The organism is Chitinibacter bivalviorum, from assembly GCF_013403565.1.
GTDB classification, from domain to species: domain Bacteria; phylum Pseudomonadota; class Gammaproteobacteria; order Burkholderiales; family Chitinibacteraceae; genus Chitinibacter; species Chitinibacter bivalviorum.
In genome coordinates, this window is sequence record NZ_CP058627.1 from 3,512,171 (window position 1) to 3,568,996 (window position 56,826).

54 protein-coding genes and 4 tRNA genes (2 of these 58 only partly in view) are annotated in these 56,826 nt (G+C 50.7%); 28 read left to right on the forward strand and 30 right to left on the reverse strand.

The genetic code is table 11. From position 1 onward, the window contains the following. The 5 genes in view from HQ393_RS16515 to aroB are tightly spaced (at most 51 nt apart) and all read left to right on the forward strand, a layout consistent with a single transcriptional unit that may run on beyond the window. A protein-coding gene (locus HQ393_RS16515) for a type IV pilus inner membrane component PilO (protein ID WP_179356715.1) crosses the window boundary here: on the forward strand, positions 1–244 show its end. It extends 392 nt beyond the left edge of the window; the window shows 244 of its 636 coding nt (coding positions 393–636); its start codon lies off the left edge, out of view; it ends in the stop codon at positions 242–244. A 21-nt stretch (positions 245–265) separates the two neighbouring features. Then, positions 266–790 (forward strand): pilus assembly protein PilP, encoded by a 525-nt coding sequence (locus HQ393_RS16520; protein ID WP_179356717.1) that lies wholly within the window; start codon positions 266–268, stop codon positions 788–790. Next, positions 787–2,883, forward strand: a complete 2,097-nt coding sequence (locus tag HQ393_RS16525; RefSeq protein ID WP_218871230.1) for a type IV pilus secretin PilQ — start codon at positions 787–789, stop codon at positions 2,881–2,883. Before HQ393_RS16520 ends, HQ393_RS16525 begins: the two co-directional genes overlap by 4 nt. Before the next feature lie 51 nt (positions 2,884–2,934). Continuing rightward, positions 2,935–3,465, forward strand: coding sequence for a shikimate kinase (locus HQ393_RS16530; RefSeq protein ID WP_179356719.1), 531 nt, complete (start codon positions 2,935–2,937; stop codon positions 3,463–3,465). Next, complete coding sequence (gene aroB / locus HQ393_RS16535) at positions 3,462–4,556, forward strand: 3-dehydroquinate synthase (RefSeq protein WP_179356721.1); 1,095 nt, start codon at positions 3,462–3,464, stop codon at positions 4,554–4,556. Before HQ393_RS16530 ends, aroB begins: the two co-directional genes overlap by 4 nt. Here aroB and HQ393_RS16540 read toward each other — a convergent pair. Beyond that, positions 4,487–5,728: a YihY family inner membrane protein gene (locus HQ393_RS16540; RefSeq protein ID WP_179356722.1), complete on the reverse strand. Its 1,242-nt coding sequence runs from the start codon at positions 5,726–5,728 to the stop codon at positions 4,487–4,489. The two genes, aroB and HQ393_RS16540, sit on opposite strands and share 70 nt — an antisense overlap. A 59-nt stretch (positions 5,729–5,787) precedes the next feature. Between HQ393_RS16540 and wrbA the strand changes: the two genes are divergently transcribed. The 5 genes from wrbA (at position 5,788) to HQ393_RS16565 (ending at position 9,410) form a co-directional block, all read left to right on the forward strand. Further along, positions 5,788–6,390, forward strand: coding sequence for an NAD(P)H:quinone oxidoreductase (wrbA, locus tag HQ393_RS16545; protein WP_179356724.1), 603 nt, complete (start codon positions 5,788–5,790; stop codon positions 6,388–6,390). Then, positions 6,387–6,767: a DUF2069 domain-containing protein gene (locus HQ393_RS16550; RefSeq protein WP_179356726.1), complete on the forward strand. Its 381-nt coding sequence runs from the start codon at positions 6,387–6,389 to the stop codon at positions 6,765–6,767. Before wrbA ends, HQ393_RS16550 begins: the two co-directional genes overlap by 4 nt. Before the next feature lie 76 nt (positions 6,768–6,843). Continuing rightward, complete coding sequence (locus HQ393_RS16555) at positions 6,844–7,323, forward strand: hypothetical protein (protein ID WP_179356728.1); 480 nt, start codon at positions 6,844–6,846, stop codon at positions 7,321–7,323. A gap of 196 nt (positions 7,324–7,519) precedes the next feature. Next, positions 7,520–7,804, forward strand: coding sequence for a hypothetical protein (locus tag HQ393_RS16560; protein ID WP_218871231.1), 285 nt, complete (start codon positions 7,520–7,522; stop codon positions 7,802–7,804). Between the two features lie 169 nt (positions 7,805–7,973). Then, entirely contained in the window at positions 7,974–9,410 is a 1,437-nt protein-coding gene (locus HQ393_RS16565; RefSeq protein WP_179356732.1) for an IS1182 family transposase, read from the forward strand. Positions 9,411–9,772: 362 nt separating this feature from the next. On the opposite strand, the gene HQ393_RS16570 is transcribed toward HQ393_RS16565, so the two are convergent. Both HQ393_RS16570 and pssA read right to left on the reverse strand, forming a co-directional pair. Continuing rightward, positions 9,773–11,563, reverse strand: coding sequence for a 2-isopropylmalate synthase (locus HQ393_RS16570; RefSeq protein WP_179356734.1), 1,791 nt, complete (start codon positions 11,561–11,563; stop codon positions 9,773–9,775). A 128-nt stretch (positions 11,564–11,691) separates the two neighbouring features. After that, entirely contained in the window at positions 11,692–12,465 is a 774-nt protein-coding gene (gene pssA, locus HQ393_RS16575; RefSeq protein ID WP_179358553.1) for a CDP-diacylglycerol--serine O-phosphatidyltransferase, read from the reverse strand. A 135-nt stretch (positions 12,466–12,600) separates the two neighbouring features. Between pssA and asd the strand changes: the two genes are divergently transcribed. Next, on the forward strand, positions 12,601–13,440 hold the full coding sequence (gene asd, locus HQ393_RS16580) for an archaetidylserine decarboxylase (RefSeq protein WP_179356736.1): 840 nt from the start codon (positions 12,601–12,603) through the stop codon (positions 13,438–13,440). 245 nt (positions 13,441–13,685) lie between these two features. Beyond that, positions 13,686–14,447, forward strand: a complete 762-nt coding sequence (locus HQ393_RS16585; protein ID WP_179356738.1) for a substrate-binding periplasmic protein — start codon at positions 13,686–13,688, stop codon at positions 14,445–14,447. A 106-nt stretch (positions 14,448–14,553) separates the two neighbouring features. On the opposite strand, the gene ilvC is transcribed toward HQ393_RS16585, so the two are convergent. From ilvC to ilvB, 3 genes are all read right to left on the reverse strand, one after another. Continuing rightward, a complete protein-coding gene (ilvC, locus tag HQ393_RS16590; protein ID WP_179358554.1) occupies positions 14,554–15,570 on the reverse strand; it encodes a ketol-acid reductoisomerase in 1,017 nt (338 codons plus the stop codon). A gap of 201 nt (positions 15,571–15,771) precedes the next feature. Beyond that, positions 15,772–16,263 carry an acetolactate synthase small subunit gene (gene ilvN, locus HQ393_RS16595; protein ID WP_179356748.1) on the reverse strand — a complete coding sequence of 164 codons (492 nt, stop codon included), beginning with the start codon at positions 16,261–16,263 and terminating at the stop codon, positions 15,772–15,774. Positions 16,264–16,276: 13 nt separating this feature from the next. Next, positions 16,277–18,037, reverse strand: coding sequence for a biosynthetic-type acetolactate synthase large subunit (ilvB, locus tag HQ393_RS16600; RefSeq protein ID WP_179358555.1), 1,761 nt, complete (start codon positions 18,035–18,037; stop codon positions 16,277–16,279). 418 nt (positions 18,038–18,455) lie between these two features. Between ilvB and HQ393_RS16605 the strand changes: the two genes are divergently transcribed. From HQ393_RS16605 to HQ393_RS16615, 3 genes are read left to right on the forward strand one after another with little or no spacing between them, the layout of a single operon-like run. Continuing rightward, entirely contained in the window at positions 18,456–19,016 is a 561-nt protein-coding gene (locus HQ393_RS16605; protein WP_179356750.1) for an RNA polymerase sigma factor, read from the forward strand. Then, entirely contained in the window at positions 19,013–19,336 is a 324-nt protein-coding gene (locus tag HQ393_RS16610; RefSeq protein ID WP_179356752.1) for a hypothetical protein, read from the forward strand. The genes HQ393_RS16605 and HQ393_RS16610 overlap by 4 nt, the downstream gene beginning before the upstream one ends. Positions 19,337–19,349: 13 nt before the next feature. Continuing rightward, entirely contained in the window at positions 19,350–19,901 is a 552-nt protein-coding gene (locus HQ393_RS16615) for an RDD family protein (RefSeq protein ID WP_179356754.1), read from the forward strand. A gap of 41 nt (positions 19,902–19,942) precedes the next feature. Here HQ393_RS16615 and HQ393_RS16620 read toward each other — a convergent pair whose 3' ends face one another. The 7 genes from HQ393_RS16620 to HQ393_RS16650 all read right to left on the reverse strand — a co-directional run bounded on the left by HQ393_RS16620 (position 19,943) and on the right by HQ393_RS16650 (position 27,253). Continuing rightward, complete coding sequence (locus HQ393_RS16620) at positions 19,943–20,815, reverse strand: substrate-binding periplasmic protein (protein WP_179356755.1); 873 nt, start codon at positions 20,813–20,815, stop codon at positions 19,943–19,945. A 148-nt stretch (positions 20,816–20,963) separates the two neighbouring features. Continuing rightward, complete coding sequence (gene lnt / locus HQ393_RS16625) at positions 20,964–22,442, reverse strand: apolipoprotein N-acyltransferase (RefSeq protein WP_179356757.1); 1,479 nt, start codon at positions 22,440–22,442, stop codon at positions 20,964–20,966. A 113-nt stretch (positions 22,443–22,555) separates the two neighbouring features. Continuing rightward, a complete protein-coding gene (locus HQ393_RS16630) occupies positions 22,556–23,407 on the reverse strand; it encodes a CorC family transporter (protein WP_179356767.1) in 852 nt (283 codons plus the stop codon). 205 nt (positions 23,408–23,612) lie between these two features. Next, entirely contained in the window at positions 23,613–24,086 is a 474-nt protein-coding gene (ybeY, locus tag HQ393_RS16635; protein WP_179356768.1) for an rRNA maturation RNase YbeY, read from the reverse strand. Next, positions 24,079–25,104, reverse strand: coding sequence for a PhoH family protein (locus tag HQ393_RS16640; RefSeq protein WP_179356770.1), 1,026 nt, complete (start codon positions 25,102–25,104; stop codon positions 24,079–24,081). The genes ybeY and HQ393_RS16640 overlap by 8 nt, the downstream gene beginning before the upstream one ends. Before the next feature lie 329 nt (positions 25,105–25,433). Next, positions 25,434–26,768, reverse strand: coding sequence for a tRNA (N6-isopentenyl adenosine(37)-C2)-methylthiotransferase MiaB (gene miaB, locus HQ393_RS16645; RefSeq protein WP_179356772.1), 1,335 nt, complete (start codon positions 26,766–26,768; stop codon positions 25,434–25,436). A gap of 131 nt (positions 26,769–26,899) precedes the next feature. Further along, positions 26,900–27,253: a hypothetical protein gene (locus HQ393_RS16650; protein ID WP_179356774.1), complete on the reverse strand. Its 354-nt coding sequence runs from the start codon at positions 27,251–27,253 to the stop codon at positions 26,900–26,902. Positions 27,254–27,366: 113 nt separating this feature from the next. Here HQ393_RS16650 and HQ393_RS16655 point away from each other — a divergent pair. Together HQ393_RS16655 and HQ393_RS16660 are read left to right on the forward strand one after the other, a co-directional pair. Next, positions 27,367–27,443, forward strand: a tRNA-Met gene (locus tag HQ393_RS16655). A 277-nt stretch (positions 27,444–27,720) separates the two neighbouring features. Beyond that, complete coding sequence (locus tag HQ393_RS16660; RefSeq protein ID WP_179356776.1) at positions 27,721–28,668, forward strand: substrate-binding domain-containing protein; 948 nt, start codon at positions 27,721–27,723, stop codon at positions 28,666–28,668. 1 nt (position 28,669) lies between these two features. Here the strand turns inward: HQ393_RS16660 and HQ393_RS16665 are convergent, their stop codons facing one another. The 6 genes from HQ393_RS16665 to HQ393_RS16690 form a co-directional block, all read right to left on the reverse strand. After that, positions 28,670–29,596 carry a carbohydrate kinase family protein gene (locus HQ393_RS16665; RefSeq protein WP_179356778.1) on the reverse strand — a complete coding sequence of 309 codons (927 nt, stop codon included), beginning with the start codon at positions 29,594–29,596 and terminating at the stop codon, positions 28,670–28,672. Between the two features lie 12 nt (positions 29,597–29,608). Then, entirely contained in the window at positions 29,609–30,850 is a 1,242-nt protein-coding gene (locus HQ393_RS16670; protein ID WP_218871232.1) for an ROK family transcriptional regulator, read from the reverse strand. Next, entirely contained in the window at positions 30,831–31,286 is a 456-nt protein-coding gene (locus HQ393_RS16675) for an RbsD/FucU family protein (protein ID WP_179356780.1), read from the reverse strand. The genes HQ393_RS16670 and HQ393_RS16675 overlap by 20 nt, the downstream gene beginning before the upstream one ends. A 26-nt stretch (positions 31,287–31,312) precedes the next feature. Further along, positions 31,313–32,149, reverse strand: a complete 837-nt coding sequence (locus HQ393_RS16680) for an ATP-binding cassette domain-containing protein (protein ID WP_179356782.1) — start codon at positions 32,147–32,149, stop codon at positions 31,313–31,315. 1 nt (position 32,150) lies between these two features. Next, the gene (locus tag HQ393_RS16685; RefSeq protein ID WP_218871234.1) at positions 32,151–33,110 is read right to left on the reverse strand and encodes an ABC transporter permease; all 960 of its coding nucleotides are present in this window, start codon (positions 33,108–33,110) and stop codon (positions 32,151–32,153) included. A 105-nt stretch (positions 33,111–33,215) separates the two neighbouring features. Further along, complete coding sequence (locus HQ393_RS16690) at positions 33,216–34,217, reverse strand: sugar ABC transporter substrate-binding protein (protein ID WP_179356786.1); 1,002 nt, start codon at positions 34,215–34,217, stop codon at positions 33,216–33,218. 464 nt (positions 34,218–34,681) lie between these two features. Here HQ393_RS16690 and HQ393_RS16695 point away from each other — a divergent pair, with 464 nt between their 5' ends. Further along, complete coding sequence (locus HQ393_RS16695; RefSeq protein ID WP_179356788.1) at positions 34,682–34,867, forward strand: hypothetical protein; 186 nt, start codon at positions 34,682–34,684, stop codon at positions 34,865–34,867. A gap of 36 nt (positions 34,868–34,903) precedes the next feature. Here HQ393_RS16695 and sbcB read toward each other — a convergent pair whose 3' ends face one another. The 3 genes from sbcB to HQ393_RS16710 form a co-directional block, all read right to left on the reverse strand. Then, positions 34,904–36,337 carry an exodeoxyribonuclease I gene (sbcB, locus tag HQ393_RS16700; protein WP_179356789.1) on the reverse strand — a complete coding sequence of 478 codons (1,434 nt, stop codon included), beginning with the start codon at positions 36,335–36,337 and terminating at the stop codon, positions 34,904–34,906. Between the two features lie 168 nt (positions 36,338–36,505). Further along, positions 36,506–37,546: a TIGR03790 family protein gene (locus tag HQ393_RS16705; protein WP_179356791.1), complete on the reverse strand. Its 1,041-nt coding sequence runs from the start codon at positions 37,544–37,546 to the stop codon at positions 36,506–36,508. Positions 37,547–37,692: 146 nt separating this feature from the next. Continuing rightward, positions 37,693–37,769: transfer RNA gene (locus HQ393_RS16710), tRNA-Pro, on the reverse strand. Positions 37,770–37,966: 197 nt separating this feature from the next. On the opposite strand from HQ393_RS16710, the gene HQ393_RS16715 reads away from it, so the two are divergent. Further along, positions 37,967–38,251: a hypothetical protein gene (locus HQ393_RS16715; protein WP_179356793.1), complete on the forward strand. Its 285-nt coding sequence runs from the start codon at positions 37,967–37,969 to the stop codon at positions 38,249–38,251. An 87-nt stretch (positions 38,252–38,338) separates the two neighbouring features. On the opposite strand, the gene HQ393_RS16720 is transcribed toward HQ393_RS16715, so the two are convergent. The 3 genes from HQ393_RS16720 to HQ393_RS16730 form a co-directional block, all read right to left on the reverse strand. After that, a tRNA-Ser gene (locus HQ393_RS16720) sits at positions 38,339–38,428 on the reverse strand. Positions 38,429–38,491: 63 nt separating this feature from the next. After that, a tRNA-Ser gene (locus tag HQ393_RS16725) sits at positions 38,492–38,581 on the reverse strand. Positions 38,582–38,646: 65 nt separating this feature from the next. Continuing rightward, positions 38,647–40,164 (reverse strand): cyclic-di-GMP receptor FimW-related protein, encoded by a 1,518-nt coding sequence (locus HQ393_RS16730; RefSeq protein WP_179356795.1) that lies wholly within the window; start codon positions 40,162–40,164, stop codon positions 38,647–38,649. A 285-nt stretch (positions 40,165–40,449) separates the two neighbouring features. Here HQ393_RS16730 and HQ393_RS16735 point away from each other — a divergent pair, with 285 nt between their 5' ends. After that, complete coding sequence (locus HQ393_RS16735) at positions 40,450–42,054, forward strand: ABC-F family ATPase (protein ID WP_179356797.1); 1,605 nt, start codon at positions 40,450–40,452, stop codon at positions 42,052–42,054. Between the two features lie 157 nt (positions 42,055–42,211). Here HQ393_RS16735 and infA read toward each other — a convergent pair whose 3' ends face one another. Further along, positions 42,212–42,475: a translation initiation factor IF-1 gene (infA, locus tag HQ393_RS16740; protein WP_179356799.1), complete on the reverse strand. Its 264-nt coding sequence runs from the start codon at positions 42,473–42,475 to the stop codon at positions 42,212–42,214. A gap of 191 nt (positions 42,476–42,666) precedes the next feature. On the opposite strand from infA, the gene HQ393_RS16745 reads away from it, so the two are divergent. Both HQ393_RS16745 and HQ393_RS16750 read left to right on the forward strand, forming a co-directional pair. Continuing rightward, positions 42,667–43,890, forward strand: coding sequence for a DUF1615 domain-containing protein (locus tag HQ393_RS16745; protein ID WP_179356800.1), 1,224 nt, complete (start codon positions 42,667–42,669; stop codon positions 43,888–43,890). A 108-nt stretch (positions 43,891–43,998) separates the two neighbouring features. Further along, entirely contained in the window at positions 43,999–44,925 is a 927-nt protein-coding gene (locus HQ393_RS16750) for a LysR family transcriptional regulator (protein WP_179356802.1), read from the forward strand. 102 nt (positions 44,926–45,027) lie between these two features. Here the strand turns inward: HQ393_RS16750 and HQ393_RS16755 are convergent, their stop codons facing one another. From HQ393_RS16755 to HQ393_RS16770, 4 genes are all read right to left on the reverse strand, one after another. Further along, a complete protein-coding gene (locus HQ393_RS16755) occupies positions 45,028–45,828 on the reverse strand; it encodes an amino acid ABC transporter permease (RefSeq protein ID WP_179356804.1) in 801 nt (266 codons plus the stop codon). A gap of 98 nt (positions 45,829–45,926) precedes the next feature. Then, entirely contained in the window at positions 45,927–46,628 is a 702-nt protein-coding gene (locus tag HQ393_RS16760; RefSeq protein WP_498371128.1) for a basic amino acid ABC transporter substrate-binding protein, read from the reverse strand. A gap of 216 nt (positions 46,629–46,844) precedes the next feature. Continuing rightward, the gene (locus HQ393_RS16765; RefSeq protein WP_179356808.1) at positions 46,845–47,672 is read right to left on the reverse strand and encodes an HDOD domain-containing protein; all 828 of its coding nucleotides are present in this window, start codon (positions 47,670–47,672) and stop codon (positions 46,845–46,847) included. 134 nt (positions 47,673–47,806) lie between these two features. Beyond that, positions 47,807–50,707 (reverse strand): Rne/Rng family ribonuclease, encoded by a 2,901-nt coding sequence (locus HQ393_RS16770; protein ID WP_179356810.1) that lies wholly within the window; start codon positions 50,705–50,707, stop codon positions 47,807–47,809. A gap of 794 nt (positions 50,708–51,501) precedes the next feature. Between HQ393_RS16770 and HQ393_RS16775 the strand changes: the two genes are divergently transcribed. From HQ393_RS16775 to HQ393_RS16800, 6 genes are all read left to right on the forward strand, one after another. Beyond that, entirely contained in the window at positions 51,502–52,467 is a 966-nt protein-coding gene (locus HQ393_RS16775) for an RluA family pseudouridine synthase (protein ID WP_179356811.1), read from the forward strand. Between the two features lie 2 nt (positions 52,468–52,469). Next, the gene (locus HQ393_RS16780; protein WP_246307915.1) at positions 52,470–53,129 is read left to right on the forward strand and encodes an HAD-IA family hydrolase; all 660 of its coding nucleotides are present in this window, start codon (positions 52,470–52,472) and stop codon (positions 53,127–53,129) included. Then, complete coding sequence (locus HQ393_RS16785; RefSeq protein ID WP_179356814.1) at positions 53,122–53,460, forward strand: Rieske (2Fe-2S) protein; 339 nt, start codon at positions 53,122–53,124, stop codon at positions 53,458–53,460. The genes HQ393_RS16780 and HQ393_RS16785 overlap by 8 nt, the downstream gene beginning before the upstream one ends. After that, positions 53,461–54,399 carry a S49 family peptidase gene (locus HQ393_RS16790; RefSeq protein WP_179356816.1) on the forward strand — a complete coding sequence of 313 codons (939 nt, stop codon included), beginning with the start codon at positions 53,461–53,463 and terminating at the stop codon, positions 54,397–54,399. A gap of 78 nt (positions 54,400–54,477) precedes the next feature. Continuing rightward, positions 54,478–55,260 carry a flagellar motor protein MotD gene (gene motD / locus HQ393_RS16795; RefSeq protein WP_179356818.1) on the forward strand — a complete coding sequence of 261 codons (783 nt, stop codon included), beginning with the start codon at positions 54,478–54,480 and terminating at the stop codon, positions 55,258–55,260. A gap of 69 nt (positions 55,261–55,329) precedes the next feature. Continuing rightward, positions 55,330–56,826: the 5' portion of a response regulator gene (locus HQ393_RS16800; RefSeq protein ID WP_179356820.1), read on the forward strand. The gene runs 240 nt beyond the window's last position; the window shows 1,497 of its 1,737 coding nt (coding positions 1–1,497); the start codon lies at positions 55,330–55,332; its stop codon lies beyond the right edge, outside the window.

Sequence of the window (56,826 nt, forward strand, 5' to 3'; positions counted from 1 at the left end):
GTTCGCCGAAATGCCAATTAGCATCAAAGTGACAGGTTCGTATCATGACCTCGCAGCTTTTGTGAGTGATGTAGCACAGCTGTCTCGAATTGTGACCTTGAGTGACATTAAGTTGTCTGTACCTAAAGACCCATCTATGTTGACAATGGAAGCCACAATTAAGACTTATCGAGCACTCGATGATGCAGAGTTACAGGCAATCCGACAGGCTGAGCTTGAGGCTCGTAAGAAAAAAAGACAGTAAGGCTCTATCGGGAGATAAATAATGAAAAGATGGATCTTACTGGGGCTAATTACTACCTCTTTAAGCGGATGCTTTGGGGATAAAAATAGTGATTTAAAGGCTTGGATGCAAGAACAATCCGAGGGTTTGCGTGGTCGTGTAGAGCCACTGCCTGAGGTAAAGCCTTATGAGCCTTTTACTTATAACGCATTCGATTTGCCTGATCCTTTTAAGCCCAGCAAAATGGAACTGGCTAAGAAAGGCTCGGGTGGTGGCATTGCGCCAAATACAAATCGCGTTAAAGAAATACTTGAAAGCTACGATCTTGAGAAGTTACGCATGGTTGGGACCTTGCAGCAAGGTAAAATCATTCAGGCCTTGGTAAAGGCACCTGACGGTAATTTGTATCGAGTTAAATTAGGTAGCTATATGGGGCAAAATTTCGGCATGGTTACAAAAGTGACCGAAACTGAGATTTCCCTTAAGGAAATTGTAGAAGATAGTGGTGGCGATTGGGTTGAACGTACAACAACCCTTAGTCTGGATGACTCGGAGCAGAAAAAATGAAGATGACTAAAATACTGAGCTGTTTAACTCAGACCGCTTTCTTGCTGATTGCTCCTTTTGCCCTAGCTGCAGAAATGGCAAGCATCACTTCAATTGATGTGAGTAATGTCAGCGCAGAAAAACAGGTTGTGAAAGTGACCTTTAACGGTGCACCTCCAACACCTACTAGCTTCTCCGTAAATACGCCGCCTCGTATTGCTTTTGATTTTGCCAATACCACTAATCAAGCGGGAAAAAGTTCGGTTCAAGTGAATGGTGCATCATTACGAATGATTAATGTTGCAGAAGGGACGGGTCGCACGCGCTTAGTGTTTAATCTGCAAAAGCCTGCTTCGTATGAAACTACAGTTGAAAATAATTCCTTATTAATTTCAATTGATGGCGCTAGTACTGCATCGGTAAACAAAAATAGTGCCCCTACACGTACTAATGCGCAATTTGCTGAGTCCAAACAGACGGGTAAACGTGAAGGAATTCAGGATATTGATTTCCGGCGCGGTTCAGCAGGTGAAGGTAAAGTTGTTATCGATTTATCTAGCTCAAATGTTGGAATTGATATTCGTCAGCAAGGCAAAAAACTCCTTGTCGAGTTTTCGAAAGCCTCACTGCCAAAGAATCTTGAACGTAGTTTAGATGTTGCTGATTTCGGTACGCCTATTCAGAAAGTAGATACCTTTAGTCAGGGCGATACGATCAAAATGCTGATCGAGCCGAAAGGTAACTGGGAGTATTCGGCGTATCAAACCGAAAATCGCTTTGTTGTGGAAGTGCGAGATGCTGCTGATGGGAAAGGTAAAGCATCACTTGCAAAACAAAACTATAAAGGCGAGAAGCTATCTCTCAATTTCCAAAGTGTGGAAATTCGAACAGTATTGCAAGTGATTGCCGAGTTTACGGGCTTGAATATTATTACTAGTGACACTGTGAATGGTGCTTTGACGCTACGCCTTAAAGATGTTCCTTGGGATCAAGCTTTAGACATTATTTTGCAAGCAAAAGGTTTGGATCAGCGCAAATCTGGAAATGTACTTTGGATTGCGCCAAGAGATGAATTGGCCGCAAAAGAAACGGCAGAACTTGAGGCTAAGAAAAAGATCTCCGGTTTGGAGCCTACCCGCACTGAATATTTCTTACTGAAGTATGCTAAAGCCATAGATGCACAGAAATTACTTTCTGAGGGTAAAGGCAAAGATGCTTCAACCTCCTTGCTATCTGAGCGCGGGACTGTCGCTAGTGATTTACGGACTAACCAAATTATTGTGCAAGACATCCCTTCAAAACTGGAGCAGGTGCGTGAATTATTAAGCAAAATCGACGTTCCAGTTCGTCAAGTGATGATCGAGGCCCGCATCGTTGAGGCTGAGGATGGATTTACTAAGAACTTAGGTGTCAAATGGAATGGTTTGTATGCCAATAAAAATGCAGGTGTTGCTGGTGGTTTAACAACCAAAGAGTATGGCACGACAAATACATTTACTGGCCCTGCTTTGGATGGTTCGAAACCCTCGGTTAATTTGCCTGCGGCAGCAATCGGTGGCTTTAATCCTGGTTCAATTGCGCTGCTGCTTGCTGGTTCTGATGGCTTGTTGGGGCTGGAACTCTCTGCTCTAGAGCAGGATGGTAAAGGCAAGATTGTCTCTAGCCCACGCTTGGTAACTGCCGATCAAGTCGAAGCAGTGATCGAGGATGGTCAGGAAATTCCATACTCAGAGTCATCTCAGAATGGTGCAACATCTGTTTCATTCAAGAAAGCAACGCTATCACTGAAAGTAACGCCACAAATTACGCCTGATGGCAGTGTATTTATGGATGTTGCTGTGAATAAAGATAGTCGTGGTGAGGCGACACTAAGTGGCCCTGCCATTAATACCAAGCAAATCAAGACTAAAGTACTGGTTGAAAACGGTGGAACAGTGGTGATTGGTGGCATCTATATTGAAGATACCACTAATACCGTGACACAAATTCCATTGCTCGGCGATATTCCTGTAATGGGTAATTTGTTCAAAAATCGCACTTCTGTTAAAGCTAAGCGTGAATTGTTGATTTTCCTGACCCCTCGTGTATTGCAGTCAGATTTGACTTTGCGTTAAAACTCAAAGCTTGGCGATAGATCATCGCTAAGCTTTGTAGAATCAAGTAAAATGCCTGGTATGAAAATGCCAGGCAATTTTTTTTTAGTCGGCCTAATGGGGGCCGGCAAGACCACAGTTGGGCGCGCGCTAGCAAAAGCCGCAAGCAAAACTTTCTATGACTCAGATCATGAAATTGAAGCTAGAACCGGTGCCCGTATCCCCACCATATTTGAATTAGAGGGGGAGGTCGGTTTTCGTCAACGCGAAGCGGAAGCCATAGCTGACCTCACGCAGCTGAAAAATATCGTCTTAGCAACAGGCGGTGGAGCTGTGCTCCATCCGGCTAATCGAGCGCATTTACGGCGAAATGGCTACGTGATTTATCTATGCGCGAGCCCAGAAGAGCTTTATAAGCGCACCTGCCACGATAAAAATCGCCCTTTACTTCAAACTGCAGATCCAAAGGCTCGCCTCGCCGAGCTTTACGCCATACGTGATCCTTTGTATCGTGAAGTGGCCGATCTAGTCATGGATACTAGCCAGCAGAGCGTGAATTCCTTGCTGCAACTACTGCTAAAAGAATTGGAAAGAAAAACATGACCCGTGTTGTTCGTGTAGACATTGCACATGCTCCTTATGATATTTTGATCGGCAAAAATTTATTGTCAGTTGCCGATCGAATTAGCTCTCTCTTGCCGCAGCCTCGTGTTGCTATTGTTAGTAATACAACGGTTGCTCCCTTGTATATGCAGCCCTTAGTGGCGTCTCTAGAGGCGCAAGGGATTGTTTGCCAGCAAATTATCCTACCCGATGGCGAAAAGTATAAAACTTGGGAGTCGCTAAATCTGATCATGGATGCATTGCTAACCGAGCGAGCGGAGCGTAAAACTACGCTGATTGCCCTGGGTGGTGGTGTTATTGGTGATATGACTGGTTTTGCAGCTGCGATTTACCAGCGCGGCGTGCCGTTTATTCAAATCCCTACTACATTATTGGCTCAGGTTGACTCATCAGTTGGCGGTAAAACAGCTATCAATCATCCTTTGGGTAAGAATATGATTGGTGCTTTTTATCAGCCACGGTTAGTGCTGGCAGATATCGATAGCCTGTCTACCTTGCCTGATCGAGAGTTCTCGGCGGGGATGGCTGAAGTTATTAAATATGGTTTGATTGACGACCCGGAGTTCCTAGCTTGGCTGGAAGTTAATATGGATGGCTTGATGGCTCGCGATGAGGTCTTGCTGGCCGAAGCTATCGAGCGCTGCTGTCAAAACAAAGCTCGAATTGTCGCTGCGGATGAAAAAGAAACAGGCCAGCGTGCCCTGTTGAACCTAGGCCATACTTTTGGTCATGCCATTGAAGCGGGCATGGGCTATGGTGTTTGGTTGCATGGTGAAGCGGTCGCCGCTGGTATGGTGTTAGCGGCCTACGCATCACAAGCACTTGGGCATCTCATTACACAAGATGTTGAGCGCGTGATTGCGATCCTGAAAAAAACCAAACTGCCCGTGGTGTCACCTTCGCTCGGTGGCGCTGCTCGTTTTAAAGAGCTCATGGCGCAAGATAAAAAGGTGGATGCTGGCCGCATCAAGTTTATTTTGCTGCGCCAGCTGGGTGAGGCTTATATTGGCGAATTGCCAGAGTCAGCGATTGATTCGGCATTGTTAGCCGCTTGCGAAGCCGATAAATAATCTGCCAAAGTAATATCCAGAGCAGCTTTGGCCTTATCAAGCGGTAAGGACAGGCTGCTTTTTCCATCTGAGCTCAGCGGGCTCACTATCAGCTCAAATACCTGATGCAAGCGGATATTGTGCGCACTCCCCGCCAAAAACCATTCCCCATCACGGTTGGACTCTACCCAGTTTTGCCCTGCCATTTGCTCTAGCAATTGTTGGGTCGCATCAACGCCTAAACCCACTCGTTTGCGTAGTTCATTGATGTGCAAGATGTATGAGTACTGATGTGCGTACGCCAGCTCAGATAAAATTCGCATCGCCTGCTCAAATCGAGTGCCATGATGATCATCCCAGCGCCAGCCATCATTGTGCCAATACGATAGTGTGGCCGACATCACCGCGCCAGCGAGCACGATCACCCAGCATAGATACAGCCATAGCAGGAAAATCGGAAAGCTGGCAAACGCGCCGTAGACCAATTTATACGTGCCAAATTGTTTGATGTACTGGGCAAAGAGCAACTTCATCAATTCCAGCAATATTGAGGCAATCAGCGCCGCAGTAAATGCGTGGTTGCGCGGTACAAAGCAATTGGGAAGTACCAAATACAGCAAGCTGAGCGAGCCAAAAACTAAAAACCAAGGCCCAAGTTTGATAAATTCAACATCAAGCCCACCCGCAATACTGCCTGCTTGATTCGACAACCAGTTGGTCAGCGACAGGCTTAGCCCAATTAAAAGTGGCGCCAGTGTCAGTGTGGCCCAGTAGGTGAGGGTACGCGACAAGAGCTTGCGTTGGCGCTGCACACGCCAGATCGTGTTGAAGGTTTTTTCAATCGTGAGCATCAACAGCAAGGCCGTAGCTACCAAACCAATCATCCCGAAGGTGGTCAGGCGATCGGCATTTTCAGCAAATTGTCGCATATACACGCCAACCACTTTGCCAGCGGCATCGGGCACCAGATTGGTGATGATAAAACCACGAAATTTGCTGCTAATTTCATTGAACATCGGAAATGCGGAAATCACGGTCAGCGCAATCGTGAATAGTGGAACGACGGCCAGCAGCGTGGTATAGGTCAGGCTACCCGCGGTTTCAAGGCAGCGATCAGCCAGCAGTCGGCGACCTACAAAGCGGGCAAAGCCAATGATTCGGCGCCAAAGTGGCAAATCGGAAGTATCAGACATGGTCGTATGGAGAGGCTCGAATCCCTTTATAATAACGCAAACTTTGAAAGAGCCTGAGAATGACTGAAATATTGGTGTTGTATTACTCCACGCACGGCGCCACGCGGCAGATGGCGCAATTGATCGCGCGTGGTGTTGAATCGGTAGCGGGCGCCAGCGCACGGCTGCGAACTGTGCCGCGAGTTTCGACGGTATGCGAAGCCACCGAGCCAGCCGTACCCGATGCTGGCGCGCCGTATGTAGAGCTCAAAGATTTGCAGGAATGTGCTGGTTTGGCCTTGGGTAGCCCTACTCGCTTTGGCAATATGGCTGCGCCGATGAAATATTTCTGGGATTCAACAATCGCCGAGTGGTTGCAAGGTACTTTGATTGGCAAGCCCGCCTGTGTGTTTACCAGCTCTGGTACTTTGCACGGTGGCAATGAATCAACATTGCTGACGATGATGTTGCCGTTGCTGCATCACGGCATGGTGATCGTCGGTACGCCTTATTCCGAGCAGGCCTTAATGTCGACGACCACGGGCGGTACGCCATACGGTCCAAGTCATTGGGCGGGAACGGAATCCAATCAACCTATTTCTGAAGCCGAGCGCCAGCTCTGCATCGCGCAAGGTAAGCGCATTGCGCAAATTGCGCTCAAACTGCAAGGGGGCGAAGCATGACACTAAGCCCGAAGCAACTCCCCATTTGGCAATGGACAACGGTGGTATGCGTACTAGGTATGGTATTGCTTACTATGCTATGGGAATTATGGCTTTCGCCGCTATACCCCGGTGGTTCATGGCTGGCGGCCAAAGCACTGATCATGCTGCTGCCACTGCGTGGCCTATTGCATGGCCGCCGCTACACCTTTCAGTGGTACACGATGTTTGTGCTGCTCTGGTTGCTCGAAGGTATTATGCGCGCCTATGCTGAAACTGGAATGGGGCGCTGGTTGGCTTGCCTGCAGGTGGCATTTGCGGTGATCAGCTACACCAGTGCTAATCTGTACGCCAAATATTCGCGCCCTAGCATTTTGGCCAACTATCAGGCCGAATAATAAATCACGTCGAATTAATCTCAATACAACTATATTGGCCGCATTCAGCGGCTATTTGAAAGACTTAGGAAATACGATGAACCAAGCCAAAATCAACGAATTATTGACCATCCTTGCTGATGGTAGCCTCGAAGCAGAAGATATTGCCGCAATGACCGCCGAAGTAGCCAAAGCGGCTGCCGATGCCGATGCTTATTTAGCCAATGATCCAGAGAGCCAATACAGTGCCGCAGCAGGTATGCCGTTGGCCGAATGGGTTTTGCTGGAGCAACTCGAAGGCGGGTTGATTTTCCGTGGTGACACCGTGGCGGATGTGTACGAGCAAATCACCGATGCATTTGGCGAAGATGAACTCGATCTGGCCGTGAGCGAGTTAATTAGTTTGAGCGAAGCCGACGCGATAATCAAAGTGGCAGAAGAATTAGCGCCGCTCTACACGCGAGTCAATTTCAGCAAGCCAATTGGTGGCGCCAAACTGCAAGTGGTGCTGGTGCGTACGGCCAAGTTCGAGCGATTTTTGGAGTTGGCCGGAGAACTTGGGGTTGCTGCGTTTTAAGCAAAAGTGCTCAACTACGCTTGCGAGTACTCAGAAGGAGTGGTTGCGGGCCGTGTTCGGCCATGAGCGGAAGTATTTATGCGCTTGCGCTTGCCAGAATGTGCGTCAGCAGCCTTTCTGATAGCAAACGACAGTAATTCGGTTGATGCGTTAGGCTTCAATGAGTGAGGCTTGCTTAATGGTTAGGGTGCCAAAAGTGGACGTAAGCGAATTACTTAATCAGGTCAAAGATTCAGAGTCTTTCTTAGTCTTTGTCCGTGCACTGGCCGCAGACCGAGCCGACTCTGTGATTAAAGTGAAGGCGAGTCCCAGCCACCCGCATGACTCCGATGGCAGGGAGAGCACGACGATTGAGTCATTCTTAAAGAGTGCAATAGCTTGGGCTGAAGATAGCAATTTCGGCCTCACCCAAGGATTGCCACAATCCAACCCATGGCGGCAATTCGCAGTTTTTCTGTATTGCGGCAAAATATATGAGTAAGTAGCTAACAAGTCATTCAGCCTGAATGGCCGAGACGCGACAGCTTTACATCTATTGCCAGCCACTCATTGCACCGATTAATGAGTGTCGCCAATGGGTCCAGGCTGTGTAAAAACGCTTCAACACACGACCGGTATAATTCTTGGAACTCCCCGCCAAGGATGATTCTATGCCCAGATTCATTGCAGGTGAAAGCAGAACCCAAACATTGCTGTTGCCTGAATGCTTGGAAGATTATATCAGCGCGGACAACCCCGTCCGGGTCGTTGACCAGTTCGTTGAATACCTAGATTTAAAGGCACTCGGTTTCGATGGGGTTGAGCCAGAAGCCACTGGCCGCCCAGCCTACCATCCCAGCACGATGCTCAAGCTGTATATCTACGGCTACCTCAACCGAATCCAATCCAGCCGTCGCCTGGAACGTGAAGCCCACCGGAATCTAGAGCTGATTTGGCTCACCGGTCGCTTAATGCCCGACTTTAAAACCATCGCCAATTTCCGCAAAGATAATGGGCCAGCGATTTGCAAGGTTTGCGGGCAGTTTGTCCAGTTATGTCGGCAACTCAGTTTATTTAGCAACGCCATTGTGGCAATTGATGGCAGCAAGTTCAAAGCCGTTAATCATCGCGACCGCAACTACACCAGCAACAAACTCGCTAAGCAACGGGAGCAAATCGAAGCGAACATTGCAAGTTACCTGCGGGAGATGGAAATTACAGACCGGCAACCGCCCGATATTGCAGAAGCCAAGGTCGCCCGCTTGCAGGACAAGTTGGCGCGACTGAAGTCGCAGATGGCCCGCCTGGATGAGGTCGAGGCTCAACTCGCCAAGACGCCAGACAAACAGATTTCACTCACCGACCCAGATGCCCGTTCCATGGCGACCAGCGGCCGTGGCAGTGGTGTTGTGGGTTATAACGTGCAAACCGTTGTCGATGCCAAGCACCATTTAATTATTGCGCATCAGGTCACCAATCAAGGGCATGACCGTACGCAGCTGGCCAATATGGCCCAACAAGCCAAAGCAGTCCTCGCACAAGAAACAATAGAGGTGGTCGTAGACCGAGGTTATTACAACGGTGATGAAATACTGGCGTGTGAACAGGCGGGCATTACGGTTTTGGTGCCGAAACCGCAAACCTCAGGTGCTAAAGCAGATGGGCGCTTTGGCAAAGATGAATTCCACTATGACCCAGCTCGTGATGAATATGTCTGCCCAGGCAATAGCCGACTAATTCATCGTTTTGTGAGCTTGGAAGCTGGGCGCTATATGAGCCGGTATTGGAGTTCTGACTGCCCACGTTGCCCGCTCAAGACCAGATGTACACCGAGTGATTACCGGCGCGTGAGTCGCTGGGAGCATGAGGCCGTACTGGAAAAAGCGCAGCAGCGATTGGAATTGCAACCAGATGCAATGCGTATTCGACGGCAGACCGTTGAACATCCCTTTGGGACGCTAAAAGCCTGGATGGGGGCAACGCATTTCCTAATGAAGACCTTGAAGCACGTCAGTACAGAGATGAGTTTGCATATACTCGCGTATAACATGAAGCGAGTTATGAACATAATGGGAAATCAAGCAATGTTGGTGGCAATGAAGGGCTGAAAGGCCTTTTAATTTTGCTGTTTTTAGTGGTGTTATTCATGAAGTTTTACGTTTACTTCAAGCAACACGCGCGTGATTCAAATTGGTTAGGCAAAATAACCCACGTCGGTCTTGGCGTTTTTACACAGCCTGGGTCGAGAGCTGTAATTTGGTTATGGGTATATTCATAAGCTTCAATTCAATAAGTATGTTTGTAAATATACCCATAAAAAAGCCCCGCCGATCTGGCGGGGCTTTGATTTTGGTGGGTACCTGCGGCGATATCGGGTAAGACATCGTCCTGAGTATGAGGCGGCGGGCTTGTGGCCTTGGCTTCGCGGCGGTTTTGGGTAAAAACCGCCGGTCCCGATGCTGCAAAATCGTTAAACCGGCTGCGGATGTACTCGCTCGGCGTTGCTTTGAATCTTGTTCAGCGCTGAAATATAAGCTTTGGCGCTGGCCACGATGATATCGGTGTCTGCACCTTGGCCATTCACGATACGACCGTCTTTAGCGAGGCGTACGGTGACTTCGCCCTGACTGTCAGTGCCTGCGGTAATGGCATTCACTGAATACAATTGCAGTTCAGCGCCGCTGTTAAACAATGATTCGATCGCTTTGAACGTCGCATCCACCGTGCCGTCGCCTTGTGCGGTCGCGCGGCGTTCTACGCCCGCTTCGGCGATCACGAGATCGGCCTGCGGTGTTTCGCCAGTTTCAGATACTACTTTCAGCGATACCAGTTTGTAGTGTTCCTGCTCAATAGAAATCAACTCGTCGGACACCAGCGCGTGCAAGTCTTCGTCGAAAATCTCGCGCTTTTTATCTGCCAATGCTTTGAAGCGCGCAAATGCAGCGTTCAGCGCTTCCTCTGATTCGATTTGAATGCCCAATTCGGCTAGCTTGGTTTTAAACGCATTGCGGCCCGACAATTTGCCCAGGCTCAAGCGATTGGTGCTCCAGCCAACGGATTCGGCGCTCATGATTTCGTAGGTTTCACGGTGTTTGAGTACGCCGTCTTGGTGGATCCCCGATTCATGCGCAAAGGCATTCGCGCCCACAATCGCTTTATTCGGTTGCACTGGGTAGCCGGTAATGGTGGAAACCAGCTTGCTGGTCGGTACGATTTGCGTCGCATCAACGCCACATTCCACGCCGAAAATATCGCGGCGGGTACGAGTGGCCATGACGATTTCTTCCATTGCTGCGTTGCCCGCGCGCTCACCCAAGCCGTTGATCGTGCATTCGACCTGACGTGCGCCGCCCAGCACAGCGGCAAGGGAGTTGGCCACGGCCATCCCCAAATCATTATGGCAATGTGCCGACCAGATGACTTTATCGCCACCCGGTGTTTTAGCGATCAGTTCGCGGAAAAACGCTTCGGTGCGTTGCGGTACGGCGTAGCCGACGGTGTCGGGTACGTTCAGTGTCGTTGCACCTGCCTCAATCACTGCGCCAAAAATACGGGCAAGGAAATCGATATCGCTGCGCAGCGCGTCTTCGGCTGAAAATTCCACGTCATCGGTGTATTCGCGCGCCATTTTGACGGCTTTGACCGCAGCTTCAACAACTTGATCGGGCGTCATGCGCAGCTTGTGTTCCATGTGGATCGGGCTGGTCGCGATAAAAGTATGGATACGGCCACGTTTAGCGTCTTTGATAGCCTCACCAGCTGCACGCACGTCGCGCTCGTTGGCACGCGCCAAAGAACAGACGGTGCTGTTTTCGATGATGCCGGCAATGGTTTTGATTGCGTCGGCATCGCCTGGGCTGGCGGCGGCAAAGCCCGCTTCGATCACGTCAACGCCGAGTTTTTCAAGTTGGCGTGCGATGCGGATTTTTTCTTCTTTAGTCATCGACGCGCCGGGCGACTGTTCGCCGTCACGCAGCGTGGTATCAAAAATAACCAGGCGATTGTTATTACTCATGGTGTTCTCCTGTGTGGGGGCGGGTTGCGCGCCCGTCATATAGTTCTGGATATTAAAACTGCGGCCTTGGCTTGTGGCCAATTTGGCCAGCTTGTCCACTTGGGTGAGTGGCAAGCTGCCGCGTTCACGCCATTTGTAAATCGCTGCGCGGGACACCGGATCATCTGGAAATAGGCTATTGAGTTGCTCGGCCAGATTACTTGGTCCATCAAAATCAGCAATTAGACGGTCGATGTCTAATGACACAGTGTGCTCCTTCGCGTTGATGGGTTTAGATTAGATATTTTTGGACATGGTGTCAAATTGTTTGGGCGAAAAAATAGCGATCATGTGCTGCTGATCGCTATTTTGTTGTCTAAAAGGCGATAATTAGACTAATTGTCTGATTTTGCGACCTGCGGCTTGCTTTTCTTCAGTACGCGCCAAAACCAATACAGGTAGCCCGACATGGCATAGCAAATAAAGAAGCTAAATAAGACCAAGGCTGGGCGCGATGCCCCAATGACTAAAACCAAGGTTGCAATCAATAGCGAGACAAAGGGTACCGTTTTGCGCATGTGCAGCTCTTTAAAGCTCCAGTACGGGACATTCGAAACCATGGTTAACCCGGCAAATAAGGTAAAGCACAGTGCAGTATAGGGCTGTAGCTCAATCAGAAAGCTGAGGTCATCGTGATACTCGATGTTAATCCAAACCAAACCGGCGACCAGTGCCGCCGCTGCGGGGCTAGGTAGGCCTTGGAAAAAACGTTTGTCGACAATGGTGATGTTGGTGTTAAAGCGCGCCAAGCGCAGCGCCGCGCCAGCACAATAAATAAAGGCCACCGCCCAGCCGAGCTTGCCAAAATCTGACAAGCCCCATTCGTACATCACCAGCGCAGGGGCGACACCAAATGACACCATGTCTGACAGACTGTCGAACTGTGCGCCGAATTCGGATTGGGTATGCGTCATGCGAGCGACACGACCATCGAGGCCGTCGAGTATCATCGAGGCAAAAATCGCCAGCGCGGCTTGCTCAAAACGACCGTTCATGGCTTGGACAATCGCATAAAAACCGCCAAACAGTGCGGCAAGCGTAAATAGATTCGGGAGTAAATAGATACCCTGGCGGCGCAAGTTGATCGATGGCTTGGTGCTGAGCGACATAAAGTTGATCTCGACAAGGCGGATATAGAAACGTGTTGATTGTAACCGACACACGGCAGGCTCAACAGTGTTGTGTGCATCTTGCCAGCCCGCCTTGCGCTATAATCGGCGGTTTGATTGATTCTGGGGCTGGCCGTGTCCGATCGCCTGTTTGTTCTTTTTCAACACATCTTGCCTAAGCAAGCGCTGACCCAGCTATTTGGTTATTTTGCCGGGCTGCAGGCGGGTAGTAAGACCACCGCGGTGATTCGCTGGTTTATCGGTAAATATCAGGTCAATATGAGCGAGGCCGCCAATCCTGATCCGGCAGCCTATGCCACGTTTAATGAGTTTTTTACCCGCGAGCTCAAGGTTGGCGCGCGCCCATTGGCAGCTGCCAAGCTGGTGTGCCCAGTGGATGGCGCGATTAGCCAGTTTGGCGCGATTGAAAAAGATCAGATTTTCCAGGCTAAGGGCAAGCATTTCACGACCACGGCTTTGCTCGGTGGCGATGCCGCACTGTCGCAGCAATTTGAAAATGGCCAGTTTGCGACGATTTATCTGAGCCCCAAGGATTATCACCGTATTCATATGCCGTGCGCTGGGCGTTTGACGCAGATGACGTATGTACCCGGCGAGCTGTTTTCAGTAAACCCCGCCACGGCGCGTGGCGTCGATGCGTTGTTTGCGCGCAATGAACGCGTCGTATGTATGTTTGAATCCGAATTCGGTCATTTCGCGCTGGTACTAGTCGGGGCGACGATTGTGGGCAGTATGGCCACTGTTTGGCATGGCGTGGTCAATCCGCCACGCAGCAAGTCGGTCTGGACCAAAGATTATCGTGATCAACAGATCGTATTGGAGCAGGGCGCTGAAATGGGGCGCTTTTTGCTTGGCTCGACCGTGGTATTGCTCTATCCGAAAGGTGCTCCAGCCTTTAATCCTGATTGGCAGCCGACACGCGCGGTGCGATTGGGCGAAATGATGGCCAATTAAGGCATAATGAATCGCAAATTTAATGGGTATATTGCTGTAGTGCTTTTTATAAAAAGCTGCCGGCGATATACCCATTGCCATATTGATATGCTAATGTCATTTTCTGCGTATTGTATTTTGCGCTTTGAGCGCAAGATGCCGATTAGCTGTATCGATTTCAGAAGTGAGTTGTGCCTGCTGGCAGACTGTCTACGCTAAAGAATGAAATTCACCCCATGTTTGACTTTGCTTGCTGGGAGGGCAGAATGAAGCTGGCCGAACTTTGCCTGACCGCGCTGTTGACGCTCTCCACTGCTGGTGTTGCTGCGGCAATGCCCAATCAATTGAGTATTTGCTGGGAAGATGGATTAAAGCCACCCTACCTCATGCTGGATGCGCAAGGACAAGTGGCAGGCATTGCGGTCGATATGGTGAACGAAATCTTGCGGCGTCAGCAAATACGGCCAAAACATATCATCATGCCGTGGAAGCGTTGTTTAGCCGAAGTGGAATCGGGCTCGGTTGATCTGGTGCCCAATTCCAGCTATCGCGACGAACGCGCGCAATACGCCTTGTTTACTGAGCCACTGTACGATACGCATGTGGTGCTGTTTTATAACGTCAAACGTTTTAACGTACGCCCCCAAATTCGCAGTGTGGATGATATGAAACGCTATTCACTGGGCGGTATTTTGGGCTTCAATTACGATCAATATGGCGGGCAACTGAATATTGATACCTCGGCCAAATCGCGCGATATATTGCTGCGCATGATGATGGCGGGGCGTTTTGATGTGGCCATCGAACAGCTGGAAGTCATTCAAATGATGCGCCAGCAAAATGAAGTAAACCTAGAGCAAATTGCCTATTTGCCTGATCCAGTTCAACCGGTGAAGCATTTTCATATTCTGGTCAGTAAAAAGCATCCCCAAGCTGCGGCGGTAAAGAAAATGCTGGATGATGGGATTGCCGGACTTAAACGCGATGGCAGTGCCAAGGCGATCCAAGTGCGCCATTTGGGTGAATAAATAGGGTTTCCAATCGCTGGCCAATAAAAAAACCCAGCGCAAGGCTGGGTTTTTTGTTGAGCGCCAGAATCAATCTGGCGGCCGACTAATTCATGCTTAGTTTGAATTAGTTCTTAGTTTGGTCAACGATTTTGTTCGCTTGAATCCAAGGCATCATCGCGCGCAATTTCGCACCAACAACTTCGATACCGTGCGCTGCGTTGTTGCGACGCGCTGCAGTCATTGAAGCGTAGTTAGTTTGGCCTTCCAAGATGAATTGCTTAGCGTATTCGCCAGTCTGAATGTTTTTCAGCGCTTGACGCATTGCTTTGCGAGATTCTTCGTTGATTACTTGTGGGCCAGTTACATATTCACCGTACTCCGCGTTGTTAGAGATCGAGTAGTTCATGTTCGCGATACCGCCTTCGAACATCAAGTCAACGATCAATTTCAACTCGTGCAAGCACTCGAAGTAAGCCATTTCTGGCTCGTAACCGGCTTCAACCAAAGTCTCGAAGCCCATTTTTACCAATTCAACCGCGCCACCGCACAATACGGCTTGTTCGCCGAACAAGTCAGTTTCAGTTTCGTCTTTGAATGTTGTTTCGATGATACCAGTGCGGCCGCCGCCCACGCCCCAAGCGTATGACAAAGCAACTTCTTTCGCGTTGCCCGTCGCGTTTTGGTAGATCGCTACCAAGTCAGGAACGCCGCCGCCACGTACGAATTCTGAACGTACAGTGTGGCCAGGTGCTTTAGGCGCAACCATGATCACGTCGAGGTCTTTGCGTGGCACAACTTGGTTGTAGTGAATCGCGAAACCGTGAGCGAAGGCCAAAGTAGCGCCTTGTTTGATGTTTGGCTCGATTTCTTCTTTGTACAATTTTGATTGGAACTCGTCCGGAGTCAAAATCATCACTACGTCAGCAGCAGCAACTGCAGTGGCAACGTCAGTCACTTTCAGGCCGTGAGCTTCAGCTTTTTTTACTGTTGCTGAGCCAGCACGCAGACCTACAGTTACATCAACGCCAGAGTCTTTCAAGTTGCAAGCGTGAGCGTGGCCTTGTGAGCCGTAACCGATGATGGCTACTTTTTTGCCTTTGATGATGGCTGGGTTGGTGTCTTTATCGTAGTAAACGTTCAATGCCATGATGATTCTTCCTTTGATTAATATTGGTAATGCTTGTAAGTGTTAAACCAAAAGTTCCCACGCTTCCTTGCTTTGCCTTACCGTACTAAGTGTACTGTCTGCGGCTTTGCGCCTTGCATGAAAACTTTTGTCTAGTTGCTTATGGGTATTGCTTTGCAGATATTGCCTGTGTTGATCTACAGGCAAATACCCTGCTTAAAGTTTCAGGATCCGTTCGCCACGGCCGATGCCAGAAGCACCTGTGCGCACCGTTTCCAAAATTGCGGCTTGATCCAGCGCCTTGATAAAGGCGTCGAGTTTTTCACCCGGGCCGGTCAATTCGATGGTGTAGCTCTTCTCAGTAACATCAATGATGCGGCCACGGAAAATATCCGCCATCCGTTTCATTTCATCACGATCTTTGCCCGTCGCGCGCACTTTGATCAGCATTAGTTCGCGCTCGATATGATCAGCCTCGTTCAGGTCGATCACTTTAACCACTTCGATCAGCTTGTTGAGCTGCTTGGTGATTTGTTCGATCACATCTTCTGAGCCGTGGGTAACAATCGTCATCCGGCTCATCGTTGGATCTTCGGTGGTTTGCACCGTCAAAGAATCAATATTGTAACCGCGGGCAGAAAACAGACCCGTTACGCGCGACAGCGCGCCGGCTTCGTTTTCAATCAGGACAGACAAAATATGACGCATGATTCATCTCTCCTTAGCAAAGATTGCCGTAGTCACGGTTGTTTTCAAATGGCGTGAGCTGCATGTTTTGCATGTGCGGCGGCAAGTCCATCTGGTTGAGGCCTTTCCCGTTTTGAATCATCGGGAAGACATTGGCTTTTGGATTAGTCAGGAAATCCATAAATACCAGACGCTCTTTCATTGCAAACGCTTCACGCAAAGCAGGCTCAACGTCGGCGGGTTTGGTGATTTGCATGCCCACGTGGCCATACGCTTCTGCCAATTTGACAAAGTCAGGTAGCGCATCGACATACGACTCGGAATAACGCGTGCCGTAGAAGAATTCTTGCCACTGGCGCACCATGCCGAGGTAACCATTATTCAAGTTAATGATTTTGACTGGCGTGTGGTACTGCTTGCACGTCGACAATTCCTGAATATTCATCTGGATCGAGCCGTCGCCGGTAATACAAGCCACATCCGCGTACGGGTTCGCCAGTTGCGCGCCCATTGCCGCAGGTAAACCAAAGCCCATCGTGCCCAAGCCGCCCGAATTAATCCATTGGCGAGGACGGTTGAACTGGTAATACTGCGCCGTAAACATTTGGTGCTGGCCCACGTCTGAAGTAATGATGGCGTTGCCACCGGTCACTTCAAACAGCTTTTGCATCACAAATTGCGGCTGAATAATTTCGTCGTCTTGCGCGTACCACAGGCTGTTGGGTTTGCGCCAATCGTTGATCTGATCCCACCAGGCATTCAGTGCTTTTTCGCTTGGGCGGATATTGGCTTCTTTCAAGATCGCGATCAGGTCTTTCAACACGTCTTTGACATCGCCAACAATAGGTACATCCACTTTCACGCGCTTAGCGATCGAAGATGGATCGATATCGATCTGAACGATTTTCTTCGCTTGCGAAGCAAAATGCGCTGGCGATGAAATCACACGGTCGTCAAAACGCGCGCCGATCGCAATGATCGTGTCGGCGTATTGCATCGCCATATTGGCTTCATACGTGCCGTGCATGCCAAGCATGCCAACAAACAGCGGATCAGAGCCTGGGTATGCGCCCAAGCCCATTAGCGTATTGGTGCAAGGTACATTGAGCATGCGAACCAGTTCGGTCACTTCTGCTGCTGCATTGCCCAAAATCGCGCCGCCGCCCACATAAATAAAGGGGCGTTTCGCTTGCTCGAGCAAAGTCGCCGCTTTCTTGATCTGGCCTGGATGGCCTTTTACTGGCGGGTTGTAACTGCGGATTGACACTGATTTTGGATAGTCAAATACGGCTTTGGCTTGCGTTACGTCTTTGGGCACGTCAATTACAACAGGGCCTGGACGGCCTGTAGTTGCAATGTGGAAAGCCTTTTTCACGGTAGCCGCAAGGTCTTTCACGTCTTTAACCAAGAAGTTGTGTTTCACAACCGGGCGTGAACAGCCGACCATGTCGACTTCTTGGAACGCGTCCGAGCCGATCATGGGGGTGCCGACTTGGCCGGAAATCACCACCATCGGGATCGAATCCATAAACGCGGTCGCAATGCCGGTAATGGCATTGGTTGCGCCCGGGCCAGATGTCACCAGCGCTACGCCGATTTTTTCGGAAGAGCGTGAGTAAGCATCGGCTGCGTGCACGGCAGCTTGTTCATGGCGAACGAGTACGTGTTTGAATTTGTTTTGTTTGAAAATCGCATCATAGATTTCCAACACTGCGCCGCCTGGATAGCCGAAAACGAATTCTACGTTTTCTTCCGCCAGACATCGCGCGAGAATTTCTGCGCCCGAAATTTCCATCGGTTTGAGTCCTGAGTCAATGTTGATCGGCAATCCATATGCCAAAGGCAATATGGAATTCCCCTGCACGGCAATGCGGGGGCGGGTTGTATCAACCCTATCGGTTTTGCTGACCTAGCAGGCGAGTAACCCTTAGGCTGCAACAAAACCTTAGTACCGAGCTTGGTCGCCATCTACCAACTTTTGGTCGGTATTGATACGAGAGATGATGCGTTGGCGCAAGCTATCCGGTGCTGATCGCGACGCTTAACGTCATCGAACAGCTGGTGTGACTGGGTGTAGGGCTGTAAAGTTACCCGATGGCGAGGGAATTGGCAAGTTTTTCTGGCTGTTTATGGGGCGGTTTGCTAGTATCAATGCCCTGTTTTTGCAGTGATATTTCAAGTCTTTTAACGCTCCTTTTTCGAGGATATTCTCATTGGCCGCACCGAGCGATTTGGCGCAATTTCTGGCAAGCGTCGAGCAACGAGCGTGGCGTCAGGCTTGGATTGCCCTTCGTGATCGCGATACTGCGCTCGATGTGGTGCAAGATGCGATGCTGAAATTATCAACGCATTACGCCCAGCAACCTGAGGCTGAATGGCCGCTGCTGTTTCAGCGTATTTTGCAAAACACCATTCGCGATTATTTGCGTCGCCAGAAAGTGCGTGGCTTGTGGGTCAGTTTGTTTTCGTCTTTTTCGAGTCGTGACGACGCGACGGGCGAGCAGGATGATCCACTCGATTATTTGGCCGATGAAGGCTCGCCGACGGTCGAGATGCAAATTAGCCAACGTCAGCATATGGCCTTGATCGAAGAGGGCTTAAGTTTATTGCCCGCGCGTCAACGTGAAGCCTTTTTGCTGCGTTATTGGGAAGAGATGGATGTGGCAGAAACGGCGCAAATTATGGGATGCTCGGAAGGGAGCGTCAAAACGCATTGTTCTCGTGCCTGTCATACGCTGGCAAAATGGTTAAGTGAGCGAGGGGTGACATTATGAAGCGACCAATCTTGAGCGACGATCGTCATGAACAGGATTTTGCGCAGCAACTGGGCAAAACCCTCGCTAGCGCTGAACCTAATTCGGTGGTTCGTGCCAAGCTGGCTGCCGCGCGCGAGCAAGCCGTGCAGGCTTCTGGCCCGCGGGTGCATGGCTCGGTCTTGAGCCGAGTTCATGGATCGCACAGTTGGCGCTGGGGCATTTCTGCCTTGCTGGTGGTCGCTGCTTTGACTTACTGGCAACAAGCGCGGCAGCAGCAAAATGTGGCGGCCACACAGGATTTGGTCGATGAAGTGATTTATTACAGTTTGGATTATTAAAGCAGGGTATGGCGTGAAGTCGAATCAGTCAGCAGCATCCGTTATTGAAAAACATGAACAAAACGCCGCATGGGGGCGCCGATTTGTTGCCTTTCTGTATGAGGGCTTATTACTGGCCGCCGTATTGCTGATTGCCGTGGGGATTTTTCAGGGTTTGATCCAGCTATTTGCAGGTATATCGCCGGAAGCATTTTCTGGATTGGTTTGGGTGCGAGTACTGAGTGGGGTATGGTTGCTGGCGGTATGCTTTGCCTACTTTGGTTGGTGTTGGACGCGCGGACAAACGCTGGCGATGATGACTTGGCGGATGCGGATTGCGCCGCGAGCGGGGCAATTGAGCTGGGGTATGGCTGCGGTACGGTTTGCAATTGCCAGCGTTTTTTATCTCCCCTTGCTGCCGCTCTGGGTGCTCGCCATTTATCACCCTGAAGCGAAGCTATGGGCGTGGCTAGGGACGGTTTGGTTTTTTGTGCCCTGGCTTTTTGCTTGCTTCGATGCTGATAAGCAGTTGTTGCAAGATCGAATCGCCAAGACCCGGATTGCCAATAGCAAACCGAAGAAATAAAAAAAACGCCTCTGAAGAGGCGTTTTTTTATGCGTGTATTTCTAGTTCAGATTGAGCCACAAACTCGCATCGTTGATCGGTGTTTCCGGCGGCAGACTGGGGTTATTCAGGTAAATCTTTCTGCTGCCTTGATATTTACTGAGTGGGAAGAGCTTCGCAGTCACTGGGCTTTTCTTCATATAGTCGAGCATGCTGCCGTCACTGATCGCTTGGCGCAGGCCTTTTTCAATCCGAGTGGCAAGCACGGTATTGTTCTTGGCGGTGAAAAAATACATCGGCATTTTGTAGACCAGCAATAACTTATCGTAAACCACCAGATCAGGGTTATTCAGCGTCGCAAACTCCGCGTACACCTCGTTTAAGCCGCGCGGGAAGTAATCGCCGCGCCGATTGATCAGCATCGGATACATCATTTCAAACTTGGGCGGCTTTTCGATTTTTAAGCCTGCCAGCTCCAAAATGGCGGTATCGGGCCATTGCGAGCCTTGAATTCCAGTGTATTTGGCTAAGTCTTGTGCGGTTTTGATCTGGCCAAATTGGGGAATGCTTTCTTTGCGAATCACGAGTGCGCGATGGCCAAGCAGCCCGCCATCGAGTGGAATACGGATCGGTCGTAGCAATTTTTCGCGTTCAATATTAGTGCCCGCCCAATCAAGGTCGATCAAATTGCCGCGGCTTAACTCAAGCAGCGCGCGGGCTTGGGGCATATCTGTGCTAATTTCGACGATGCGGGCGGGGCCTTGCTCGGGTGTTTTTTGCAGCGCAAGCCTCACCAAGCCAATAAAGTAATCATGACTGGTGTCTATCGCCCCTTGCTTTGGGCGCATCCGAATAATTTGCTCATCACCTTGTGCCATCAAGGGGGAAAGCAAAGCGCAAAGCAGATAAAGCAAAATGGCAGGCTTAAATGTCATCACGTGTCGCTGCTGGCTAGGTGAAGTAACTTTATGTTACAGCGACTGATAGTGCAGCGTCGGAAGTAAACCGCTTCCCGAACAGCAATACAACAACGCAATTTTATCGCTGTTGATTCGGCAATGAGCTGGGTATGTCATGCAGGCTTCAGATGGACTGCCCTTTCCATTGGCGGCGCCAAATAGCTAGGCCAAATAAAATACCAAACCAAATCGCCACGATGAGCCAGTCGCCCCAAATTTGGTAGGGCGTGGTGCCGGTTCGGTGTTGGACTTCACCCTCTAGTACTGCGCGCTGTTGCGGTGGCAGGCTGGCAGTGATGCGACCTTTGTCGTCGATAATCGCCGTTTTGCCGGTGTTGGTGGCACGGATCAGGTAGCGACCATTTTCCAGTGCGCGGGCGCGCGCCATTTCTGCGTGTTGCTCGGCGGCCCAAGAGCCATCAAACCACGCCATATTAGTGAGATTTGCCAGTAGCGTGGCATTGACTGCATTTTGGCGGATTTCATGACCAAAGGCGTCTTCGTAGCAGATATTGGCCGCGATTTTGCCGCCGGCCAACGCAAATGGGGTCTGGATGGCTTCGCCACGATTTAGCCCCAGTAGCGGCATATCCAGAAATTGATACACCGGACCAAATACTTGCGGCAATGGGATGTATTCGCCAAAGGGGACTAGATGCTGCTTTTCATAGGGGTTGAGCTTGGGGTTGCTTAAATCAACCGCCGCGTTGAAATGTTGCGTGCCATCGTCGCTGCTGGTGGCGACGCCCAAAATCATCGCGGCTTTCTTTTGCGCCATCAGGGCGCGCAGATCGCCCAGATACCAGTCGGGCATGGCTTCTAAAAAAGACGGAATTGCGGTTTCAGGAAAAACAATCAGTTGCCCTTTGGCTTGCTGCGCCAGAGTCATGTACGCGCCGAGGCTATCGACATAGGCGGCCTGATTCCATTTCATTGATTGTGCGATATTGCCCTGCAAGAGGCTAACTTTAACCGGCGCGCCGAGTGGGGTCGTCCAATTGATGTGATTGAGTAGGGCGCTGGTGCTGATGAGGGCGAATGCCAGCCCAAGACCAAGGCGTTTTTCATATAAAAATACGGCCACCACAAGACACAACACCAAGCCCACGCCATAGCTGCCAACAATGGGGTATAGCCCGCTGAGCGTTTCTAGCTGTGATCCACCGACCGATGCCCATGGGAATCCGGTAAATATCCAGCCGCGGACCCATTCAAAAATCATAAACAGCGTTGGCGCGAGTAGCGTGTAGCGCAGGCTGTCTTGGCAAGGCAGACGGCGCGTGAGCAAGGCTGCGAGTGCGGGAAACAATGCCAGAAACAGTGCAAAAGCCAAAGTACTGCCCGCGGCCATCCAGATTGGCATACCACCATAGGTATGCAGGCTAATATAAACCCAGCTAATGTTTGCGCAGAAATACCCCGTGCCCCAAGCAAATGCATAGCCTGCGGCTTCGCGCGTGCGGCGCGCTTGTTGTATGCCCCAGAACAAAGCCAGCAATGAAATCGGCATCAGCCAGAATTGCGATACCGGGGCAAAGGCAAAAACACTGATCGCGCCAGCAATGAGTTGGAGTGCGAGTTGTTGAATGGGGCGGAGTGTCATTGGGGTTTTTGCATGCATTGAATTGGGCGTCAGCTTAACATGCAGCCACGCCGAAAAGAAAACACCCGAATTGCGCGCGGCAGATTCGGGTGCGATAGGGGTAACGGGAACAGTTATTCCGTTTCGTGCCGTTCGAGATGCTCGTCGATCTGGATCGAATGCACGCGGCGGCTGTCGGCGCGCAAAATCAGGAAATGATAACCATCTATGACGATTTCTTCACCGCGCTTGGGAACGCAGCCAAATGCCAGCGTCACCAGTCCCGCGACGGTATCGACTTCTTTATCGCTAAAGTGGCTGCCGATCGCTTCGTTCAGATCGCCAATCTCGGTTACGCCTTTAACGCGCCAATTGCCGCGCCGATCAGGGACGATATTGTCTTCGGATTCGTCTTCGTCAAATTCGTCTTCGATATCACCGACGATTTGCTCCATCACGTCTTCAATCGTCACCAAACCCGCCACGCCGCCGTACTCATCAACGACAATCGCCATATGGTTGCGATTATTGCGGAAGTCTTTTAGCAAGACATTCAAGCGTTTCGCTTCGGGAATATAGACGACGGGGCGCAGCATTTCGCGCAGCACAAATTCTTCGTCTTCGGCGTAGTAGCGCAGCAGATCTTTGGCCAGCAAAATGCCGACCACATTGTCTTTGCTGCCATCGACCACTGGAAAACGCGAGTGGGCGGTTTTGATTACATGGGGGATAAATTCGGCTGGCGCGTCGTTGATGTCGATGACATCCATTTGCGAGCGCGGCACCATTACATCGCGCACTTGCATATCGCCAACGTTGAGCACGCCTTCGATCATGCCGAGCGCATCAGCATCGAGCAGGTGGCGTTCAAACGCCGAGTGCATAATTTCAACCAGTTCGCCGCGGTTTTCCGGCTCCCGTAACAGGAAGTGGGTGAGTCGCTCAAGCCAGCTTGGCTTGGGACTCGGGGACGGTACGTCGTCCATAGTGTGTACTGTTCCTAAATAAGTGATAAGTTAAACGAGCTCGGCAGGCCTTTGAAAAGCGTAGCGAGAAGGCCGAAGACAAGGCAGAAGTCGGCGAAAAACCGCAGTTTACCGAGGTAAATGAGGATTTTGAGCTGACTTTTCGCCGCGAAGCAAGTGCAACGCTAGCAGTATTCGGAGTTCGCAGTAGCTTTGCAATGGTCTGTTAAGATTTTTCGCTCAGATACGGATCATCATAACCCAAACGCATGACAATTTGCGTTTCCAGGCTTTCCATTGCCTCGGCTTCTGTGTCTTCGATGTGATCAAAACCCTGCAAATGCAGCGTGCCATGCACGACCATATGGCAGTAATGGGCCAGCAGCGGCTTATTTTGCTCCAAAGCTTCGCGCTCGATTACCGCACCGCAAAACACCAGATCACCCATCAGCGGCATGCCGTCGATTTGTGGCAAATCTTCGTCATACGTGAAGGTCAGCACATTGGTTGAATAGTCTTTCTGGCGATAGTCGCGATTCAGGATGCGACCCTCATCGGCATCGACAAAGCGCAGCGTGATTTGCGCATCGCATATTTGCTCCGACAGCGCTGCGCGCACCCATTTTTTCAACAGGCTTTTGCGCGGAATCGGGCTGTGCGCGCTTTCATTTTGAATCGCGATTTCGATTTGATTATTCATGTCGATTGCTCAGTTGAGCGTTGCGTTCAGCCTCTTGCTTGGCTTTGCGTGCCGCTGCTTCTTCGTCGCGCTTTTTGGTCGCTTTTTCGTAGGCATTAACGATTTTTTGTACCAGCGGATGACGCACAACGTCGTCACTGGTGAAGTGATGAATGCCAATGCCGCGCACGCCTTGCAGCACTTCTTGCGCATCAACAAGGCCTGATTTCATATGCTTGGGCAAATCGACCTGCGTCGGGTCACCGGTAATCACCGCTTTGCTACCAAAGCCGATCCGCGTCAAAAACATCTTCATCTGCTCGGGCGTACTGTTTTGCGCCTCGTCCAAAATGATAAAGCTGTGGTTTAGCGTGCGGCCGCGCATAAAGGCCAGCGGAGCGATTTCGATAATGCCTTTTTCAAATAAGCGCGTGACATGATCAAAACCGAGTAAATCATACAGCGCGTCGTACAGTGGGCGTAAGTAAGGATCGACCTTCTGCGTTAAATCGCCCGGTAGGAAACCGAGCTTCTCTCCCGCCTCAACAGCTGGGCGCACCAAGATCAATCGTTTGACAGTATCGCGCTCTAAAGCATCAACCGCGCTGGCTACCGCCAGATACGTCTTACCCGTACCGGCTGGGCCGATGCCAAACGTAATGTCATTGTCTTGGATTTGCTTCAGATAAACATTCTGCCCCGGCGTGCGGCCACGCAAATCGGCACGGCGCGTGCGCAGGATGGGTGTATCCACATCCGATTGCGCTTCTTCTGGGCCGCGGATAATTTCGATTAAGCCAAGCTGAATATCATCAACTTCCAGTTCTTTACGCTGCGCTTCGTTGTAGAAGTATTCGAGCGCATCGAGTGTCTGATTCACCACCTTGGTGCGGCCAGCGACTTTGAAATGCTCGTTGCGGCGGGCAATTGTCACATCGAGGGCATTTTCGATTTGCTTCAGGTTTTCGTCGAGCGGCCCGCATAAATTGGCCAGGCGGGCGTTGTCGATGGGGGTGAACGAGAGGGTATCTGTATGCAAGGCTTATTCCATAAATTATGGCAGGATATACCTACCAATTAAGCGGTGAAGTTCACATTAGTACTTAATATTGTCGCGCTGGTTGGGTATGAGCTTTAAACCCGTTTAGCAAAAACCGCAGCAAGGAGAGAGACAAACGGTTTTATCGTTTGGCTCACGACGCGGCAAGGGGAGCGCGGAGCGCTTTTTGCCCGGGTCGCCTTTCTTTTCCACCCTTTTCTTTGGCGACGCAAAGAAAAGGGTGTCCCTGTCGCGGATTGCGACTGCAAAACAGTCGTGCCGTAGGCACTTAAATTATCAACTGCTAACTAGAACATCGCCTATTCAGCTTAATCTTCCACAATCACCAATTCACCACCCAAAGTATGCGGGAACACTTTGGTGATCCGCACATTGACCATTTGATTGATCAGGCGTGGGTTGCCGGGGAAGTTGACGATGCGGTTGTTATCAGTGCGGCCAGCCAGCTCGTTGCTGTCTTTTTTCGAGATTTTCTCAACGATCACGCGTTGAACGGTGCCGAGCATTTCCTGATTGATCTCGCTGGCGAATTCTTCAATCCGTGCTTGCAAGCGTTTCAGGCGCGCCAATTTCACTTCTTCTGGCACATCGTCGCCCAAATCGGCGGCGGGCGTACCCGGGCGGCGGCTATAGACAAAGCTAAAGCTTGCGTCAAAGCGTACGTCTTCGATCAGCTTCATGGTGCGTTCGAAATCGTCTTCGGTTTCGCCGGGGAAGCCGACGATAAAGTCGCTCGACATACAAATATCAGGGCGAGCTTCGCGCAATTTGCGGATCAGCGATTTGTATTCCAGCGTCGTGTAGCCGCGCTTCATATTCACCAGCACGCGGTCTGAACCGGCTTGCACGGGTAAGTGTAAGTGCGATACCAATTTTGGCAGGTTTTTGTAGCAATCAATAATGCGCTGCGTCATCTCTTTCGGATGGCTGGTGGTGAAACGCATGCGCTCGATGCCGGGGATTTCGTGCACGTATTCAAGCAGCGTTGCGAAGTCAGCGATCTCGCCGTCTTCCATCTTGCCGCGGTAGGCGTTCACATTTTGGCCGAGTAGGTGAATTTCCTTGATGCCTTGCTGCGCCAAATTCGCCACTTCAACCAAGACGTCTTCAAACGGACGCGAAACTTCTTCGCCGCGCGTGTACGGCACGACGCAGAAAGAACAATATTTCGAGCAACCTTCCATAATCGACACAAAGGCCGAGCCGCCTTCGACGCGCGCAGGTGGCATGTGATCGAATTTTTCGATCTCAGGGAAGGAAATATCGACTTGAGAGATACCCGTTTTGCGTTTTTCGGCGATCAATTCGGGCAAACGGTGCAAGGTTTGCGGGCCGAACACAATATCGACGTATGGTGCGCGCTTCACAATCGTATCGCCTTCTTGCGAGGCGACGCAGCCGCCCACGCCGATCACGATATTTGGATTGGCGTTTTTGAGTTCTTTAATGCGGCCCAGATCAGAAAACACTTTTTCCTGCGCTTTTTCGCGCACGCTACAGGTGTTAAATAAAATAACGTCGGCTTCTTCGACATTGTCGGTGCGGCTCAAGCCTTCGGAGGCGTGCAATACATCGACCATTTTGTCCGAGTCATACTCGTTCATCTGGCAGCCAAAGGTCTTGATAAATACTTTCTTGCTCATGGGTGGTGTCTTTCTTCAAATACTAAAATAGGGCTGCAGGGCAGTGCAAAACGAGCTCGATACCGATTTGCTCGTGGTGGGGTATGTGTTTGTAGTTATTTACTAATAATAACTTTTAACATATACCCTGTTTATTGTGCTTGGGATGCTTTGATTTCTTTTTCGATGGCTTCTTCTTGCTTCATGCGTTCTTCAAGTTGCTGTGCTTCTTCTTTAGTCACAAACCAGATGCGCCAAACAAAGCCCGTGTTCGGTTCTAATTGATACCAAACCATCGCATTGCGCGGGATCTGGGTGGGCATCAATAGGGTGTTATTGATGCCGCGAATTTGTAAACCCGGTGCCGTGGTATAGATTTTGCCATCGAGTTTGACCTCGGGTCGGGCAAAACCTTCTAGCTCAGCTAATTTACCTTTGGGCAGGTTGCGTGCGGCAAAACTGGCCGTCGAAAGAGTAAGAAGCAACAAAAACAGCAACTTGCGCATGGGCAGGGCTCCGGTAAGAAGGGCTTATGGTAACAAGCCGCGAACTAAATTGAAAGAAAAATACAAAAGGGGTTGACAGTGATTAATGCAGCTACTATCATGCTGCTTCTCTTGGCTATGTAGCTCAGTTGGTTAGAGCACAGCACTCATAATGCTGGGGTCACAGGTTCGAGTCCCGTCATAGCCACCAGTTAAGTAAAACCCCGCTAATGCAAATTAGCGGGGTTTTTGCGTTTCTGCTATCTAGCTTTTATTGGCGTTGCGTTCGAGTGCTATGACGGGACTCAAATTCTCCATTCTGCTAGTTCCCTTGGTACTTGTTTCCTCCGAAGCGAGCCATTTGACTTGTTGGCATCGTACGCCCAATCGCGTGCGCCATTTGTCTGCCCGAATCGTGGTCTGCACCACAATTGGGCGGGCTAAATTGTAAGGTACAGTGTTCAAGGTTCTGCCTAGGGGATGGGACGATGCGTATTTTGCTTGGTCTGGTTTGGAGTGGTATTGCCAGCGTGCTGCTGGCTTTGCCAACATTGGCGGCAGATTGGCCGGTACGGGTCGGGGTGAGTGTCTCCAGTGTTGAAAACCCATATTTTGTGGCGCTGACTCGCGGCGCGCAGGAAAAAATTAAGCAATTCAATCCTGCGGCAAAGATGATGGTGCGCTCGTCCGACTATTCAGTCGAAACGCAAATTAAGCAGATTAATGAGCTTTTAGAGCAAAAAATCGACTTATTAATCATTGCCGCCTCGCATGAACATCGATTTGCTGCTGTGCTGGAAAAAGCCAAAAAGCAGGGTGTGATTGTGATCGGTGTCGATGTACGAGCCGATGGTGCGAGCCAAACCGTATTAACGAATAATCTACAGGCAGGGCAATTGGTTTGTGATTATCTGGCCCGTAGTATCAATGGCAAAGGTCGGGTGCTAATCCAGACTGGGCCGCAAGTCTCTTCAGTGCTCGATCGCGTGGCGGGCTGTAAAGCGGCATGGGCGCATTACCCCGGGATACAGTTGTTATCCGATAAAGAAAATGGCGATGGCTCGGTGTGGGGCGGGCATACCGCGATGCAAAATGCATTGTCGGCGTATGGCCCGGTGGATGCGGTGTTCACCATTAACGATCGCCAAGCCTTAGGAACGATGCAGGCGCTGCAAAAGGGCGGTTTTTCACAAACTAAAATTGGCTCGGTGGATGGCTCTCAGGCGGTGGTGAAAGCGATCGCCGCTGGCTCGCAAATTATTGTTAGTGCGAGCCAATCTCCAGAGAGCATGGGGCAAAAAGGCGTTGAGTTGGGCGTGGCGCTGCATGCCGGCGGCAAGAGCGACCCTGAATTGGTGTTGCTCAATACCACGCTAGTTACGAAGGACAATGCCGCAACGTTCAAAGCGTGGGATGCGAGCCGACCCAATCAATAAATTAGCCTAAGGCGCTTAAATACAGCGTATTAATTGCGTCGAGCGTGGGCGGCGTTGCACCGTGGTGCATGCAGGCTGCAGCACCGCTGGCAATTGAAAAGCTCAAATGCTCGTGTGCGCTGCGTTTGGGGTAATTCATTAGGCTATAGATAAAACCGCCCATCGACGCGTCGCCTGCACCGACGGTATCGGCCACTTTGATTTTGACTGCTGCTGCGGTAATCATGGTGCCGTCGGCGTATAAACTAGCGCCTTCAGCGCCCCGCGTATAAAGATAAGTCGCCTCAGTATTCCAACTGCTTAGCGTTTTAAATGCTAAATCCAAGTTTTCTGTACGGAATAATCCCAGCAAATCTTCATCAGATACCTTAATCACATCTGCGAGCTCGGTCATTTCGCGCAAGGTGGCATCGTATTTTTCGTCCATCAAAATGCGGAAATTGGGGTCGTAGCTGATTTTGACACCATTGGATTTTAATTCTCGTGCTAGCGCGAGTAGTTGCCCAGCCAATGGCTGACGCGCCAAGCTGATGCCGCCAAAATGCACCCACTTCACCGCTTGTTGCCAAGCTTGGGGTAGTGCTGTGCGATCGAAATGCAAATCAGCGGCATCGTCGCCAACAAAGAAGTACTGTGGCGGATGACTGGAATGCACGATAGCCAGCAGTGGTGATTTGTTTACTTGCTGCAAAAACCGCAAGTCCAGCCCTGCCGCCGTGGTGGCTTGCAATAAATCCTGACCAAAGCAATCGGTGCTAATCGCACCTGCAAATGCGCTGCTTTGCCCTAGGCTGGCCATGACCCGTGCCACATTCCACGTCGAGCCTCCTACCTTGCTCAACCAGCTGTCTGAGCCGGTTCGTATCATGTCGGTCAGTGCTTCACCGGCGGCGACAAAAGTGGGGAGTGGAGTTGCGTGGTCTGTCATGGTTTGGCCTGTCTATGAGTCTAGTTTCAAAAATAAATCACGGTCGGGGGCGAAGTTGGCATACAGCGGTAATAGGGCGCCGCCTAGCGCGCGGGCATCTGAGCCGATTGCGCCAGCCAGTAATTGCGGCGGTGTAACGCCTTCCCAGTTAAATTCGGCCATGGCTGCGATAATGGCCGCAATAAGTTTGTTTTGCAGTTCTCGGCTGAAGCAGCCATCGAGAATGACGCCTTCCAGATCAAGCAGGCAGGCGGTGTTCAGCAACGCCAGCGCGATGGCGGGCGCGGTCTCGGCGAGCCAAGCTTGCGTGTGCGGCCAATATTCAAGGCTAATGCTGCGCTCGTCACTGGTGGCTTTGCCATCCAAGCCTGCGGCTAAATACCGATTTTCTAGTTGATAGAGCGAAGCCACATTCAAAAGCTGCGTGCCATTGCTGCCTTTACTACCCATGCCCAAAGGCAGTGAACCCAGTGCGCCAGCATTGCCGCGCTGGCCGATGTGCAAATGGCTATCGAGTACTAATCCGCCGCCGATGAAGGTATCGACAAAGATATACACAAAATTGCGAATGTCGCGCCCACGCCCGGCAACCAGCTCGGCCACGCAGGCAGCGGATGTGTCTTTGATTGATTGGACAGGCAGGCCTGACAAAGCCGCAATTTCATCTTCCAGCGCAAAGCTGGCCCAGCGGGTCACGATGGCTTCATCTAGGCCGAGTAATTGCTGCCAGCCACCCATATTGAGAGGCGCAGCGACGCCGATGCCTTGGATGCGCTCCCACAGTTGCGGCGGCAGTGTTTGTTTGATTTTATTCAGGCAAATCTCGATGTGCGCCAAAATCTGCTCTGGCGCAGCAAAGTCATACTGCAAATCCCAGCGTTCACGCACCACGCCAGTGAAATCAACCAACAATACATCGAGACTGCGACGACCCACTTTTACGCCAATGGCAAAAGCGCCATCGGGGTTGAGTGCCAGCGGCACGGACGGTTGGCCAACCTTGCCGCGCTGCGGTTGCTCTTTGATCAGTAGCTCATCGTCGAGCAAACGCTTGGTAATCAGTGAAATCGATTGTGCCGTCAGATGCGTTAAGCGTGCGATTTCTGCGCCGGGCAAACGGCCATTGAGACGAATCGCTTGTAAAACGACGCGCTCATTGTATTGCCGCATTCCGCCTTGCGAAGATCCGCGTGGTTTGAGCTTGGCGGCTTTGGTCGTAGGCTCGGCGAGTGTGTTATCCGGCGAGCGGTTCACAGATGACCCCTTTTTTGAGTATGAAATTGCCGTAGGGCTGTAATTCACTGGTCAAGACAATCGCGTAAGCTTGCTTGACGCGCTCGTAGAAAGCAAATCGCTCAATCGCCTCGCATTGATTATCAAGTGCCTGCCCGCGCTCGGATAGGGAATTAATGACATGGCTTTGTAGCGCGCTGCGCCAGCCATCGGGCTGATGGCTGACCTGCATATAGCCCACTGGTTGGCTTACATCCTGATCGAGCGGTAATAAGCTCATCACCGCTTCCACTGCGCGCGCCACGCCGGCGCCGGCCAGATGCAGAAGCGGTTTGCCAGCGGCGAGCGATGCCGCAGTGAAATTGGCATCGGCAATAACGATTTCATCGCCATGCCCCATTTCAGCCAGCACTTTGAGTAATTCAGGCGTGAGCAATGGATCTATCCCTTTAAGCATGGCGATCTCCTTATGTGGTTGATAAATTAATTCGCCAGCCAGTGCGGTGGGATGTCTTCTGGTTTCATCGCGCCGGTCATCACTGCGACCGCATCACTCATCGTGATCGCTTTCGGGTTCAGTATCGCCGCGCGACGCCCCAGTCGGGCAACGTGAATGCGATCGGCAATCTCGAACACATGCGGCATATTGTGGCTAATCAACACCACCGGCAGGCCGCGATCTCGCACATTGCGGATCAATTCCAGCACCATATTGCCTTCCTTCACGCCCAGTGCCGCCGTTGGCTCGTCCATAATCACCACGTGGCGGGCAAATGCCGCTGCGCGAGCTACGGCTACGCCCTGACGTTGGCCGCCCGATAGCGTTTCTACTGCCTGAGTCATCGAGCGAATACCGATTTTGAGCTCTTGCATATAGGCAATGCTGTCTTTGAGCATGCGCTTTTTATCCAGCGCGCCAAACCATTGCCCCAGAATATTATCGCGGCGGATTTCGCGCCCCAGAAACAGGTTTTCAGCAATCGTCATTGCGGGCGCAACGGCCAAATCCTGATACACCGTTTCAATGCCAGCGCGGCGCGCGTCGATCGGGCTTTTGAATTCAACGCGACGGCCATCAAGAAAAATCTCGCCGCTGTCGGGGACTAAAGCACCGGATAAGGCTTTAATCAGCGAGGATTTGCCCGCGCCATTATCGCCAATCACCGCCATGATTTCGCCTGCACGCAGCTCAAAATCAGCGCCGTCGAGCGCGGTGACTTGGCCGTAACGTTTGACGATGCCTTTCGCTTGCATCACCAGTTGTGGGGTCACGGGCGCCGCCGCGACTTGTTGATGCTCTAGTTCGTGAATTAGGCTCATTTTAACGGCCCCCTTTGCGTGACAGCTGATCGGTTGCGACGGCAAGAATAACCAAAATACCGGTAATTAAGATCTGGTATACCGATGAAACCCCCATCAGCGTTAGTCCATTGCGAAATACCCCCACAATCATCGCGCCCACCAGCGAGCCGATCACGATGCCGCGACCACCAAACAAACTCGTGCCACCCAATACCACCGCAGTAATCGCATCCAGATTTTCGGTTTGCCCCGCATTCGGATCGCCCACGCCAGTACGCGCTACCGACAGCAAAGACGCGATGCCGTAGCACAGCCCTGCCAGCACATACACCATCAGCAGGACGCGGTGCGTTGCAATCCCCGTCAGGCGCGTGGCTTCAGGGTTATTCCCAACCGCATAGATGTGGCGGCCTTGCGCGGTTTCGCGTAGCCACAGCCAAGCAATGCCGTACATCGCCAGCATCAGCACCGTGCCAAAGGCGACTTCGGTTTGGCCGATGCTAAATGTGGTGCCTAAAAAGGTCATGCCAGCGGGCAGGTCGGTAATGGTTTGTGATTGTGAATAAAGCTGCGTGATTGCGAACGCAATATTCATTGTTCCCAAAGTCACGATGAAGGACGGCAATTTGATGCGCGTGACCAGCAGGCCATTAATCAAGCCAAACCCAGCGGTCACCGCAAAGCCAGCAAAAATCGCCACGATCGGGTGTACGCCATAGTCGTGCGAGACTTTGGTCATCACCACGCCACCGAGTGCCATCACCATACCGCAGGAAAGGTCGATCCCCGCGGTCAGGATAATCAGGGTTTGGCCGATGGCGATTAGCCCGACGACCATCACTTGTTGCAAAATCAGAGAGAAATTCGCACCAGTGAGAAATTGCTCGCTCTGGAACGAGAAAAACACGCAAGCCATCAGCAGAGCCAGAAATGGCCCCAGCGTGCCAATCGACGGTAGATGTTCTTTCCAGCTGGGCATGGCAGCGCTCCTTGCTGCAGGTTGATCTAAAGAAACGCCTAATGCGGGAGTAGTGCGCTCAAGTACTGCCGAAGCAGCACCTGAGCCTGTTGTTGGCTGACTCATTTATTTATTACCCCAGCACAAATCCATCCCGGTTTTGGTGTCTTTGCTATCGACGCCTGCAGCGGGTTTGGCCGCAATCAAGGTCACGCCAGTGTCGGTGTAGCCGGACGGTTTTTTGCCCGTTTTGGCATATTCAACACCCGCAGCCACGCCCATCGCGGCCATTTTGAGTGGGTATTGTTGTGAGGTCGCTGCGATTTTGCCTGCTGCGACGTCTTTAATGCCCTGACAGCCGCCATCGACCGATACCACCATCACGCCTTTCTCTTTGCCGGCTTTTTTCAGCGCATTAAATGCACCAGCGGCCGCTGGTTCGTTGATGGTGTAGACCAGATTAATGTCGGGGTTTTTCTGCAGGCAGTTTTCCATTGCGGTCTGACCTTTGGCTTGATCGCCAAAACTATCGGCCATACACACCACTTCGGCAGGTTTTGCCAGCTCATTGTTTTTGGCATCGAATGATTTCAAGCCAAAGCCTTGCAAAAAGCCGTTATGGCGCTGCGCACCCACTGGGTGACCGGGGAAAAGATCAAGTGTCGCGATTTTGACGGGTTTGCCGCCGAGGCTGGCTTTGGCGTATTCGCCGATTAAAATCCCTGCTTTGTAGTTATCGGTGGCAAATAGCGCATCGGTCGCATCGATCGGCTCGGTCGGGCTATCGAGCGCAATCACGAGCACACCTTTATCCCGCGCTTTTTTGATCGACGGCACAATGGCTTTCGAATCGCTCGGCGTAATCAGAATCGTTTTCGCACCGGCGGCAATCATATTTTCAATCGCGGTGACTTGGCCGGCATTATCGCCATCGGTTTTGCCGGCCGCAGAAAGCAATTTTGCGCCTTTGGCTTTGGCTTCGGCAGTCGCGCCTTCCTTCATTTTGACGAAGAAAGGGTTGGTTTCGGTCTTGGTAATCAAGCCAATAATCGGCTCAGACGCAAAAGTGGGGAGTGCAATCGCGCCGATAACAGTGGCAATGGCGAGGTGGGTGCGAGTGTGTAGCATGACTATCTCCTAAATCGTATGTTCCAGTGTGTTTGTAGGTGTCCTACGATCAAATTGCTTAGAGTTATATAAATAAATCAATTTGATTTATGAAAAGATTATGCCGATCTGATTAATAAATCAAGCGGGTTGATCTATGTAAAAACCCTTATTAAACAGTCGTTTGGCTTGGTGTTTGATTTTGCGCTGCACAAAATACGGGCAGCTTGAGGTGAGGGTTTGCGCAGGAGTGTCTGCTGGGAAATAAGTCAGTAGGAGATCGATCTTGGCTTTAGCTATAGGGGTATAGCTTTGAATGCTTTTGAATTAAAGCCATACGTACCTATACCCATCGATGAATTCGTTGCCGCAGATTTTTATAGATTAGAAAATGGAAGATTTAATAAAAAATTAACGGTATAAATTATTACACTTGCCAATTCTTAACCTAAGCTTACTTTTTGCGAGGCTGTGAGGGGGTAAAGATGGCTGCAGAATGGATTGAGTTGAGTTTGCTGGCTGTGGTGGTGGCATATTTGCTGGGACGTTGGCTGGCTTATCAGCGTGATACCACGGGGCAATTTTTGCGCAATGAGCGCTCGGATGTAGTGGATTTTAGTATTTATCTGTATTCATCCAAGCGCCAGCAATGTGCGCACTTGGATGAATAAGCTAGCCTCTTGCCATTGTTGGCTGAAGTGGTGGGATTAAAACTCGGGCGCGATCATTTCGGCGTAATCGTACAACGCCGCTAAAATCGCTTCGCCACGTTCGTCGCCATTCTCCGATAATGTTTCGGCGAGCCGATCTATTTCTTCGCTATACGCTTCCAGTGTAAGCGCATTGGCCGCGCCTTCAAATAACCGGGCGCTGCGCCATTGCTCCCAACGCACCGCTTCGTCGTCGTTTAAAGTCTGTGGGAAATTGCGCGCGCGATAGCGGAAAAATAACTCTTCCAGTTGGCGATCTTCAAAGTGCACGATTTCCGCCGCTAATTTGTCGCCAGTTAGCCCGCGCAGCCGCGTTAAAGTACGGCGGTCGGTGTTGGAGACAAAACCGCCGTATAAATTGGCATCCACATCCTGCTTTTCCAGCATCGCTTCACGTGTAAAGACGGCGAGCCACGGTAGTGCTGGCGCATTGGCCAGCTTAGCGGCGTTGGCGTTGATTGCATCCAGATCAATGCGCCAGCGAGCGAGGTCTTCGTTGCGCAGTACTTTCAGATTGCCGACGACGATGGGCGATTTGTTGGCGTGTATGGTCTTGATCGGCAGGCGGGGCGTAGCGCCCAGTTCATCTTGTTTGCTAAACATCCGGCGGCGGATTTCGGTGGCGTCGAGAGTAAACAGCTCGCTCGGGTCATTAGCCAGATCCCAAACGATAATTTCATTTTTATTTGTTGGATGCATGCCCAGCGGCCAGACAATGGCTAGATTGCCACGCTCCACGCCGTACATGCCCGAGATATGAACGAAAGGGCGTGGTTGGGCGACGTTGATCTCGTCGAAAACACGGTCTTTTTTGCGCAGCGCCAGGCAGAAATCGAATAGCTTGGGTTGTTTATCGCGAATCAGCCTGGCCAGCGCAATTGTCGCGCGCACATCGGATAGCGCATCGTGCGCGGCTTCGTGCGTTAGGCCGTTGGCGACGGTCAGGTGTTCGAGTTTGAAACTAATTCGGCCATCGTCATGCGTTGGCCAGTTGATGCCGTCGGGACGTAGTGCGTACACCGTGCGCACGACGTCGAGCAAATCCCAACGGCCGCAGCCGTTTTGCCATTCGCGCGCATACGGGTCGATCAGATTGCGCCAGAACATATAGCGCGTCACTTCATCGTCAAAACGAATCGTGTTGTAGCCGACGCCGATGGTTTCCGGCTTGGCGAGCTCACGCTCAATCGCTGCGGCGAATTGATATTCAGGAACGCCATTCTCCAAGCAAAACTGCGGCGTGATGCCAGTGAGCAGACATGCTTCAGGCGCGGGCAGATAATCATTGGCAGGTTTGCAATGAATATTGATCGGCTGCCCAATTTCATTGAGCTCGGCATCGGTGCGAATACCGGCAAATTGCGCTGGGCGATCGTTTTTCGGGCTAACGCCAAAGGTTTCGTAGTCGTGCCAAAGGAAAGTGGTGTTCATGCGTGCGGTGCCGAAGTCAAAATGCAAAAGGGTGCGCTTTTATACTGCGTGCTACGGGGTGAGGCAAGGTGTCATTGCGGAATGCGTGTTAATTTGGGGCGAAATTTGCATACCCAATGCTGTATCTCGATGAAAGTCAATTTATAGAATAGCTTCTGGCCTATACCCCTATTTTTTAAACGGGCTTAGATTTCGATATGGCGCGGCAAGGGGGTCGCCAATGAAGACGCCTTGCGCGGGCCACGCGACACTTTTCCAGTACGCTTCCACTGCGGTTGCGCCATTGATGTAATGAAAGAGCAGCACTTGCGGGTGTGGGAATTTTTGTTGGTGGTTGTATGGCTCGCTCACCGTGCCGTAGCTGGCGGTTGCGCCAGCCTCTAGCCATTTCATGCTGCTCATCTGGCTGCTGTCAGTCAGCATGCCGCCGAACGAGGTGAGGTGATCGGCCAAAGCACCCGGTTGAAACTTGAGTGTCTCCAAGCCTTCGACTTTGGCAAGGCCGGTTTGATAAATGATTACATCATTTTTATTGCGTAGCGCATCGCTGGTGAGCGTTTCGATTTTGATGGGGAGCTTGGCGATGCTTTGGCTGGGCGGAAATAGCGGCGCTCGGGCGCTGCGGGTTTTGTCGCTGGTGCTGAGAAAATACGCCGTGCCTTTGGGGTAGTTGCCCCAGGCTTGTAGGCCGGTGTCGATGAGTTTTTTGGCGCTGGCAAAGTCTTTCGCCGCCAGCATCATGCTGGGGCGAATTTTGAGGTCGGTAAAGGGTTGTGTGCTGGCGTGATTGAAATACGGCGATTCGGGGGTGGGCTTGCCGGTATTGGCGCACACGCCTTCTACATAGCCGATGGTGACGCCATACGTCATGCTGAGGCAGTTTACGCGGTAGGGCTTGGCCCAAGCTAGCGCCAGTGCCTGTGTTTTGCCGTCGAAAAATTGATTGATCTGGGCGTTGAGTTTTTCTAATTCGCCTTCGGTGATCCAGACCCGATCAGTGGGAAGTTCAATGCTGAGAATTTGCTCGGGGCGAAGTTGTCTTTGCTTGGCGTAGTATTCACCAATCTCAACGGAAAGCGGGTCATTTTTATTGATGATCAAGCCCAGTTGTTCCGCATTGAGTTGATAGTGCAGCTCGGCTTTATCTGTCGCCGCATGGGCGGAGAGGGTTGCGAGTAAAATAAGGCATGCAAGAGCAAATACGCGCATTTTGGGCTTTGAGCAGGTAAAAGCAGATGATAGCTGGAAAATGAAGCGAAGTCTTAGCGCGAAACGCGTTGACTAGGTGCTGATAATTTAATTTTTTGGATTTGAAGCAGGAGGGTAATACTGAGGTGATGAAAGAAGTGTAAATCTGGTCGGGGCGGTGGGATTCGAACTCACGACCACCTGTTCCCAAAACAGGTGCGCTACCAGGCTGCGCTACGCCCCGACTAGAGGAGTCGAACTATACCTAGGGCCTCATTCTTCGTCAATTCCCTTGCGCAAAAAAATTATCGCTTATTTGATAAATCTTTGATTGTAAGAATGTTTTGTTTTGGCTTAATCGCGGGCGAGTCACATCACAGTGCCGATGTGGCTTGTAAGCTAAAATGCGGCCGTGAATTTAACTTATCGATTGAGAGTGAAATGCTGCAAAAAAAGAGTGTTGTGGGCTTGAAGGGATTGCTGGCTGGGGTGCTGATCGTCAGTTTGGTGGCGTGTAGCAAAGTGAGCGCAAAAAATTATCAAAAGCTCAATGCAGGAATGTCGCGGGCCGAGGTGTTGGCCATCTTGGGAGAGCCAGATAGCAGTAAATCCGTTGATTTGCTGGGCGTGCGAGGCGAGTCTGTGCAGTGGCAGAGTGGCGAGGTCAAAATCGAGGCTAATTTTGTAAATGATACTTTGCTGAGCCGGCAACTGATTCAACAGTGATCACTTAAGTCGCAGGCGTATTTGTGCTTGCGCAGAGGATGGACGCAAAAAAAGCCCTAGCATCAACTAGGGCTTTTTTTGAATATTTGGCGGAAGCGCAGAGATTCGAACTCTGGGGGGACTCACATCCCCGACGGTTTTCAAGACCGCTGCCTTAAACCACTCAGCCACGCTTCCGTACTTAAATTGTATTTCGAATAAAAAAGCCCCGACAGCGTCAGAGCTAGTTTATGTATTCATTGGCGGAAGCGCAGAGATTCGAACTCTGGGGGGACTCACATCCCCGACGGTTTTCAAGACCGCTGCCTTAAACCACTCAGCCACGCTTCCGTTCTTGAATAGGTGCGCATCATATCAAGGTTTTTTGACCTTGTCTCGCTTTTTTTAGAAATTTTTTACAGTTTTTCTAAAACGGCGAAATTCGCCAAAGATGCATTGGCCGTGTGCTCCATCGCGGGTGATAAACGAATACGATAAGTCTTGCCCTGAGCTGCAAGGCGGAACTCTCGGTTATCGGCAAAGAAGGCTTGTGGCAACACCAGGAAACGATTTTGATTGATCGAGGTGTTTTCCGGCGAATAAATGCCCGCAAAGCTGCGATTGCCCAGTAGCGGGGTGAGCTCGACCACGATCGGCGTTTGCGATACGGTTTCGATCCCGACGTTCACCATGCCCTCGCGGGTTTTGGTGATGCGGCGAACAATCCCGACAGAAACAGGGCTCATGCCAACGCCATCCATGCCTACGATTTCACCTACTTGCAAGGTGTCTTCGCGATCAGTTTGGTAATTGACGCCAATGCCCGTTGCGCTTTCATTATCAATCGTCCAGCGATCTTGTTGCGAATGAGCGGGCAGCGTACCGCGTAAATGGCTAATTACATCGTCTAGCCCGCGAGTAACATTGATTGATTTTTGCGTGCTTCTGCGCTCAGATTTGCGCACTGGCGCTGGCGTGTCGCGCGACCAAAGATTAATCAGGTGTTGCATCAAGTCGATATTGGCTGCGTGGCTGGAATCCGCTGGCAGGCCGAGTTTTTCGGCTTCTTCGCCTTGATTGAGTTTTTCAATGGTTTCTTTGATGTGCAAAATAAGCGTTTCGGTAAACCAGTAGCGCCAATTTTCGCCGACCATATCGCGGCGCAGACGCTTTGGCGGCGTTGAGCCCGCAACATTGATGGCAAATAACTGGCGATTGGGTTTGATTTGGCTTTCGAGATCAATGCGGCTGACCCAGCGTTTGAGCCATTGAGTGACTAATTCGATTTGAGCTGGTTGTAGCTTCTCTGGATGTGCGAGTGAAAGCATCATCAACAGCATGTACTCGCGACGGACATCGGTAATGTCTGCTTCTGGATAAGGTTGCAGTGGCGAGGTGGCAAAGCCTTGCTGTTCTGCAAACAAGTACAGGCGATTTAAATTGCGCCAAGTGCGGCTATCGACTTCCATGTAGCGTAAATAGGCCCAGCGAGCTTGCTCAACAAAATACATGATGCCGCGCAGCGTAAAAACTTGCAGGTCTTTTTCAAGTCCGCGTGGCAGGCCTTGACTGGCTTGTTTGATGCAGAAGCGATAGGCGTCGCCCATATCATTCCAGAAGGCGAGCAGCGTAGGCAGAACTTGCTTGGGGCTGGCGCCATCATCCAAGACACGGCCTTGGTAGATATCGACTAAGTGAGATTGCAGCGAGCGCGCTTTTTCGTCGAGATAAGGGACAGTTTTAAAGCGTTCTTTTGCGTTGGTTTTGGGATTGCCATTGAGTTGTTTCAGGGCTTTGACGATTTCTTGTTGCGCTTGCAGGATGTCACTTTCAGGTAACTCCTGCATCATAATCGTGGCCGACTTGTAGTTGTGGACGCCTTCTTGTTCGCGTTTGCCGAGTAGCGCACCGATCAGACTTTTAAAGTCAAACATAGGGTTATTCCTAGCTATGCCTTAATTATTAAATATAGTTGTACCTGCAACGATAAACTTGTTCTTGCATCGCCCGCAAGCATTGTGCGGGTTTTGCTAGTATATCGGGTGGCTGTTGTTGCAGGATTGTGAAGTTCTGCACATTTTGCCCGAATAATCAGCTGTTGTAATTACAAAACCCCTGAGGTTGGCTGTGATAAAATATAGCGTTTTCAGCCGCTTGGCTGCGTACTTTACGTCAAGCTAGGGCTAATCCTCGCTGTCGGTGATAGGGCAAATTACACAATGATCAGTTCTAATGGCATTACGATGCAGTTTGGCGCCAAGCCACTGTTCGAAAAAGTCTCGGTAAAGTTTGGCGATGGTAATCGCTATGGTTTGATTGGCGCCAATGGCTGCGGTAAATCGACCTTTATGAAAATCCTCGGCGGCGATTTGGAGCCTACCGCAGGTAATGTTTCGCTTGAGCCTGGCGTGCGCTTGGGTAAATTGAAGCAGGACCAGTTTGCCTACGAAGATCAGCGTGTGCTCGATGTCGTGATGCAAGGTCACATTGAATTGTGGGCCGCAATCCACGAGCGTGACGCAATCTATGCCAATCTCGAAGCGACCGAAGACGACTACATGCGCGCCGCTGAGCTCGAAGGCTTGGTGGCTGAGTACGATGGTTATACCGCCGAAGCGCGTGCGGGTGCTTTGCTGTTGGGTGCTGGCGTGCCGATTGAGCAGCACAATGGCCCGATGTCAGATGTGGCTCCCGGTTGGAAATTGCGGGTATTGCTGGCGCAGGCGCTGTTTTCAAATCCAGATGTTCTGCTGCTCGACGAACCGACAAATAACTTGGACATCAACACGATTCGCTGGTTGGAGCACACGTTGAATGAACGTAATTCAACGATGATTATCATCTCCCATGACCGCCACTTCTTGAATCAAGTGTGTACGCACGTGGCTGACGTGGATTACGGCAATATCCAGATCTATCCAGGCAATTACGACGACTACATGCTGGCCTCAACGCAAGCGCGTGAACGCACCTTGGCCGATAACAGCAAAGCGAAAGAGCGCGTGGCCGAGTTGCAAGCCTTTGCGCAGCGTTTTGCTGCGAATAAATCGAAAAGCCGTCAAGCAACCAGCCGTTTGAAGCTGGTTGATAAGATCAAGGAAGGGATGGTTGAGGTGAAGCCTTCTTCACGTCAAAACCCGTATATCCGCTTTGAGATGGACGACAAACAAAAACTGCACCGTCAGGCTTTTGAATTGACCAATATTTCAAAAGCATTTGATAAAACGCTGTTTACCAAACTGAACTTTATCTTTGAAGCGGGCCAGAAAATGGCTGTGATCGGTGGTAACGGCGTGGGTAAATCAACGCTGATGAAAATGCTGGTTGGCGTATTGCCACCCGATGCCGGTACGATCAAATGGGCTGAAAAAGCAGAGCCTGGCTATTTCGCACAAGATCACGAAGAAGATTTTAGTGAAGACATCACCTTGTTTGACTGGATGAAGCAATGGGGGCAGCCTGGTGATGACGACCAAGTGATTCGCGGCATCTTGGGTCGCCTGTTGTTTGGCGGCGATGATGTGAAGAAATCAGTCAAAGTCTTGTCTGGTGGTGAAAAAGGCCGCATGTTGTACGGCAAGCTGATTTTGCAAAAGCCGAACGTACTGGTGATGGACGAGCCAACCAATCACATGGATATGGAATCGATCGAGTCGCTGAATATGGCTTTGGAGTTGTATAAAGGCACGCTGATTTTCGTGTCGCATGACCGTCAATTTGTATCGTCTTTGGCGACGCAGATTTTGGAATTGAATGGTGATGGTACATATACGCACTTCTTGGGCGGTTACGAGGAATACCTAGAAAGTCGCGGGCTGGAATAAGCCTGAGTGGCACTCAAATGACAGCCAGTCGATTTGAGTGCTGCTTTAGCTGGATGTTCAGCAATAAAAAAACCGAGCCTAGGCTCGGTTTTTTTATTGGGTATCAGCTTGTAGACTAAATTTGAATTGATCTACAGGTCAATACTGATGGTGGGTATTATCTGCGACGGAAGTTGCCGCCTGTTGGGGCGCCACCACGTTCGTCTTTATGACGGAAGGTCACGCGACCTTTGGTTAAGTCATAAGGAGACATTTCAACGGTAACACGGTCACCAGCGATAATACGGATATGGTTTTGACGGATCTTGCCTGAAGCGTAGGCAGTGATCTCGATACCATTAGTTAGCGTAACGCGAAAGCGAGTGTCCGGGAAAACCTCGGCCACAACACCTTCCATTTCAACTACATCTTCTTTTGACATGCTTTATTCCAGTAAGGCTGACGCCGATCTGTTTGAGCGTCATTTTTTTAAATAAGGGCGAACTATACAGGTTTTAGACGAAAATTGCGCCACTTTTTGTGCTTTTTTGAGCGTAACCATTTGTATTTATGCTTGATTCAGTGTAGTGGCGACTTTAAGCTTGGCACCTTCTTGAAGCGGATACCCATATAATGCGTCGGATTTTTCTCTTGTTGGCTATTTCTTTGCTCAGTGCCTGTGCGACGCAGTCACCGCCGGTCAGTGTTGTTGTGCCAACGCCCAGTGCTACTCCGCAATTAGCGACACCGAGAGCATTGCTTGCAACGCCAACACCTGTGGTCAGCGCAAGCCCGACGCCCAGCCCCTCACCGACTCAAAAACCGACGCCAAAACCTGTGATGACTGAGGCGCAAGGACGCGCGTTGATGGCGCAATTATTGCCGCCCAAAATCAATGATCGCAATGGCTGGATCGACGATATGCTCGATGCTTTTACTGCACTCAAAATTGCCTACACGCCCGAAAACATTTGCGCCGTGGCGGCGGTGATTGAGCAAGAGTCGACTTGGCAGGGCGACCCCGTGGTGCCTGGCTTGCCGAAGATTGTTTGGAATGCGATTGGCGAGCGAGCCGATAAATATCATATCCCCTTGATCGCGGTCCAAACTGCGTTGCTCAAGCCCTCGCCGACGGGGCAAAGCTATAAGGCGCGGATTGATAATTTGCGTACCGAGCGCGAAATGAATGATTTATTCGAGGATTTAGCCAATGAGGCGAAAAGTCTGAATTTACCGCTCAATATGAAAAATCCGATTCGCACCGGTGGGCCGATGCAGGTGAGTGTGGAGTTCGCGCAGCAACACAGCAAAGTGTGGCCTTATCCCTATCCGATCAAAGAAAGTATTCGTCACGAAGTGTTTACGCGTCGAGGTGGGGTGTATTTCGGTACAGCCATTTTGCTGCAATACCCTGCGACCTATACCGATGTGGCGTATCGTTTTGCCGACTTTAATGCCGGGCGCTACGCGAGTCGCAATGCGGCATTCCAAAAGGTATTGTCGCATCTGTCAGGCAAAGAATTGGTAGAAGATGGCGATTTACTCAGCTACAGCAACGGCGTGCCAAGCGGCACCAGTGATGTGCAGACGGCGCTCTATAGCATGAACGCGGCGCTCGGCATGAGCCGCGATGAAATGTTGCGTGATTTGAAGCAGGAAAAGCTCGTCGGTTTTAGCCAAACCGAGCTGTATCAAAAAGTCTATGCCTTGGCAGATAAGGGCGGCAAAACTTGGCCGCGCGCGAGCATGCCGCAGATTGATCTGAAAAGCCCCAAAATCACCCGCAAACTGACGACCGAATGGTTTGCCAATAGGGTAAAAGGGCGTTTTGAGACCTGCATCAAGCGACTTAATTGATGGGTAGTGATTGATTCAATGTGGGGCGGCGACATTCTGTGATTGCAGCGTATCGCCCCCATATTTATACTTTGAATTAATTAATCAAAAGTCATTGAAGGCATCGAAATGAAATTTACCCTCAGGCAATTGGAAGTATTTGTCGCAGTAGGGCAGGGTGAGAGCGTTTCACGTGCTGCAGAGCAGCTCAAAATGTCGCAATCGGCGACCAGTACGGCATTAGCAGAATTGGAGCGCCAATATGAAATGCGCTTGTTTGACCGCGTGGGCAAGCGTTTGCAACTCAATGAGCTGGGCGCTTTGCTCTTACCTCGGGCGATTGAGCTGCTCGATCGGGCGCAGAGTATGGACGCCATGCTCAATGGCGAACACGGCTTGGGCCCCTTGCGCGTGGGTGCAACGCTGACGATTGGAAATTATTTGGCGACACTGCTGATTGGCGATTTTATGCGCCAGCATGCGGGTTGTCGCGTCAGTTTGGCCGTACATAATACGGCGACGATTGTGAATCAGGTCGTGCATTTTGAGCTCGATTTAGGCCTGATTGAAGGTGATTGCCAGCATCCCGATTTAATTGTGACGCCATGGGTGCCCGATGAACTGGTTGTTTTTGCCGCGCCCGAGCATCCATTAGCGCAGCAAAAACTGGTAACGTTCGATGATTTGGTGGCAGCCTCATGGATTGTGCGTGAACAAGGCTCAGGTACACGCCAAACCTTTGAATTTGCAATGCGCCACGCTTTATCGCAATTAAATATCCGGCTTGAATTGGAGCATACCGAGGCGATCAAGCGCGCCGTGGAGTCAGGCTTGGGGATTGGTTGTATTTCCCGCTTGGCGTTAAAAGATGCGTTCCGACGTGGCAGCTTGGTGCCATTAGAAGTGCCAGAGCTGGATCTGGCGCGCCATTTTCATTTTGTGGTGCACAAGCAAAAATACCAAACGCCGAGCATGGATGCCTTCCTTAGCTTATGTCGTCAGGCAACCGCTGGCGTGAACCGCAGTGATGAAATTGCAATGCCTTATATACGTTAGATGGGTATGTGCTTGAGAATTAATTAGTAGAATATCTTTATGGATATACCCAATAAAAAAGCCCGCATGCTTGCGGGCCTTTTTGTATCTTGGTGCGGGCAATTAATGGATGCCGCCACTTTGTTGATATCGTTTTTCCAGATGATTCACACCCGCTGCGAGCACCAAAGTCATAATCAAATATAAGAATGAAATGGTCAGATACGGCTCCCAGTAGCGCGAATAGGCGCCTGCGACAGTACGAGCAGCGTAGGCCAGCTCGCCAAGACCGATGGCAGAGACCAGCGAGCTGTCTTTGAGCAGCATGATGGCCTCATTGCCCAGTGGCGGCAGCATGCGGCGGAAGGCTTGCGGAACGATGATGAAACGCATCGTTTGGCCATAAGTCATACCCAGAGAGCGGGAGGCCTCAAATTGGCCTTTCGCAATCGATTGAATCCCCGCGCGGAAAATCTCGGTGATATAGGCCCCAGCATTTAGGGTTAAAGCCACCAAACCCGAGAGGAAGGCGCCGTAGTCTTGACGCAAGGTGGAGGCGAGTTCGCCGCTCAGCAGTAGGCCGTTTTCAGGGTGAACTAGCAAAGGCATGACGGCAAAATGCGTGAGCAAAATTTGCACAAAGAGCGGTGTACCACGAAAGAAAGTAACATAGGCGGTGGCAGGCCAGCGCAATAAGAGTTTTACTGGATATTTCCAGGGGCCGTGCTTTACTTCTGCGAGGCGCGCCATACCGGCAAACAGGCCAATCAATGTACCTAGGACAACCGCGATCAGCGTGATACCCAGTGTCATTTTGATGCCGTCGACGAAAAGCTCGCGGTATTCCCATACCATTTGCAACTGGAAATTTTCAAACAGCGGCGCGGCGTGCTGTACTTGTTGCCAAAATTGATTGAAGTCCATTGTCATACCATCTGATCGCTCAAGACGATAAAGCACAACTCGTGGTTGCGCTTTATCGATGTACTCGTGAGCTTGTGAGCCGAAAAGGCTAGATCGCCTTATTTACCGAAGTATTTTTTGTAGATTTTATCGTACGTGCCATCGGCTTTAATGGCGGCAATGCCTTTGTTGAGTTGCTCAACCAATGCTTTGTTGCCTTTTTTAACCGCAATACCATAGTACTCTTTTGCAAAAGTAGCATCATCGATGGTTTTCAGCTTGGCAGATGGGTTGTTTGCGACAAAGTTGATCACAACGCCATTGTCCGCAATGACTGCGTCAATACCACCGTTTTGCAATTCTTTAATGGCCAACGGTGTAGATTCGAAACGCTTGATGTTCGGGCTGGTTTTGCCCAGTAATTTTTGCGCAACTTCATCGCCTGTTGTGCCGGTTTGTACACCTACTTTTTTGCCTTTTAAGTCAGCGAGTTTGGTGACTTTGCTGCTTTGGCCAACTGCGATCAGCTGTTTAGCTTCAAAGTAAGGCTCTGAGAAATCCATTGATTGTTTGCGCTCAGGGGTAATCGTTACCGCTGAAATCACCATATCGCGATCGCCAGTGTTGAGCGAGGCAAAAATGCCTTCCCAAGGCGTATTGATGAATTTAACTTGAAAGCCACCCTTTGCTGCAATTGCTTGCATGATGTCCATGTCAAAGCCAACGGCTTCTTTTTTCTCATTAAGGGATTCAAAAGGGGCGTAGGCTGCATCAGTGGCAACTTGATAGGTTTTAGCGGCCTGCGCAGACGTATTGAACATCAGGCCCGCGAGCAATGCGGTGGCTAAAAAGCTAAATGGGGTGCGCTTCATTGTTATTCTCCATCCTTGCAAATAAAAAGGGCAGTCATGAAAAACGATTTTAACAGTTTTTCAATCCCTGCCCTGATGCTAGTAAGCTTTTGCCGAACAGATAATCAGGTCTTTCCCTATTCGCTCAATAAAACCGATAGAAAGGGACTGTGATTTCAATTTTCCCTATGCAATCAATTCATCAAGCCCACTTGATAGCTCTGAAAGCTCGACCAATTTGTCGTTCAAGCCTTCTGGGGTTAGCCCTGCGGTGAGAATGATTTGTTCGGGCAGCGCGGCGGCAATAGCATCTTGCGTTGCTGAGTCAGCTTGTAAATGAGTAATCAATTTGGCGAGGTTCAGTACACTGGTGAGCTTGTCGCTTGGGTCTTGCTCGGCTGGCGAATTTTGATATTTGATAGCTTGTTGGATCGCAACTGGGAAATTCCAGCGGCGTGCGAGTTCTTCACCCACCATCACATAGTCAAAACCAATATTATTGTCTTCAAGCGCCACGCGATCAGCCGCGCCATTAGCAACAAATTGATCAATTTTGGCAGCGATTTCTGGCGTCACAATATGAATCAACATTTCGCCAATATTGTGAATCATCCCGGCGGTAAATGAGACTTCACCATTGATTTTGGCGGGTTTGGATAGCCATTTGGCAATCGTTGCCACTTGCAGGCTATTTTTCCAGAATTTTTTACGATCAAAACCAGGCGTGGCCACAAAGGCGCCAGTAATGCCTGAGGCCACAACGAGTGTACGTACCGTGTTAAAGCCCAGTACCACAACCGCTTCTTGAACCGAACCGATTTGGCGGCTGGCACCAAAATGCGCCGAGTTGGCTAAGCGTAATACTTTGGCGGTGATAACTTGATCTAAGGCGATTTTCTTGGCAATGGTATCGATATCAATGTCTTCATTGCTGAAACTGTCGATCAATTCTTGAACTACTTTAGGAATCGTAGGTAGTTTATGCGTTTGTTCGAAAACTTCTTCCAATTTCATGGCAACACTCCCGTGGGCATTTTTTTTATCGGCTGAAACCACTTCCATACTAGAACACGCATTCACGCTCTGCTAGCGAGAAAATAAAAAAACCACACTCATTGAGTGTGGTTTTTTGTATCGAAGCAAGTCAATTACTGTTTAGTTTCAACTTGAGCGAGTTTTTCACCTTCACTACTTGCCAAGCTAGTGTTGGTTTGTACATCTTTGCGCCGACGACGCACTGGGGTGGTAACTGCAATCTCAGCTTCAGCGACAGTGGCTGAGCGCGTTTCAACTAATTGCAGTGCGATTGGCGCATTATTTGCGTTGCTCTCAGCGCTGTTTTTCAAGTCACTACGACGGCGGCGTGCGGGTACCACAACTTCTTCAATCGCAGCAGGTGCGACAGTCTCGTTGCGCGTAGCCACTTGCGTCAAACCCACTTCAGCTGGTGTTGCAACGACAAACTCAGCTTTAGGCGTCGCCACGACAGGCGCTGGAGTTGCGGCAACTTCCGTCGCTACGACTGGTGATTCAACGACAGGTGCCGCTTCAATAACAGGCGCTGCTTCAACGATAGGCGCTGGTGCTGCCGGCAAACTTGGTGCCACAACATCATCATTGACTGCGATCACTGCAGTAGGCGCTTCAGCAACTGGCGTAGTAACGACTTGCGGGTTGGTCGTTGCCGCTTCGCTTGCTTGAACAACTGCAACCGACGGCGCCGGAGCAACTTCTACTGGTTCAGCAACGACAACAGGTTCGCTGCTGCTCACTTCGGTCGGAGTTGCTGGCGCTTCGGCGGCCAAAGCTGCTGCTTGAGCAATAATCACCTCATTGGGGATGAAAGCTGGAGTGCTCTCTTCATTGCCTGAAGTGGTTTCTGTGCTATTTGGCGTGCGGTCGTTGCGATCACGACGATCACGACGGCTGCGACGACGACGATTGCGCGTTTCGCCATTCGCTTCTGGCGCTGCGGCTTGTTCAGGAGCGCCTACTTCCAGTGCGACTGCAGTTGCTGGCAACTCTTGAACTTGTTCGCTGCGTGCTTCTTGGCGTTGGCGCTCTTCGCGAGGCTGACGTTCGCCGCGGCTTGGGCGTTGTTGACGCTCTTCACGCTTTTGAATGTCTTCCTCAATGCGAGGTTTGCTTGAGCGAGGAGTGCGCTCTGGACGCTCCGCTTTTTCGCTACGTTCACCACGTTCGGCGCGCTCACCACGCTCGCGTGTCGCTTGACCTTCACGGCCTTCGCGATTTTCGTTGCGGTCGAAACGACCGTTACGGCGCTCGTTGCGTCCACGCGGTTGGCGTGGGGCTGGTTTCGCTTCTTCAACCGGTTTTTTCTCTTCGGGTTCGCTACTAAACCAAGCAACGATTTTCTTCCAAAGCGATGGCTGGTCTGCTTTTGCTTCCGGTTTCGCCACGCGCTCGGTGCTTGCTGGGGCTGGCTGGGCTGGGGTGATGCCTTTTACCGCAGCTTCTTGGCGCTTGGCTTGCTCTTCCTTGCTTTTGCCCGGTTTGTAGCCTTCTTCCGCAGGCTGTTCAACCATGCGGTAAGACGGCAAAGCATCTTCAAATGGCAAAACGTCTTCCGAGCGTACGCGGGTGATGCTGTAGTTCGGTGTTTCCAAATGCATATTTGGAATCAACATCACGCCAACTTTCAGGCGCGCTTCAACAGCAAACAACTCTGCGCGTTTTTCATTGAGCAAGAAAGTCGCAACATCTACGGGCACTTGCGCATGCAGCGCGCCAGTATTTTCTTTCATTGCTTCTTCCTGAATGATACGCAGGATGTGCAAAGCTGATGATTCGATGCCGCGGATAAAGCCTGTGCCGTGACAGCGTGGGCAGGCGATGTGGCTGGTTTCTTCGAGTGATGGTTGCAGGCGCTGGCGTGACAATTCCATCAAACCAAAGCGGCTGATTTTGCCGGTTTGCACGCGAGCACGGTCGTGATGTAGTGCTTCACGTACGCGGTTTTCAACGTCACGTTGGTTTTTTGGGTTTTCCATGTCGATAAAGTCGATCACGATCAAACCACCGACGTCGCGCAAACGCATCTGGCGCGCGATTTCATCGGCAGCTTCCAGATTAGTACGCAGTGCAGTTTCTTCGATGTCACCACCGCGCGTTGCTTTGGCCGAGTTCACGTCGATGGACCACAAAGCTTCAGTGCGATCGAGTACGATCGCGCCGCCTGAAGGCAAGCTCACTTCACGCGAATACGCGGTTTCGATTTGGTGTTCGATCTGGAAGCGCGAGAACAGTGGTACGTCATCTTGGTAGAACTTCACTTTATGCACATTGTTCGGCATAACGTGGCTCATGAACTGCTGAGCTTGTTCATAAATGTCGCGTTTGTCGATCAGCAACTCGCCAATATCAGGCTGGAAGTAATCGCGAATCGCACGGATTACAAGGCTAGATTCTTGATAAATCAGGAAGGCGCCAGTCTGGGTATTGGCTGCGCCCTCAATAGCACGCCAAAGTTGCAGCAGATACCCCAGATCCCACTGCAATTCTTCTGCGTTGCGGCCAATCGCAGCGGTACGGGCGATCAAGCTCATACCGTTAGGCGTTTCGAGTTGATCCATTGCGGCGCGCAATTCATTGCGCTCTTCGCCTTCAATGCGACGTGAAACGCCACCACCACGTGGGTTATTTGGCATCAGCACGAGGTAACGACCCGCCAAGCTGATGTAGGTGGTGAGGGCTGCGCCTTTATTGCCGCGCTCGTCTTTTTCCACCTGTACGATTAGTTGCTGGCCTTCTTTCAGGCTATCTGCAACGCGGCCGCGGCCACCTTCACCTTCGCCGAGGTAGGCGCGGGCGATTTCTTTGAATGGCAAGAAGCCATGACGATCACAGCCGTAATCGACAAAGCACGCTTCGAGACTAGGCTCGATGCGGGTGATAATGCCTTTGTAGATATTGGATTTGCGTTGTTCTTTGCCGACGGTTTCGATGTCAAGGTCGATGAGTTTTTGGCCATCGACAATTGCAACGCGCAACTCTTCAGCTTGAGTTGCATTAAAAAGCATACGCTTCATGGGTTTAAGGCTCCTGCGCGCACCCATCGGCAGAACCAAGGATTTGACAGGCAGATCGATTGTGACGGCAGTTCGGCAATATAAAGTCGCGACCTTTGCAGGTTGCTAAATGAAATTGAGGTCAAACGTCTCAGGCTGTGGCAAAGCCAAGCATCAGAAATTGAAACGGCTGTGAACCAGCTCATTTCGGTGTTTTTACTCTTTTTCAATATTTCTCTGCGCGAGGCTATCGCAATGCAAGAGAGTCTATTCAGCATTTGAGTCATTGCTCAAAGCTAAAGGCCTAGCGTTTGGGGCTAGTTTGGCGGAATTTTATATTGGCTTAGGAACTGGGTATCGTTACTCCGGTGATCTGTATCTCTGTCGGGCAAACATCCAGCCACATCGATCTAGTGAGGGCTGAACGTATAAAAATCCGGTGAGTGCGCTAATGTAATAAATCAATTACCATCGCTACTTCTTATTGAGCGGTGAGCGTCATAACCGCTAATCAGTTATTTCACTGCGTTGTACGCCGAACACGATCGTCTTGTGAGCCCCGCGCTACTACGCTCTAAATCGAGCAGGTAACGAAAACCGTTACGGCGGGAAAGAAATCACAATCCTGAACGCTGGGTACTAGCGGTAAAATAAACGATTAATAAATCCAATTTAGTGAGCCAAGGGCCGCAAGGTTAGCCGCGATACTGCTTGCGGGAACACTTTCGATTACCCTTTACTCACCCCGAAAAAGCAGTGCTTTTGCGGGGAAACCAGCTGCATAGATTGCAGCGTGCCATAGAGTATATGCCAATATGTCCGAGACTAGCAAAGCGTCTGTGAGCTTCGTGACGGTCGATGAAGAAGATGCCGGTCAACGGCTTGATAATTTTCTGCTCAAACGCCTCAAAGGCGTGCCAAAAAGCCATGTTTACCGCATCGTTCGATCGGGTGAAGTGCGGGTCAATAAAGGTCGTGCCGATGTCACGACACGTGTTGCAGCGGGTGATGTGATTCGCCTGCCGCCGGTGCGCGTCGCGGAGCAGCCCAAGGCTCCGAATAATGCCACGGCCGCTGCCGATACCATGCAATTGCCGATTGTGTACGAAGACGATGCCTTGCTGGTGATTGATAAACCGGCGGGGATTGCAGTGCATGGCGGATCGGGGATTAGCTTTGGCGTGATTGAGCTATTGCGTGCACAACGGCCGCAAGCCAAATTCTTAGAGCTCGTTCATCGTTTGGATCGTGAAACATCCGGTTTGCTACTGGTAGCGAAAAAACGCAGTGCTCTGGTGAAAATGCATGAGGTATTGCGTGAAAGCCATGGTATTGACAAGCGTTACCTCGCATTGGTGGGGGGGGTATGGCCACATACACGCTGCCATGTGAAGATGAAACTACTGAAATACGAAACGCCGGATGGCGAGCGCCGTGTCAAAGTACACGCCGATGGCTTGAGCTCACATACGATTGTGAATCGTCAGCAGGCGTGGACGAATGCGTCATTGCTTGAATGTGAGTTGAAAACCGGCCGCACGCACCAGATTCGGGTGCATTTATCGGCCAGCGGTCACGCGATTTTGGGTGACGATAAATATGGCGATTCGGCGGTCAATCGCGCATTACCGAAGCAAGGCTTGCGTAGAATGTTTTTGCACGCGTGGCGCTTAACACTGAATCACCCATTAACCGGGGAGCGCATGACGTTAGAGGCGCCGTTGCCTGCCGAGTTGCAGGCGTATATTCATCAACTTGATTCTCAATCCAAAGGAGCATAAGCGTGGCATCGCGACGGTTTGATTTAGTGGTGTTTGATTGGGATGGCACTTTGATGGATAGCACGGGCATGATTGCCCGTTCAATTCAGCGCGCATTCGATGATGTTGGCTTGCCGGTGCCGAGTGAGCAAGAAGCACGGTATGTCATTGGTTATGGTTTGGGTGAGGCAATGGCGCACTTGGCGCCGGATGCATCTGAGGTGCAAATTCGACAAGTGGTGGATGCCTACCGTGGCCATTTTCTGGCTAAAGATCAGGAATTAAAACTCTACGATGGCGTTGAAGAAGGTTTGGCGCGCTTGCGCGAGGCCAAATTTAGGATGGCGGTGGCAACGGGTAAATCCCGCGCAGGTCTTGATCGGGTGCTCAAAGCGACGCAATTAGGTCATTTCTTTGAGGTGACGCGCACTGCGGATGAGGCCTTTTCTAAACCTCACCCCGCCATGCTGGAATACATCTTGGAGTATTCGGCTGTAGCGCCCGAGCGTGCTGTTATGGTGGGCGATACCACCCATGATTTGCAGTTGGCCATTAATGCTGGTACGGCGAGCCTAGGCTTAACCTATGGTGCGCATAAAGGTGAGGCGCTGCAAGATTTACAGGCTTTGGCGCTGTTTGATGAATTTAATAGTTTGATCGATTGGGTGTTGGCGCATGGTTAGGATTTGCGCATCGAGTGATTTGCAAGAACGTGCGCTTGCGTTTCGCTTTGTGGTGCAAAACGGGGCGCGAGAACGAGCGGCCATTGCGCTGCGTTACGATGGGCAGGTCTATGCCTATATTAATGAATGCGCGCATATCCCGATCGAGCTTGATTTTAATCCGGGTGATGTGTTTGACCTCAGTCGACAGTTTTTGGTTTGCTCGACGCATGGCGCATATTATGATCCGACCAATGGTTTATGTTTAGGTGGCCCGTGCACCGGCCGACGGTTAAGTCCACTGACGGTCATCGAAAAAGACGAAGCAGTTTGGCTGCTTGAGGAAAAGTGAATGAGTGATTCTATTGAACGTGATGCTTTAAAAGATATTTTAACCGCTTCGGTCAAAGAGCAGCGTGCCGCTCGCCGCTGGGGAATTTTCTTTAAATTACTCACGTTTTCATATCTGTTTTTGATGCTGGCTTTGTTTATGGGCTGGGTCGGTAATAAAGAAGCGGAAAGTGCCTCAACTGGCCCGCACACTGCGGTGGTGGATTTGAAGGGTGAAATTTCGGCGGGAAGTGACGCCAGTAGTGACATCGTGTTGGCCGGTTTGAAAGCGGCCTTTGAAGACAGCAACACCAAAGCGGTGATTTTGCGTGCCAATAGCCCTGGTGGTAGCCCTGTGCAATCGGGTCTGATGTATGACGAAATTGTTCGCTTGAAGAAAATGCATCCGAAAACACCATTTTATGTCGTGGTCGAAGATGTGTGCGCTTCGGGTTGTTACTACACTGCGGTGTCGGCAGACAAAATTTTTGCCGATAAAGCCTCGATCGTTGGCTCGATTGGCGTTTTGATGGACGGCTTTGGTTTTACTGGTGCGATGGAAAAACTGGGGGTTGAGCGTCGCTTGATGACCGCGGGCGCTAATAAAGGCTTTTTGGATCCGTTCTCGCCGCAAAGCGAAGCACAAAAAGAAAAAGCGTTGGCGATGCTGGCAGAAATTCATCAGCAATTTATCAGTGTGGTCAAACAGGGGCGTGGCAAACGCTTGGCGCAAGATAATCCTGATTTATTTTCTGGGCTGGTGTGGTCGGGCGAATCGGGCTTGAAACTCGGTCTGGTGGACGCCTTGGGTTCGGTGAATTCAGTAGCACGCGATGTCGTGAAAGTGCCTAACGTGGTCGACTTCACGCCGCAACCTTCTTACGCGGATCGATTGGCTCGCCAGTTGGGCGTTGCAGCAGCCACGACGTTGGGTGCAAAGATGGAGTTTCATTTGAAATAAATTGAAGGGTATATGGCTAGAGATATTTATTATTAATGTCTTTGGCCTTATACCCAGTACTTCTAGGGGGTGATGTCAATGGCACGTAGAAAAAGAGCTGAAGAGCACGAAAACCATGAGCGCTGGCTGGTGTCGTATGCTGACTTTATTACGCTGTTGTTTGCCTTCTTTGTGGTGATGTATGCCATTTCTTCGGTTAACGAAGGGAAGTACAAAGTGCTGTCCAATTCCTTGGTCGATGCCTTCAAGCAGCCCAAGCAATCGGCTGAGCTTATTCGACTCGACAACCAAAATGTACCGGGTGCGCCGCAAAAATTAATTGTGATTCCGGGGCCAACGATGTTGCCCAATGACGGCAAGATCGAGGCGCAAACTAAAAAAATGCAAGGTATGGCCGGTGATTTGCGCGAAACGCTTGGCACTCTGATTGACCAAGGCAAGGTCAAAGTCACACAATCAAAACGCGGCATTGCCGTCGAAATTAGCGACTCGATTTTATTCGATACTGGCCGCGCCGATTTGCAGCCAGACTCGGCAAATGCCTTGTTGGCCATCGCTGAGCGCGTCAAAGACGCCGATAATTTAATTCAAATCGAAGGGCATACCGATAATCAACCAATCCGCGCGGGTTTATTTCCTAGTAATTGGGAATTGTCGGCTGCTCGTGCCGCCAGTGTCGTGCGCTTGTTTCAAAGTGCCGGAGTGGCACCACAGCGCATGGTGGCTATCGGCTACGCGGAGTTTCGGCCCGTTGAATCAAATGACACCCTAGAGAGTCGAGCCCGCAATCGCCGGGTGACGCTGAATATTTTGGCGGACAACCGCGATGAGGTTGCAGTGCTTCCTTTGGTTGCGCGCTAAGCTAAGGTAATACGCATCTCATCGAATGACGTTACGCTGCCAACTTTACGCTGAGCGACCATATTGAGCATGGATCATAAGAGTAATCCCGCGATTTTAGATCGAATTACAAAGCTGGTGTATCGCAGCACGGTACCTGGGCAAATTATCTGCATGCTCACGGCTCTGGTGCTGGCGGCAGCTCATTTTGAACACGTAGAGCCTTGGGTGTTATGCAGCTGGATTGCCGCGACCTGGTTGGCCGCCTGCTGGCGTTTGATTGCCGCGCGACAATATTTTGCGATTAAAGATCAAGCTGAGGTTGATTATCCTTATTGGAATCGACGATTCGCAACGGGGGTCAATGTCTCTGGCTTGATCTGGGGTTTGGGTGGCTATGTATTGATGAATGGCGCGTCAGACTCATTGCGACTCTTTACCGCCTTTGTTCTGTCTGGCCTTGTTGCCGGAGCTGTACCTATTTTGGGCGCGCAATATACGGCGCTGCGCAATTTTGCATTGCTGATTTTAACGCCGGTGCTCATCACGGCGCTGTTGGGTAAAGGGCAGTTAGACCCGGTCCTCGCCGCCATGTGTATTTTGTACATGGTTGTGGTCACCAAAGGCGTTAAAAATTATAACGATGCAATTTTAGAAAGTGTGTTGCTGGAGTTAGAGCAAAAACAATTGGTCGTTGAGTTGGAAAAAGCTCGCAATATCGCCGAGGCGGCCAGTCGCGCAAAGAGTGAATTTATTGCCAATGTCAGCCACGAGATTCGTACCCCTATGAATGGCATTGTGGGCATGACGCATATGCTGGCTCAATCGCCACTCAATGAGAATCAGCGTCAGGAGTTGGCGGTGATCCAATCGTCATCGAGTCTGTTACTAGCGCTGGTGAACGATGTCTTGGATTTATCAAAAATTGAGGCGGGCAAAATCGAAAGCAATATTACTTCGTTTAATCTGAGTGAATTGCTGCTCAATACCGTCAAAATGTTTGCGGTAAGTGCCAAAGAGAAAGGAATCACGCTGAGTTTAGAGCCCCCTGCGGCGACACCTATTTATGTTGCGGGAGATTTTTTACGCTTGCAGCAGGTGCTGGTGAATTTAATTGGTAATGCCATCAAATTTACCAAGCAAGGTCAGGTCACGGTTAATTGCCGTCATGAAGACAATCATTATTTTTTCTCGGTCAGTGATTCAGGTATCGGTATTTCTGCGGATCATCTTTCACATATTTTTGACGCTTTTGTACAGGCGGATGGATCTTCTTCGCGGCAATTTGGTGGCACGGGCTTGGGGTTGACTATTTCGCAAAAAATTGTGAAACACTTGGGCGGCGAATTGCAAGTGAGCTCCGAGGCTGGAAAAGGGGCGACTTTTTCATTTGCCATTCCATTGCAACCGGCGTTAGAAGCGGATGACCAAGTTGAAATCAATCATGCAACTCTTAAGCCTTTGAGTATTTTGTTGGTTGAAGACAATCCGACCAATCGACTCGTCGCAAGTAAAATTCTCGAAGTAGCGGGGCATCAGGTTTACACCGCAGAAAATGGTGCTCAAGCGGTCGCTATGGTGCAGGCG

What these genes read in the sequence shown, in the direction of transcription:
- HQ393_RS16520 (WP_179356717.1), top strand. Translation starts at nt 266, where the DNA reads ATGAAAAGATGGATCTTACTGGGGCTAATTACTACCTCTTTAAGCGGA.
- HQ393_RS16525 (WP_218871230.1), top strand. Translation starts at nt 787, where the DNA reads ATGAAGATGACTAAAATACTGAGCTGTTTAACTCAGACCGCTTTCTTG.
- HQ393_RS16530 (WP_179356719.1), top strand. Translation starts at nt 2,935, where the DNA reads ATGCCTGGTATGAAAATGCCAGGCAATTTTTTTTTAGTCGGCCTAATG.
- aroB (WP_179356721.1), top strand. Translation starts at nt 3,462, where the DNA reads ATGACCCGTGTTGTTCGTGTAGACATTGCACATGCTCCTTATGATATT.
- HQ393_RS16540 (WP_179356722.1), bottom strand. Translation starts at nt 5,728, where the DNA reads ATGTCTGATACTTCCGATTTGCCACTTTGGCGCCGAATCATTGGCTTT.
- wrbA (WP_179356724.1), top strand. Translation starts at nt 5,788, where the DNA reads ATGACTGAAATATTGGTGTTGTATTACTCCACGCACGGCGCCACGCGG.
- HQ393_RS16550 (WP_179356726.1), top strand. Translation starts at nt 6,387, where the DNA reads ATGACACTAAGCCCGAAGCAACTCCCCATTTGGCAATGGACAACGGTG.
- HQ393_RS16555 (WP_179356728.1), top strand. Translation starts at nt 6,844, where the DNA reads ATGAACCAAGCCAAAATCAACGAATTATTGACCATCCTTGCTGATGGT.
- HQ393_RS16565 (WP_179356732.1), top strand. Translation starts at nt 7,974, where the DNA reads ATGCCCAGATTCATTGCAGGTGAAAGCAGAACCCAAACATTGCTGTTG.
- pssA (WP_179358553.1), bottom strand. Translation starts at nt 12,465, where the DNA reads ATGTCGCTCAGCACCAAGCCATCGATCAACTTGCGCCGCCAGGGTATC.
- HQ393_RS16585 (WP_179356738.1), top strand. Translation starts at nt 13,686, where the DNA reads ATGAAGCTGGCCGAACTTTGCCTGACCGCGCTGTTGACGCTCTCCACT.
- ilvN (WP_179356748.1), bottom strand. Translation starts at nt 16,263, where the DNA reads ATGCGTCATATTTTGTCTGTCCTGATTGAAAACGAAGCCGGCGCGCTG.
- ilvB (WP_179358555.1), bottom strand. Translation starts at nt 18,037, where the DNA reads ATGGAAATTTCGGGCGCAGAAATTCTCGCGCGATGTCTGGCGGAAGAA.
- HQ393_RS16610 (WP_179356752.1), top strand. Translation starts at nt 19,013, where the DNA reads ATGAAGCGACCAATCTTGAGCGACGATCGTCATGAACAGGATTTTGCG.
- HQ393_RS16620 (WP_179356755.1), bottom strand. Translation starts at nt 20,815, where the DNA reads ATGACATTTAAGCCTGCCATTTTGCTTTATCTGCTTTGCGCTTTGCTT.
- lnt (WP_179356757.1), bottom strand. Translation starts at nt 22,442, where the DNA reads ATGACACTCCGCCCCATTCAACAACTCGCACTCCAACTCATTGCTGGC.
- HQ393_RS16630 (WP_179356767.1), bottom strand. Translation starts at nt 23,407, where the DNA reads ATGGACGACGTACCGTCCCCGAGTCCCAAGCCAAGCTGGCTTGAGCGA.
- ybeY (WP_179356768.1), bottom strand. Translation starts at nt 24,086, where the DNA reads ATGAATAATCAAATCGAAATCGCGATTCAAAATGAAAGCGCGCACAGC.
- miaB (WP_179356772.1), bottom strand. Translation starts at nt 26,768, where the DNA reads ATGAGCAAGAAAGTATTTATCAAGACCTTTGGCTGCCAGATGAACGAG.
- HQ393_RS16650 (WP_179356774.1), bottom strand. Translation starts at nt 27,253, where the DNA reads ATGCGCAAGTTGCTGTTTTTGTTGCTTCTTACTCTTTCGACGGCCAGT.
- HQ393_RS16660 (WP_179356776.1), top strand. Translation starts at nt 27,721, where the DNA reads ATGCGTATTTTGCTTGGTCTGGTTTGGAGTGGTATTGCCAGCGTGCTG.
- HQ393_RS16665 (WP_179356778.1), bottom strand. Translation starts at nt 29,596, where the DNA reads ATGACAGACCACGCAACTCCACTCCCCACTTTTGTCGCCGCCGGTGAA.
- HQ393_RS16675 (WP_179356780.1), bottom strand. Translation starts at nt 31,286, where the DNA reads ATGCTTAAAGGGATAGATCCATTGCTCACGCCTGAATTACTCAAAGTG.
- HQ393_RS16680 (WP_179356782.1), bottom strand. Translation starts at nt 32,149, where the DNA reads ATGAGCCTAATTCACGAACTAGAGCATCAACAAGTCGCGGCGGCGCCC.
- HQ393_RS16685 (WP_218871234.1), bottom strand. Translation starts at nt 33,110, where the DNA reads ATGCCCAGCTGGAAAGAACATCTACCGTCGATTGGCACGCTGGGGCCA.
- HQ393_RS16690 (WP_179356786.1), bottom strand. Translation starts at nt 34,217, where the DNA reads ATGCTACACACTCGCACCCACCTCGCCATTGCCACTGTTATCGGCGCG.
- HQ393_RS16695 (WP_179356788.1), top strand. Translation starts at nt 34,682, where the DNA reads ATGGCTGCAGAATGGATTGAGTTGAGTTTGCTGGCTGTGGTGGTGGCA.
- sbcB (WP_179356789.1), bottom strand. Translation starts at nt 36,337, where the DNA reads ATGAACACCACTTTCCTTTGGCACGACTACGAAACCTTTGGCGTTAGC.
- HQ393_RS16705 (WP_179356791.1), bottom strand. Translation starts at nt 37,546, where the DNA reads ATGCGCGTATTTGCTCTTGCATGCCTTATTTTACTCGCAACCCTCTCC.
- HQ393_RS16715 (WP_179356793.1), top strand. Translation starts at nt 37,967, where the DNA reads ATGCTGCAAAAAAAGAGTGTTGTGGGCTTGAAGGGATTGCTGGCTGGG.
- HQ393_RS16730 (WP_179356795.1), bottom strand. Translation starts at nt 40,164, where the DNA reads ATGTTTGACTTTAAAAGTCTGATCGGTGCGCTACTCGGCAAACGCGAA.
- HQ393_RS16735 (WP_179356797.1), top strand. Translation starts at nt 40,450, where the DNA reads ATGATCAGTTCTAATGGCATTACGATGCAGTTTGGCGCCAAGCCACTG.
- infA (WP_179356799.1), bottom strand. Translation starts at nt 42,475, where the DNA reads ATGTCAAAAGAAGATGTAGTTGAAATGGAAGGTGTTGTGGCCGAGGTT.
- HQ393_RS16745 (WP_179356800.1), top strand. Translation starts at nt 42,667, where the DNA reads ATGCGTCGGATTTTTCTCTTGTTGGCTATTTCTTTGCTCAGTGCCTGT.
- HQ393_RS16750 (WP_179356802.1), top strand. Translation starts at nt 43,999, where the DNA reads ATGAAATTTACCCTCAGGCAATTGGAAGTATTTGTCGCAGTAGGGCAG.
- HQ393_RS16755 (WP_179356804.1), bottom strand. Translation starts at nt 45,828, where the DNA reads ATGGACTTCAATCAATTTTGGCAACAAGTACAGCACGCCGCGCCGCTG.
- HQ393_RS16760 (WP_498371128.1), bottom strand. Translation starts at nt 46,628, where the DNA reads ATGTTCAATACGTCTGCGCAGGCCGCTAAAACCTATCAAGTTGCCACT.
- HQ393_RS16765 (WP_179356808.1), bottom strand. Translation starts at nt 47,672, where the DNA reads ATGAAATTGGAAGAAGTTTTCGAACAAACGCATAAACTACCTACGATT.
- HQ393_RS16770 (WP_179356810.1), bottom strand. Translation starts at nt 50,707, where the DNA reads ATGAAGCGTATGCTTTTTAATGCAACTCAAGCTGAAGAGTTGCGCGTT.
- HQ393_RS16775 (WP_179356811.1), top strand. Translation starts at nt 51,502, where the DNA reads ATGTCCGAGACTAGCAAAGCGTCTGTGAGCTTCGTGACGGTCGATGAA.
- HQ393_RS16785 (WP_179356814.1), top strand. Translation starts at nt 53,122, where the DNA reads ATGGTTAGGATTTGCGCATCGAGTGATTTGCAAGAACGTGCGCTTGCG.
- HQ393_RS16790 (WP_179356816.1), top strand. Translation starts at nt 53,461, where the DNA reads ATGAGTGATTCTATTGAACGTGATGCTTTAAAAGATATTTTAACCGCT.
- motD (WP_179356818.1), top strand. Translation starts at nt 54,478, where the DNA reads ATGGCACGTAGAAAAAGAGCTGAAGAGCACGAAAACCATGAGCGCTGG.